A 56,494-nucleotide genomic window follows, 5' to 3' on the forward strand; every position below is an offset into this window, starting at 1 on the left:
CCGCGCCGTCGAGGCCGCCACCGGCCAGCCGGTCTCGCGCGAGACCAGCGCCCTCGACCTGCTCAAGCGCCCGGGCCTCGACTATGCCGCCCTGATGGCGGTGGAGGGGCTGGGTCCGGGCGTGGCCGATGCCAAAGTGGCCGAACAGGTCGAGATCGCCGCCAAATATGCCGGCTATCTCGAGCGCCAGCGCGAGGAGATCGAGCGCCAGCGGCGCCACGAGGCCACCGTCATCCCGGCGGATTTCGACTACCGTGGCATCAGCGGCCTGTCGGCCGAGGTGGTGGCCAAGCTCAGCGCCGTGCGCCCCGAGACCCTCGGCCAGGCCCAGCGCATCCCCGGCATCACCCCGGCGGCCATCTCCCTGCTGCTGGTGTACCTGAAGCGCCACGGCCGGGCGGCCTGAGCGGCGTCAAAATTTGCTGAACTGCTCATGCCGGGCCATTGCGGCCATGGCATGCTCGGGGAGTACGGACACACGGAGCCCCCGCCGTGGAAAGCAGCGACGAGTTGATGTTCGCCCCCGAGGGGCCCGAGCCCGGCGCTTCTCCCGCTTCCCTGCTGCCGCCGTGGAAGGTGGCGGTGGTGGACGACGACGAATCGGTGCGCGCCATCACCCGCCTCGCGCTCGGCGCGCTGAAGATCGATGGCCGTCCGCTCGACCTCCTGGAAGCCGCCAGCGCCGACGAGGGCATCGCCCTGTTCGCCTCGCATCCCGACATCGCCCTCGGGCTCATCGACATGGTGATGGAGGACCCCACCGCCGGCCTGCGTCTGATCAGCGCCGTGCGCGAGCAGCAGGGCAACCACAAGACCCGCCTCGTGGTGCGCACCGGCCAGCCCGGGCACCTGCCGGAAGACCACGTCATCCGCGACTACGACATCAACGACTACCGCGAGAAGACCGAGCTCTCGGCGCAGAAGCTGCGCACCGTGACCCACAGCGCCATCCGTTCCTACCGCGACATCGCGGTGGTGGAGGAAGCCTTCCACGGCCTGATCGACCTGCTCGCCCAAGTGGTGGACGAGAAGATCGCCGAGTACTTCCCGCATGCCGTGGCCACGGCCGGCATCGCCGCCCATCTCGCCGCGAAGGCCGGGCTGCCGGCGGTGCGCGTCGAGGCCCTGCGCCATGCCTCGATGCTGCGCGACCTCGGCCTGCTCGGCCTGCCGGCCGGCGTGCGCAATGCCCTGCTGCAGTACGACGAGCTCGCCGGCGAGGCGCGCCAGGCGGTGCTGGCGCATCCCGGCGTCGGGGCCGGCCTGCTCGCCCGGCTCGCCACCGAGGAGGGGCGGCTCGCCGCCCAGGTGGCGAAGGAACACCACGAGCGCTGGGATGGCAGCGGCTTCCCGCTCGGCCTGCGCGGCGAAGGCATCTCACTGGAAGGCCGGCTGCTGGCGGTGGCCAATGTGGTCGACGCCTTCCTCGCCTCCGAGGAAGGCCGTGCCGGCGATGGTCGCGAGGCCCTGTGCCGGCATCTCGAGGCCCTGTCCGGCCGCGAGCTCGATCCGGCCCTGGTGGCCCTGGCGCTGGCCGAGCTCGACGTCCTGCTGGCCCTGCGCGAGGCGGCCCGGGCCGGTGCGGCGGCCTGAACCGCCCCGCCGCCAGCCCTTGCGCCGGCGCCCGCGGCCCTTCAGGCTGGCAGCGTTTCCGTAGGAGCTCCGCCCATGAGTGATGCCTCCACCGGCCGTGGCAGCGCCGGTAACGTGATCGCCGCCCTGTGCAGCCTGTTCATTCCGGGTCTCGGCCAGCTGGTGCAGGGTCGGGTGCTCTGGGCGCTGTTCTGGTTCGTGTTCGCCGGCGTAGCCTGGACGATCACCTTCGTCCTCACGCTCGGCTTCTTCCCCTTCGGTGGCGCGCTGGTCAACCTGATGGCCTGCCTCCACGCCGCGGTGTATTCGCCTCGCCGCTGAGGCCATGGGCGGCGGATGGCGAGCAGACCCGTGAGGCCCGCGACGACCCCGGCCCCCGTCCAGCCGCCGCGCGGTCCCGACCCCTTGCGCGAGCTGCAGGTGCGGCGGCTGCGTGAGCTGATCGTGCTGCTGCTCGTCTGCCTCGGTCTGTTCGCCTTGTTCAATACGCCCATTGCCGAGGGGGCGGTGTTGCTCACCACCGTAGCCGCCATGGGCGTGCTCGGGATCGCCCTGCAACTGCTGCGCCGAGGGCGCTTCGAGGCGTCGCTGCTCACCGTGCTCTGGACCATGACCCTGGCCTGTACGGCGGTGATCTGGATGCGCTCTGGTCTGCGCGACATGGTCGTGCTCGCCTATCCGGCGATCATCCTGCTGGCGGCCATGACCGTGAGTCCGCGGCCCTTGTTATGTCTGCTCGGAGTCATGCTGGTTTCGCTCGGCCTGCTGTTCTGGGGCGAGTTGGCGGGTTGGTACCAGCCCGAGGCGCAGACGCTCGGCTACGGCAGCTACCTCAACCGCGCCCTGCTGCTGGTGTTGGTGGCGGTGATCGCCCGCACCATCGCCAATGACCTCGGGGATGCCATCCGCCGCGCCGAGGCCGAGCGCGAGCGGGCCAAGGACAGCGCCTCGCGGCTCGCCTTCCTGGTCCAGCACGATGCTCTCACCGGCCTGCCGAACCGTCTGCTGGTCCAGGACCGCTTCGCCCAGGCAGCGGCCCGGGCCCGCCGCGACGGCACGCCGCTCGCCCTGCTGGTGGTGGACCTCGACGATTTCCGCCGGGTCAACGATTCGCTTGGCCACGGGGTGGGCGATGCGGTGCTGCAACGCATGGCCGAGCGCCTGCGGGTGCTGGCCGCCGACACCGACACCGTGGGCCGGCTCGGCGCCGACGAGTTCGTGGTGGTGAGCACCGAGCTGCCGGACGTGGATGCGCTGGCCGGCTTCGCTCAGGGCCTGCTCGACGGGCTTGCCGAGCCCTTCGAGCGTGACGGGCTGTCGATCACCTGCCGCAGCTCGATCGGCATCGCCCAGTTCTCGCGCGATGGTGATGCCTTCGAGGTCCTGCTCAACCGTGCCGAGGCGGCGATGGCGCGAGCCAAGGCCGAAGGCCGGAACGCCTACCGCTTCGCCGATCCGGACGTGGACATCGATGTCGGTGAGCACCTGCGGCTCGTTTCCGAACTGCGCGCCGCCATCGAGCGCGGCGAGCTGGAGCTGCACTACCAGCCCATCGTGCGGCTCGCCAGCGGGGAGGTCGGCGGGGTCGAGGCCCTGGTGCGTTGGCGCCACCCCGAGCGTGGCCCGGTGCCGCCGGGGGCTTTCGTGCCATTGGCCGAGCGCAGCGGCCTCATCCATGCCCTCGGCGCCTGGGCGCTGGAGGAGGCCGCCCGGCAGGTGCGGCGCTGGGAGGCGCGCGGCCTGCCGCCGCTCACCGTCTCGGTGAACGTCTCGCCGCTGCAGCTCGCCCAGGGGGCGCTCGATGCCGTGGTGGCCCGGGTGCTGGCGGCCACCGCCCTGCCGCCAAGGCAGTTGCTGCTCGAGCTCACCGAATCCAGCCTGGTCGGCGATGCCGTGCCGCTGCGCGACTGCATCGCCCGCCTGCAGGCCATGGGCGTGGGCCTGTCGATCGACGATTTCGGCACCGGCTATTCCAACCTCGGCTACCTGCAGCGTTTCGACGTGCAGGCACTGAAGATCGACCAGCGCTTCGTGCGCGGCCTGGCCGACGGCCCGCAGGGCGAGGCCATCGTGCGCGCCATCGCCCACCTCGCTGAGGGCTTGGGCATCCGTTCGGTGGCCGAGGGCATCGAGCAGGAGGACGAGGTGCAGCGGCTCGCCGCCCTCGGCTGCGAGGCGGGCCAGGGCCGCTGGTGGTCGGAGCCGCTGCCCGGCCCGGCCTTCGTCCACTGGTACCAGGAGCGTGAGCGTGGCCGCGTGGCACCGCGCCGGGCGGCCCCGGCCTGAGTTCCGCTATACTTGCGCGCCTGCCGGGCCCTGCCTGGCAGCCGCCGTACACCACGCGCCCGTAGCTCAGCCGGATAGAGTAGTGGCTTCCGAAGCCATTGGTCGGGGGTTCGAATCCCTCCGGGCGCGCCAATCGCTACTGGGACAAATCCGGGACAGCGCCTGATGGCCGCTGCTGTTGAAGTGGGTAAAGTTGCGGCAATGGGCCCTGCATGTGGCCATCCAGAGCGCCTTTGCCTGGAACGACTCCCATCTGCTCGAGGAGATCCTTAACAGAACGGGCGCCCTCGCGGGCGCCCGTTCTTCATGGCCGGATCGCGGCCGGGCTTACCACTGGGCGCGCAGGCCCAGCATCGCGTTGCGCTCGTCGCGGGTGAAGGCGGCATCCACGCCCACCGACCACATGCCGTCGATGTGCCAGCGGGCGCCCAGCTCGACGATCGCATCGCGGTCGTAGAACACCCAATCGCGGCCGTCGACGTCGATCAGGCCGGCCTTGATCGAGGCCTCCACGTCCTGCGAGAGCATCGAGCGCAGGCCCACGGTGGCCTGCCAGCCGTCCTCGCGCACCGAGTCGCCGCCGCCCTTGCCCTTGATGCGCAGGGCCTTGGCATCCAGCACCAGGTGCAGGCGCTCGTCGATGGCGAGGGCGTAGCCGAGGCCGAGGCTGCTGCGGCGCAGGTCGAGGTCGACCCCGGCGGCATCGGCGGCATCGGTGTCGGCGATGTCGTGGCTGGCGGTGGCGAACAGGCCGGTCTGGCCGAAGGCCAGGCTGCCGGCGATGCCGCCGCCCTTGCCGTTCACAGTCAGATCGCTGCTGCCGAGCGCGTCCACCTGGACATGGGCGAGGCGGCCTTCGACATAGGTGTAGGACAGGCCCTCACCCTTGGCCTGAGCGGCCGGGGCGGTGGCGAGGGCGAGGCCCAGCAGGGCAGCGAGAGAAGAAGTACGGGTCATGGTGTTGCTCCTTGGGATCGGGGCCGGGGCGGATGCCCGGCTCGTGGCCCGCCGTCATGGCGGGGCGCGAAGGGTGCCACGGGAGCGCGGGTTTGGGCAGACTCGGGGTCTCACCCGCTGGGCGGGGCGGGCTGCCACCCTGGCTGCAGAGCGTGGCGTTCCTCAGGGCATCTTTCCCCCGGCGGACGCCCCGAACTGCGCTGTGAGCCGCTCGCGAAGGCCGCCGCTGCGGCGGACCGGCCGGCTCACGCCGGCGCGCAGTACCGCCTCGCTGGCATGCAGGGTGAGCGCGTGGCGGGCCCGCGAGGCGGCGGTGTAGAGCAGCTCGCGCGAGAGCAGCGGGTGCTGCGGGTCCTCCGGCAGCAGCACGGCCACCGTGCCGTATTCCGAGCCCTGGCTCTTGTGCACGGTGAGCGCGCAGGCCGGGGCATGCGCCGGCAGGGCGCCCAGGGGGAAGGCGCGCGGGCCATCCCCGGTGTCGAACCAGGCCCGCAGCCGGCCGTCGGCGCCGAGCAGGCAGAGGCCGACATCGCCATTGAACAGGCCGCTGTCCGGGTCGTTGCGGACGATGATGAGCGGGCGGCCGGGGTAGTGCGGGCCGGCCTCCGCTGCCGGGCCTCCGGCCAGCGCGCGGCGCAGCAGAGCATCGAGCCGTGTTGCCACGGTCTGGCTGCCGCGCGGCCCCTCGCGGGTGGCGCACAGCCACTGCCGCTGGCGCAGCCCGGCCAGGGCCGCGCCGGCGGCCTCGCGCGCCGCCGCGGGCTCGGCCGGCAGGGGCGGGGATTTCAGGTCCGCGGCGAGCCGCCGGGCCCAGTCGCGCAGGGCCGCCTCCAGCGCCGCCGGGCCGGCCAGCGGGCGCAGGGCCAGCGCCGGGTGGGCGCCGAGCGCGGCGAGGCTCGCCCCGGCATCGCCGGAGGCGATCGCCGTGTTCAGGGCCGCGAGCTGGGTGTCGGCGCGGAAGCTGTGGCGCAGCCGCACCAGCGGCGCCCCGGGTCGGGCCTCCAGGGCCTGTACGAGGTCCTGCAGGGCGCTGCCGGGGCCGACCGGGCTCAGCTGCTCGGCATCGCCCACCAGCCAGAGCGGGGTGCTGGCGGGCAGGGCCTCGAGCAGGGCATCGAGCTGGGCGAGGTCCAGCATCGAGGCCTCGTCCACCACCACGAGCTCGGCCTCGATGGGGTCGCGGGCATCGCGGGCGTAGCGGTGGCGGGCGGGCTGGTAGCCGAGCAGGCGGTGCAGGGTGCTGGCCTCCGGCAGGGCGAAGCCGGCCAGCGCCGCGTCCCAAGGGCCACCGGCCAGCGTGGCGGCGAGCCTTGCCCGCCCCTCGCGCATGGCTTCCACCAGGCGCTGCGCGGCCTTGCCGGTGGGGGCCGCCACCCGCACGCGCGGCGGGTGCCCGAGCTGATGCTGCCGGGCCAGCAGCATGCGCAGCACGGTGGTGGTCTTGCCGGTGCCGGGGCCGCCGGTGAGCACGAACAGCCGGGCCTCGCCGCAGCGCCGCACGGCCTCGCGCTGCGCCGTGTCGCGGCCGTCGCCCGGGCCGCCGAACAGGGCCTCCACCGCCTCCGGGGCCAGCGGCCCGGTATCGGGGTCACGGGCGCGGGCGGCCAGGGCGGCGGCCACCCGGGCCTCGGCCTGCCAGTGCCGCCAGAGGTACAGGCGCTGGTCGCCTTCGCGCACGAAGGGGGTGCGCAGCGCGCCCGTGCCCACCCAGCCGGGCGCATCGAGGGCGGCCGGGTCCAGTGCCGGGTCCTCGGCGTGGGCGCGGGTGAGATCGAGGGCGGTATGGCCCTCGGCCTCGGCCGTGGCGAGGGCGGCGGCCCAGCGGGCGAGGGCGGGGCCGCCGCCATGCGCCTCCACCCAGCGGGCGAGCAGGCGGGCGCTCATGCCGCGACCTCCGCTTCGCCGGCCAGCAGGGCATCGGCGGTTTCGACGAGGGCATCGGGGAAGCGCTCGCTCCACACCCCCCAGCCCGGCCCCAGGCCCACGGCGCGCAGGAACAGGTAGACCGGGGCGCCGAGATGCTCGGCGATGCGGTAGGCCGCGCCCCGGCGCTGGCGCAGCAGGCGGTGCAGGGCCACGGTGTAGAGCAGGGCCTGGAAGCGGTAGTGGTGGTGGTCCATCAGGCGGGAAAGAGCCTCGGGGTGGCCGCCCTGGGGCAGCTGGTTGCCCTTCCAGTCGAGCACGTGCACGCGGCCGGCATGCTCGAACACGAGGTCGATGGCGCCATCGAGGCAGCCGTCGATGCGGGCGGGCGTGCCCTCCGGCACCAGCCCGGGCAGGCCGTGGCGCTCGCAGGCGCTGCGCAGGGCCTGCAGCGAGGCGTCGCCAAGGCGGAGGTGGAAGGCCATTTCGTGCCGTTGCCGCTCGGCCGGCAGAGTGGCCAGCACCAGCGGTTCCGTGTGCCCGGGCAGCCAGAGCGCGGTCTGGCGCACCCGGTCGAGCAGGGCGGCCACCCGCGGCGCCAGCTCGGCGAGCGGTGGGCCGCCTTCGCTGCGCACACCATGCTGCTTCAGCGCCGCCAGCACCCGCTCCGATTGCGGGGCGAAGCATTCGCCGGGGCGGGCGGCCTCCAGCAGTGCGTGCAGGGCATTGCCGAAGCCGGTGCCGCGCACGGCGTCCAGTGCCCGCAGGGCCGCCTCGGGGGCGGCACGGGACGGGGGATGGGCGGCGTCAGGGGCCAGACCGGCGGCGGCTGTGCCGGGGCCATCGCCGGCGGAATCCGTCTCCAGCGCCTCCGGGGCATCGTCATTGGCCGCGGGCAGCGCCTCGTCGTCGGCAGCCGCGGCCTCCAGCAGCGGCTCGCCGGCACAGCGCACCAGCCCGGTGAAGCTCCAGCGTCCGGGCAGGCGGAAGGGCCCGGGGGGCGGCGGGGCCTCGGCCTCGAGGCGCTGGCCGGGCGGGCTGTCGGTGGATTCGGAGGGTGGGGGGGCGGGTACTGCCGGCGCAGTCGCCACGACGGGGCCTGCGGCGCTGGCCAGTGTGATGCCCGGCGCCGTCGCGGTGCCTGGAGTCTCCTCGGCCTCCGGCCAGCCCTCGTGCCAGGCGATCTCGGCCGAGGCCCGGCAGGCCGCTTCGAGCCCGCGGTCCAGCAGGCTGTCGAGCGGTGAGCGTGCCGGGTCGGTCTTGGGCTTCGACGTGCCCGCCCCCCGGGATCGCTTGGCCGGCCGCGTGTTCGGCAGCAGGAACACATGGCAGGCCTGCTTGGCCCGGGTCAGGGCCACGTAGAGCAGGCGGAAGCGTTCCTCCTGCTGGGCGCCGGCGAGCCGGGTGCGGGCCGCTTTCTCGAACAGGGCTTCACGCTCCCCGGCCGTATCGGCGGTGTCGAGCGGGATGCCCTTCTCCGATGACCGTGCCTCCGCGCCCCAGAGCGTGGGCAGCAGCACCACCGGGAACTCCAGGCCCTTGCTGGCATGCAGGGTCATCAGCCGCACCCGCCGCTGGTCGCTCTCCAGCCGTAGGCGGCGCTCGCCGCGGCCTGCGTCTTCGCCCTCGTCCGCTTCCTCGCCTTCGCCCAGGCGCTGCGCGCGCAGCCAGTCGAGCAGAGCGCCGGGGGAATGCCCCTCGGCCTCGCGAGCGGCCAGCAGTTCGCCCAGATGGCGCAGGTCGGTGGCGAGGCGCTCGTCGTCACTGCCGCGGCGGCGGCGGGCCTGCTCCAGCAGGGCGAACACCACGGCGAGCACGCCCTCGCGCCGCCAGCGCTCGCGCCAGTCGAGCAGGCGCTCACGCCAGGGCTCCAGCCCGCCGGCGGCTTCCAGCGCCGGCAGTTGTCGCGGACCGAGGCCGAGGCTTTCGCTGAGCAGGGCGGCGCGCAGGGCGCCCACGTCCTGCGGGTGCAGCACGGCATGCAGCACCAGCAGCAGGTCGCGCGCGGCCTCGCTCTCGAACACCTGCAGCCGCGATTGCGCGGCGCAGGGAATGCCGCGGCGCTGCAGCAGGCGGCGAAGATCGTCGATCTCGGTGTTGGTGCGCAGCAGCACGGCAAGATCGCCGGGGGCGAGCGGGCGGCCGTGGGCGCCCAGGCGGTAGCGCCCCGGGGTCAGCAGCCGGGCCACCAGCTCGGCGCAGGCCGCGAGGGCCCGGGGCCGCGCGGCGGCATTCGGCAGGGCCTCCGTCAAGGCGTGCACCTGCAGCGGCGAGGCCACCGGGCGCCCCCACTCGTGCAGGCGCTCGGCCTCGGCGCCGCCGCCGGCCTGCACCGGCCGGTAGCGGATGTCGTGCCCGGGATCGGCGGAGAGCACCGCCCGCGGCCCCTCGAAGAAGGCATTGCAGGCAGCCACGTAGGCGGTGCTGGAGCGCCGGTTGGTGTCCAGCGTGAGCCGATGCCCGGCGCCGCGTGCGGCGCGCAGGTAGGTGCCGATATCGCCACCGCGGAAGCTGTAGATGGCCTGCTTCGGGTCTCCCACCATCACCAAGAGGCCGCGCGGCGTTCCGGCTGCGTCGCGGAACCAGCGGTCGAGCAGGGCGTATTGGCTGCCGTCGGTGTCCTGGAATTCGTCCACCAGGGCCACCGGCCAGCGGGCGGCCAGGGCGTCGGGCAGGGGCGAGCCGGGCGCCACCACCTGGGCCTTTGCCAGTTCGATCAGGGCGTCGAAGCTGAGCTCGTTGGCCTGCCGGGCGCGCTGCTCGCGCCAGCGCCGCAACTCGGGGGCCCAGGCGGCCCAGAAGCGGCGTTCGCTCGACTGGGCGCGGGCGAATTCGGGGGCGATGGCGGCCAGGGCGGCGCGGAAGGCCGGGTCCTCGAGCACGGCGCGGGCGGGGTCGAGCACCCAACTATTGATACTGGCCTCGGCGAGGTTCCCGACGCTTTCGGGCAGGGGGCCTTCGCCCTCGAGAAAGGCGAGCAGCGCAGAGGCTTCCTTCAGGAAAACGGAGCGTCCGTCCTTGTAATGCTGCCTGTTTGCCAGCACCCGCAACGGCTCGCGCAGCCCCGCGTCGAAGCGCGCCCGCAGTGTGGCTTCGTCGAGCGGCGGGCTGACCCGCGCCCCCGGTTGCAGCAGGCTGCCGACTCGGCCCACGAGTATTCCGAAGCGCTCGAGCCCCTCGGGCAGGCAGGCGGCTTCGGGCCCGCTGCCCGGGGGGGTCAAGCCGGCGCCGAGGTGGCGCAAGAGATCGCGGGCCAGGGCCTCGCGCAGGTCCTCGCCCTCGGTGAGGCGCGGGGTGGCGAAGCCAAGCCCGCTCTCCATCGGCTGCTCGCGCAGCAGGCGGTAGCACAGGCCGTGCAGGGTGCCGATGGGGGCCCGATCGAGCCGGGCCAGCGCGGTGAGCAGGTGCAGGCCATCGCGTTCCCGCTGGCCCGGCGCCGCCCAGCGCTCGAGAAGCCAGGCCCCCACCGGGTCCGTGGCGTCCGCCGCCCCGTGGCGCGACCACTCGAGGGCCTGGGTCAGCCGCGCGCGCAGGCGCTCGCCGAGTTCCTGCGCGGCGGCGTCGGTGAAGGTGGCCACGGCGATGCGCTCCGGCAGCAGGCGCTGGCCCGCGTGCTCGCCCTCCAGCAGCAGGCGCAGGTAGAGCGCGGCCAGGGTCCAGGTCTTGCCGGTGCCGGCGCTGGCTTCCACCAGCACCCGACCCGCGAGGGGCAGACCGCGCCAGTCCGTTACCGGGCTCATGCCGCGTCTCCCGTGCGCCCGGCCTTCGGCGGGCGCGGGTGGGGGGGAAGCCGCTCGTAGCCGATCAGGGCCTGCCACAGCGCCTGCAGGCGCTGGGCATCCGTGGCGAAGCGTTCCACCTCGCCATCGCCCGGCACGAAGCGCCAGGCCCGGCCCCAGAGCGCGGCATAGCCCGGGGCGCGGTCGCGCTCGCCGCGCTGGTGCGGTGGGCTGCCGGCCCAGGCCTCGGCCACCCCCTCGGGGCCGTGGTCGCCTATCCAGGCCGCCGTCCAGCTGGTGTCCGGGGCATAGCGGCGTTCGCCACGCAGCACGCCCTCGCGGAAATCGATCAGGGCCTCGAGGAAGGCGGCATCGCGGGCGGGGTCCGGAGGCAGCGAGGCGAGCACGGCGCCGGCCTCATGCACGCCGTCCTTGCCGAGCAGGGCAAGCCCCGGGGGCGGGTGGCCGGCGAGCCGCAGCGCGGCGCCGGCGATGGCCAGCGGCAGCAGGGCACGGAAGCCGAGGGACTTGCGCTCGCGCCCGTGGACCTCGATGAGCCAGGGGCGGCCCGAGGCCTCATGCCGCAGCAGAAGCCGGCCCTCCAGCACCCGGCCACCGGACAGCGGAACCCGCAGGGCGAGCGGCTGCGGCGGCGAGAGCGGACCCTCGGGGGCGGGCTCGCTGGCGCGCAGCGCCCCCAGCAGGAAGGTCGCTTGGTTCCATTCGATGGCGAAGCGGCGTTCGCCCAGCGCGCCCGGGGGCAGCCGGCCGCCAAGCTGCAGGGTCTCGCGCAGCGCGTCGGGCACCGTCTCGGTCCCGGCCTCGAGCGCGGCAAAGAACAGGTCCCGGGCAAAGCCTTCGCGGTGATCCGCATCGGGCGCCAGCGGCTCGTCCTCGTCCAGGCGATCGTCCTCCAGGGCCGCGAGCCGCAGCCCGAGTTCGCTGCGCAGCACCTGTTTCGCCGGGTCGCGGAAGAACTCGATGAGCGCCCCGAGGCTCGGCAGGGGGCGGTCTTCCTTGATGGCGGGCGGTGTGCTGCCGGGCGCCGCCTGCTCGCGGACCGCCACGCTGCACACCGCGGCTTCGGCGGGCGTGATCTCTGGTACCGAACGCGGCAGCGGGGCGGGGGGCTGCAGCGGGGCCTGCCATGTCCAGGGCCAGCCTGCGGCGGGGCAGACCGTGCCCGCGGGCGGCACGAAGCGCGCCAGGGCTTCCAGCAGCTCGGCCAGCGGGGCGGCGGGATTGCGCGGCCGGCCATCGTCGGCGCCAAGGCCGAGGAAGCTCAAGTGCAGGCGGTCGCGGGCGGCCATCAGGGTTTCCAAGAAGAGGTAGCGATCATCGCTGGCGAGGTCGCGGTCGCCGGGGCGCGGGTGGCGGGCGCGCAAGTCGAGGCCGTCGTCCGCCGTCGGGCGCGGCAGCTGGCCCTCGTCGAGGCCGAGCACGGCGATGACGCGGAAGGGGATGGCGCGCTGCGGCACCATGCCGCAGAAGGTGATGCCGCCGGCGAGGAAGCGCTGGCGTTCCGGCACCGCCTCGAGCTTCGCCGCCAGCGCAGCGCGCACCGCCGCCCAGGGCAGCGGTGCCTCCTGCCGGGCCTCGCGCCATTCCTCGGCCAGGGCTGCCACCTGCGCCCGTGCGCCGGTGATCGCCTCGCGGCTCGCCTCATCGCCCGGCGGTGCCTGGAACAGGCCGTCGATGCGTTCCAGCAGCCGGGCTTCCCAGTCCTCGGGTGGCAGGCGCAGCGTTCCGAGCGCCGACCAGGCGCGGAGCTCTTCGAGCAAGGCCTGCAGACGTTCGAGCCGTTCGGCGATGCCGCCGTCGATGCCCTCGCCGGGCAGTACGCGCTGGCCGTCCGGCAGGGTGAGCGGTTCGGGATCGCGCTCGCCGAAGACCAGGCCGGCCACGGCGCGGTCCAGGCCCCAGGCGAAGGTGTGGGCGGGCGTCGCAGGCGCGCCGTTGCGGGCGCGGTCCTCGGCATCCAGGCCCCAGGCCACGCGCAGCCGGGCGAGGGCATGGCGCAGGCTGCCCTCGTCCTCGCCATCGAGGCCGAAGCGCCGGGCCACCGGCGGCAGGGCCAGGAGGTCGAGCACGCCCTGGGCACTGAGCCGCGTGCCGGGCAGGGCGAGTGCCGTGAGCAGGGCGCGGTAGACCGGGTGCAGGGCGGCCAGCGGCACGTCGGCCGCATGCCAGGGCCAGGGCCCGTCGCCGCGCCCCGGCTCGCCGAACACCGCCGGCAGCAGGGCGCGGTAGCGTTCCGGGTTGGGCGAGAGCACGCCGACCTCGGAAGGCTGCAGGTCGGGCAGCTCGCGGAAGGCATGGGCGAGCGCGGCGCGCAGCATCTCCAGCTCGCGCAGCGGGCTGGCGCAGCGCAGCACGCGCAGGCTGGCGTCATGAGCGAGCGCGGCAAGGCCCTCGGCATCCATCCGCATCGCTTCCGGGGCATTGCCGCGCAGGCTGCGCTGCACCCGGTCGAGCAGGTGCCGCGGCGGCGAGGCCTCCTCGGCATCGGCGCCATGGCGCTCGTCCAGCGCCAGCTCGCCGTCTTCCAGCGCCAGCAGGAAGTGCTGGCCGAGCCGGCCCCAGGCGGCGAGCAGGGGATGGTCGAGGGCGAGGAAGTGCGATTCGCCCAGGTCTTCGGCCTGCATGGCCTGGCGCAGTGCGCGGCGGTCGGTGCCGAGGCCCAGCCAGTGCACCCGGCAGGGATCGGCCACGTGGAACACCACCGGGCGCCAGCGCGAGAGTGCCCGCAGCACCGCCAGTTCCGGGGGCGGCAGGTGGGCGAGCCCGAACACATGCAGCGGGTCGCGGGCCAGGCCCGGCGGGCACTCCCGGGCCTCGGCCAGATGCTGCGCGAGGCGCCGGAGCCGCTCGCCGCGGTGCGGGCCGAAGGCCGCGGACTGGGCGGCGAGGCCGCGCCAGGCCTCGGCCAGCAGGGCATCGTCGGCCACCGCCGGCCGACCGCGCTCCCAGGCCGCGAGCCAGTCCTGGCGGTAGAGCATCAGCGGTGCCAGCACCTCGGCGAGCCGCTCGGCGAGGGCGAAGGCCTGCCGCCCATCGTCGCCCTCCAGCAGGGCCTGTACCCGGGCATCGGCGAGCGTGGGCAGCAGCGAAAACAGGCGCCAGCGCAGGCGCTCGCGCTGCCAGCCAGGCAGGGGGTCGGTGCCGAGGCACTGCCGGGCCAGGGCCTCCAGCCAGGGGCTGGGCAGGGCGAGCTCGAGGTTGGCGACGATGCCCTGCGGGCCGCGCTTCTGGCCCAGCTGCTGGCGCAGCCAGGGCCGCAGGCCGGGATGGCCCACCAGCACCGTCTGCGGGGCCAGCAGGCCCTCGGGCCGGAGGTGCTGCAGCAGGGCCTCGAGCGGGTCGACCAGGGCCTCCAGCCGGCTGGCGCGGAACAGCCAGAGGCCGCGGTCGGGGTCGATCATCCAGTCCTTGCGCATGCGCGGGCGGGGTCCTTGCGGTGGGCGCGGGCATCCTCCCGCGCCGGTGTCTCAGGACCGGAGACTCTAGCGCGCCCCTGAGGATGACGGGCGGCGGTGGGCGCGGCCCCGCAAGGATGGGCCGCGCCTGCGACGCTTCAGCCGAAGATCAGGGGGGCTTTATGCCTCGGCTGCTTAGGTCTGCGTGCGCGAACGCAGCCAGGCCACGGCCTCGTCGCGCAGGCCGAGCAGCTGCGCTGCCATGAACACCGACTGCACGCCCCCCGCCGAATGCAGCCAGGCATCGCGCTCGTTCCAGACGGTGCGGGCCCAGCCCATCGGGTCGCGCCCGGTGCGCGGCGGCAGCGCGGCCTCGGCCGCGGTGTCGGCCGGGGATTCCGGGAAGCGCTTGCCTGGGGCGGGAGCGGGGGACATGCCCTGAGCCTCGGGGATTCCCGGTCGCCCTGCAGTCAGCCAAGCCCTCCGTCTGGCGTAGGAAAATACTGAGCCCATTTCGCCCGTTTGCCTGTCCCGTCGCTTCCGTGCATCCCTGCCTTGCCTGCGGTGCCTGCTGCGCCGCGTTCCGGGTGGCCTTCCACTGGAGCCTTGCCGCCCCTTACCACCCTGAGGGCCCGGACGAAGCCCTCACCGTGCGCGTGCGGCCCTTCGAACTGGCGATGCGCGGCACCGAGGGCGGCAGCGCGCCGCGCTGCATCGGCCTGCAGGGCGAGGTGGGGCGGCGGGTGGCCTGCCGCCTGTACGAGCGCCGGCCGCCGCCCTGCCGCGAGCTCATGCCGTCCTGGGAGGATGGCCGGCCCAGCCCGCAGTGCGATCGTGCCCGGGCCCGCCATGGGCTGCCGCCACTGCGTCCCGCAGACTTCACCCCGGCGCCGCCCGGGGAGCACACTCCGCCCTGGGCGGGTGAGACCGGGGGCGGGGCGGCGGATGGCGGACGCGCAGGGCTCGGGTGAATCCAGCGTCGGCCTGGTGCTGACCGGCGGCGGGGCGCGCGCCGCCTACCAGGTGGGCGTGCTGCGCGGCATCGAGCGCATCCGCCTGGAGTGCGGCGCCGGCTTCGGCCCGGCGGGCACGCCCTTTCCCATCCTCACCGGCACTTCCGCCGGGGCGATCAATGCCTCGGCCCTGGCCAGCGGTGCTGACGACTATCCGAAGGCCCTCGATCGCCTCTACCGCACCTGGCGCGATTTCCAGGCCGGCCATGTCTACCGGGCCGACGCCTTTGGCGTGGTGCGCTCCGGCGCCCGCTGGCTGACCATGTTCACCATCGGCTGGGCGCTGGCGCGCTGGCGCCGGGCACGGCCGAAGTCCTTGCTCGACAACACCCCGCTCGCCGAGCTCCTCGCCGAGATGGTGCCGCTGGAGCGGGTGCCGGACCTGGTGCGCCGCGGCGTGCTCGCGGCCTTCGCCGTCACCGCCTCGAGTTACACCACCGGCAGCCACATCACCTTCTTCGAGGCCCGCGAGGGCGTGGCCCCCTGGGTGCGTTCGCAGCGCCTCGCGGTGCCGGCCCGTATCGGTGTGCGCCATCTGCTGGCGTCTTCGGCCATTCCCTTCGTCTTCCCCGCGCAGTCGCTCGAGGTGGGCGGGCAGCGCCACTGGCTGGGCGATGGCTCGATGCGCCAGACCGCACCGCTGTCGCCGGCCATCCATCTCGGGGCGCAGCGCCTGCTGGTGATCGGGGCCGGACGCCTGCACGAACCGGCGGGCGAACGCCGCGAGGCCGGTGGCTATCCCTCGCTGGCGCAGATCGGCGGCCATGCGCTGTCGAACATCTTCCTCGATGCCCTCGCGGTGGACATCGAGCGTGCCCAGCGCATCAATGCCACGCTCGCGCTGCTGCCGCCGGAGCTGCGCGCCCGCTCTGCGCTGCGGCCGGTGGAGCTGATGGTGATCGCGCCCTCGCAGCGTCTCGACGACATCGCGGCGAGGCACGTCAATGCCCTGCCCGGGCCGGTACGCACCATGCTGCGGGCGGTGGGCGTCAACCAGGGGGCGGGCAATCCCGGGGCCAGTGCGGCCGGTGGCGGTGCGCTGGCGAGCTATCTGCTGTTCGAGGCCGACTACACCCGGGAACTGCTGGCCCTGGGCGAGGCCGATGCCCTGGCGCAGCGCGAAGCGGTACAGGCCTTCTTTCACTGGCCGGCGCCGGCCGGACGGGCGCGGCTCGGCGCGGCCCTGCCCTGAGTCTGTGCCGCGCGGAGTGCCCATCCACGGGACTGGTCCCGGAGGCGCTTTCCCCAGGTGGCCCGGAACCGCGACAATGGCGGTCCACCGTTTCCCGGAGGCTCCATGTCGCATGCGCCCACGCCGCCCGCCGGCGGCGAGAAGATCACCATCCACGCCGGCAAGCTCCATGTCCCGGCCAACCCGATCATTCCCTTCATCGAGGGCGACGGTACCGGCCCCGACATCTGGCGCGCCAGCGTCCGCGTGCTCGATGCCGCCGTGGCCAAGGCCTATGGCGGCGCGCGCAAGATCCACTGGATGGAGGTGCTGGCCGGCGAGAAGGCCTTCAACCTCACCCAGAACTGGCTGCCTGACGCCACCGTCGAGGCCTGCCGCGACTACCTCGTCAGCATCAAGGGCCCGCTGACCACCCCGGTGGGCGGCGGCATCCGCTCGCTCAACGTCGCGTTGCGGCAGATGCTCGACCTGTACGTGTGCCTGCGTCCGGTACGCTGGTTCCAGGGCGTGCCCTCGCCGGTGAAGCGCCCGCAGGACACCGACATGGTGATCTTCCGCGAGAACACCGAGGACATCTATGCCGGCATCGAGTTCGACGCCGGCTCGGCCGACGCGCAGAAGATGCTCGACTTCCTCGCCAAGGAGTTTCCGAAGGGCTTCGACAAGATCCGCTTCGGCACCAAGGCCAAGGGCGATGCCTGGAACCGCCAGCTCGAGGCCATCGGCATGCCGGCGCGCGACCTGCCGGTGCAGGTGGGCATCGGCATCAAGCCGGTGAGCTACCTCGGCACCGAGCGCCTGGTGCATAGCGCGATCAGCTACGCGATCCAGAACGGCCGCAAGTCGGTCACCCTGGTGCACAAGGGCAACATCATGAAGTTCTCGGAAGGCGCCTTCCGCGACTTCGGCTACAAGGTGGCCCGCGACTTCTTCGGCGCGGTGGAGCTCGACGGCGGCCCGTGGCACGTGATCCCGGAAGGCAAGCCGGGCGCGGGCATCGTCATCAAGGACGCCATCGCCGACGCCTTCCTGCAGCAGATCCTGCTGCGGCCGAAGGAGTACGACGTGGTGGCCACGCTGAACCTCAACGGCGACTACCTCAGCGATGCCCTCGCGGCGCAGGTGGGCGGCATCGGCATCGCGCCGGGCGCCAACATCAACTACGTCACCGGCCACGCGGTGTTCGAGGCCACCCACGGCACCGCGCCGAAGTACGCCGGCCAGGACAAGGTGAACCCGGGCTCGGTGATCCTCTCCGGCGAGATGATGCTGCGCTACATGGGCTGGACCGAGGCCGCCGACGCCATCCTCAAGGCGATGGACGGCGCCATCGGCAGCAAGCGCGTCACCTACGATTTCGCCCGCCTGATGGAGGGCGCCACCGAGGTGAAGTGCAGCGAGTTCGCCGACGAGATCATCAAGCACCTCTGATCGCGTCGCGCGACGATGCACGGACGACGGGGCGCGCAGGCGCCCCGTTTCCGTTTGCGTCCTGCCCTCCGTGCCGGTGCCGTACCGGCGGCCCTCCCGGGCCGACCGGCTCAGGTGTGGCCGGCGATGGCCGCGGCCGCCAGCACGCCGGTGGTGAGCAGCACCGCGAGGCAGGCCGGCAGGGTGCGCCGCAGGAGCTCGCCTTCGCGGCCGGCGAGGCCCACCGCGGCGCCGGCCGCGACGAGGTTGTGCGGGCAGACGAGGTTGCCCACCGCGGCGCCCACGCCCTGCGCGGCCAGCACCAGGCTGGCAGGCAGGCCGAGTTCGTGCGCGGTCTCCAGCTGCAGGCTGGCGAAGAGCAGGTTGGAGGCCGTGGCCGAGCCGGTGACGAAGCTGCCGAGGGCGCCGAGGGCGGGGGCCGCCATCGGCCATGCACCGCCCACCGCCGGCACGGTCGCCGCCTGCAGGGCCTCGACCATCCCGGCATGCAGCATCAGCCGGGACAGGGCGAGCATGGCCAGCAGGGCCAGCGCCGCCGGCAGGAGGCGGAGGGCCGATGCCCGGAAGACCGGGGCAAGCGAGGCCAGCGGCCGGCCCTGCACCCGGCAGCCCAGCAGCAGCGCCAGCAGGAGCAGGCTGCCCGGATGCAGCAGCGGGTTCACCCACCCGCCAAAACCGCCGTCGAGCCGCCACTGCCATTCCGCGGCGGCGAGTGCATCGGCGAGGCCGGGCAGGAAGCGGGTGGCTAGCACCAGGGCCACCAGCAGCAGGTAGGGCGCGAAGGCGCGGGCCAGCCCGGCCGCCTCGAGGGGCGGCGCGGCCTCGGCGCGGGGGGCGACGGCGCGCAGGCCCAGCACCATCAGGCCGAGCCCGAGCAGGGCGCCGCCGAGGGTGGGCAGTTCAGCCCCCACCCAGGCCGCCAGCGCGAGGTTCGGCAGGAGGAAGGCCAGCAGGGCGGCGAGGGCCGCCAGCGCCGGCACCGGCGCGGCGAGGCCCGCCGGGCTGGCGTCCGTCCGGGGCGCCCGGGCAAGCCGCCGCAGCGCGACCATCAGCACCGCGGCGGCACCGGCATTGAGCAGGGCGGTGTGGGTGGCCAAGGGCTGCAGGGGTAGCCCGGTGACCGACTGCTGGGCCAGCAGCGGGGTGCCCAGGGCCCCGAAGGCGACACCGGCGGCGTGGCCGACCAAGGCCATGAGCACGGCCTGCAGCGGCGGCAGGCCTAAGGCCACCAGCAGGGGCGCGACGATGGCCGCCGAGGTGCCGAAGCCGGCGGCGCCTTCGAGGAACAGGGAGAGGAACCAGGCGAGCAGCAGGCCCTGGAGCCCCGGCGAGGGCGTGAGCCGGCCGATCGCCTCGCGCAGCTGCTGGAAGCTGCCGGCGGCCGACTGGTGGTGGAAGAGGGCGAGGGCCGGCCAGAGGATCCAGAGGATGGTGGCGGTCTGGAAGCCGGCCTCGAGGGCGAGGCCGCCCAGCCATGCCGGGAGGCTCGCCGCCTCCGGCCGGAACACGCTGAGGGCCAGCCCGAGGCCTAGGGCCAGCCCGGCCCCGGCCGCGCGTCCGGCCGACCAGCGGGCGCCGAGCATCAGCCCCAAGGTGGCGAGCAGAGGCAGAGCCGCGAGCAGGGCCTGCATGCCGCCTCAGCCGGGCCCCAAGGCCACCGGATGCAGCGGTGCGCCGCGGGCCTCGAAGGCCTCGGCATTCGCCAGCGTGGTCTCGGCGATGGCCTTGAGGGCCTGCACGGTGAAGAAGCCCTGGTGCCCGGTGATCAGCACGTTCGGGAAGGTGAGCAGGCGGGCGAAGACATCGTCCTGCAGCACCTCGGCGGAGTGGTCCCGGAAGAACAGGTCGGCCTCTTCCTCGTAGACGTCGAGCGCCAGCCCGCCGAGCTGCCGGCGCTTGAGCGCGGCGATCAGGGCCCGGGTATCGACCACCGCGCCGCGGCTGGTGTTCACCAGCAGGGCGCCGGGCTTCATCGCCCGCAGCGCGGCATCGTCGATCAGGTGGCGGGTGGCGGGGGTGAGCGGGCAGTGCAGGCTCAGCACGTCGCTCTCGGCGAACAGGGTCGGCAGTTCGGCGTAGTGCACCCCGGCGGCGGCGAGGGCCGGGTCCGGCGCCGGATCGAAGGCCAGCACGCGGGCGCCGAAGGCGAGCAGGATGCGGGCGAAGCAGCCACCGATCTTGCCGGTGCCCACCACACCCACCGTGCTGCCATGGAGGTCGAAGCCGAGCAGGCCGTCGAGGGCGAAATTGCCCTCGCGCACCCGGGCGTGGGCGCGGTGGATCTTGCGGTTCAGGGCCAGCAGCAGGGCCACGGCGTGTTCGGCCACCGCATGCGGCGAGTACTCCGGCACCCGCGCCACCGCGAGGCCCAGCCGCGCCGCGGCGCCGAGGTCCACCTGGTTGAAGCCGGCGCAGCGCAGCAGCACGAGGCGGATGCCGAGGGCGTGCAGGGCGGCGAGGGTGTCGGCGTCGAGGCGGTCGTTGACGAAGGCGCAGACCGCCTCGCTGCCGGCGGCCAGTGTTGCCGTGCCCGGTTCCAGGCGTGCCTCGAGGAAGTGCAGGACATGGCGGCCGGCGGCATTGGCCGCCTCGAGGAACTCGCGGTCGTAGCGCTGGCTGCTGAAGACGCTGATGCGCATCCTCATTCCTCCAGGATGCGGCGCGCCCAGGCCTCGGCCTCGGCGAGGCTGTCGAAGGTGGCGAAGCGGCGGCCCGCCGCCCGGAAGAGCTGCTCGCCGCGGGGCAGGAACAGCGCCCGGCCCTCCACCCCGGGGCCGGCGATCCAGGCCGTGGCCCGCAGCGGCAGGCCGCTGGCATTCACCTGCTGGAGGAAGGCCGCCAGCCCGTTCCAGGCCTCCGGCGTGGCCAGCATCGAGTGGCGGAATTCGGTGAGGTTGACGAAGGGCCGGCCGGGCGGCAGCGAGGCATACAGCGGAGCCATCTGCGTGGCGAAGGCCTGCATGGCCTCGCCATTGAACGGGCCTTCCGCCACCACGTGCACCAGCGCGCCCTCGGCCCAGGCCGTGGTCCGGCCATGCGGGCGGAAACCGTCCGGCCCGGGGCCGGCGGGCGGGACGGGAGGGGGCGGCGTCATGGCCATAGCGTCTCCTGGGCGAAAGGCAGGCCCACGACCTTAGCGCCGCGACACCGGCCTTGCCATGCGCATAACGCGCAGCCCGCGAAGCTCGCCCCCTCATACCGTCTGCCTCGAGGAGCTTGAAGTCCGATGCGCCCGTCCCTGATCGCCTGCGCCCTGGCCGCCCTGCTGGCCGCGCCCGCCCTCTTCGCCCACGACCATGCCCCTGCCCCGGCCGCGGCCGGACAGTCCGCGATCGAGCGCGCCCTCGCCCCGGTGCTGGCCGGTGACTGGCGCGATCCGGCCAACGTGGCCCGCGACCGCTTCCGCAATCCCGGCCCGACCCTGGCCTTCTTCGGCGTGCGGCCCGACATGGCGGTGCTGGAGATCACGCCCGGCGGCGGCTGGTACGCCGAGATCCTCGCCCCCTACCTGCGCGAGTCGGGGCGCTACGTCGGCGCGCTGAACGACCCTGCCAAGGCTGCCAACGAGCGCGCCTCGGCCTATTTCGCCCGCCAGAATGCCGCCCTGCGCGAGCGGTTCGCCGCGGCCCCGCCGCTGTTCGACCGCGCCCGCCTGGTCGAGTTCGATCCCCAGGCGCCGGTGTTCGGCGAGCCGGGCTCGATGGACGCGGTGCTGACCTTCCGCAATGTCCACAACTGGCGCATGAATGGCCAGGAGGCGGGCATGTTCAAGGGCTTCTTCGAGGTGCTGAAGCCCGGCGGCGTGCTCGGCGTGGTGGAGCACCGCGCGGCCGCCGACGTGCCGGCCGACGACCGTTCGGGCTACGTCGGCGAGGCGCAGGTGATCGCCATGGCGGAAGCGGCCGGGTTCGTGCTGGAGGCGAAGAGCGAGATCAATGCCAATCCGAAGGACACGAAGGATCATCCGAACGGGGTCTGGACCCTGCCGCCCACGCTGAACGTTCCGGAGGGCGAAGACCGGGCGAAATACGAGGCCATCGGCGAGTCCGACCGCATGACCCTGCGCTTCCGCAAGCCGGCAGGCTGAGCCTAGACTGCGCGCACGCCGCTCCGTCCGGGGCGGCGATCACCCTGCCACAAGGAGCTCCCCCCATGCGCCGCCTCGCCCTCGTCCTCGCCCTCTCCGCTTTCGCCGGGGGGGCCCTCGCCGCCCCGGAAACCGTCCGTATCGGCCAGACCGTGCAGGGCGAGCTCACCACCAACGATGCGCCGCGCGACGATGGTGGCGTGAGCAAGGACTACAAGGTCGAGGCGAAGAGCGGGCAGTTCCTGATCGTCTCGGTGGTCTCCGACGACTTCGACGGCCACGTGACCATCTACAACCCGGACCGCAGCAAGGCGGCCGAGAACGACGACCGCGCCGACGGCAACCTGAACCCGCTGGCCGTGGTCGAGACCAGCCAGGACGGTGTGTACACGGTGCGCGTGGGCTCGCTCGGTGGCGGCGACCGCTCCACCGGCCGCTTCACGATGAAGGTGGTGGCGTTCTCGGAGTAAGCGCCGCCCGCGCCAGCGCCCCGGCCTCGGCCCCGGGCTGGGGCCGGCCGAACAGGAAGCCCTGGAACTGGTCGCACTCGCCCTCGGCCAGCACCGCGGCCTGGCGCTCGCTTTCCACCCCTTCGGCCACCACGCCGATGCCGAGCTTGTGCGCCAGGGCGATCACGCCGGCGCAGAGTTCGGCATCGCGGCGTTCGCGGTCCACCCGCTGCACGAAGTGGCGGTCGAGCTTGAGCGTGGCCACCGGCAGCTGCTTTAGCTGCTCCATCGAGGTCCAGCCCGAGCCGAAGTCGTCGATGGCCAGCGTGGCGCCGGCGTTGCGCAGGGCCCGGAGCCGTGCCAGCACCTCGCCCGGCCTCCGGGGCTCCATCAGCATGGCCTCGGTCAGCTCCAGCTCCAGCCGCTCCGGTCCGAGGCCGTGGCGGGCCAGGCTCTCCGCGATCTGCGCGGGCAGCGCCGGATCGCGCAGCTGCGAGGCCGAGAGGTTCACCGAGACCCGGACCTGGCCGGCGCCCTCGCGCTCCCAGGCCGCCATCTGCCGGCAGGCTTCCTCGATCACCCAGCGCCCCAGCGCGGCGCCCAGGCCCAGCCGTTCCGCCAGCGGTGCGAACTGGCCCGGCGGCAGCAGGCCGCGCTCGGGGTGGCGCCAGCGCAGCAGGGCCTCGAAGCCGGCGAAGGCGATGCCCCGGCGCAGCACCTTGGGCTGGTAGTGCAGCTCGAAGCCGCCGTGGGCCAGCGCCTCGCGCAGGGCGGGTTCGAGCGCGCGGTCGCGGGCATCGGCGCGCGGGGCGGGGGTGGCGCGCTTGGCGGGGGGCATGGCTGCGTTCCGGGCGCTTCCGCCCGGCTCCTCCGGGGGTCGCGTGCGACAGTAGCAGAGCTCGCTGCTGGCGGCGCCTTTCAGGCCTCGCCGGTCTGCAGCCGCCACAGGGCGGCATAGGCGCCGTTTTTCGCCAGCAGTTCCTCGTGGGTGCCGGATTCGACGATGCGTCCGCGCTCCAGCACGTGGATGGCGTCGGCGCGGCGCACCGTGCTCAGGCGGTGCGCCACCACCAGGGTGGTGCGGCCCTTCGCATGCAGGGCCAGCGAGTGCTGGATGGCGGCCTCGGTCTCGTTGTCGATGGCGGAGGTGGCCTCGTCCAGCACCAGGATGGCCGGGTCGCGGTACAGCGCCCGGGCCAGCGCGATGCGCTGGCGCTGGCCGCCGGAGAGCCGGGCGCCGCGCTCGCCCACCTCCGCCGCATAGCCGCCGGGCAGGGCGAGGATGAACGCATGCGCCTCGGCGGCGCGGGCCGCGGCCTCGAGGCGCGCCTCGTCGATGCCCTCGCTGCCGTAGGCGATGTTCTCGGCCACCGTGCCATCGGTGAGGAAGGGCTCCTGCGCCACATAGCCCACGTGCCGGCGCAGCTCCACCGGATCGATCGTGGAAAGATCGATGCCATCGAGCAGGATGCGGCCCTGCTGCGGTTCCAGGAACCCGAGCAGGCGCTTCAGCACCGTGCTCTTGCCGGCGCCGGTGGCGCCCACCAGGGCCACGGTCTGGCCGGGCCCGACGCGGAAGTCCACGTCCTCCAGCGCCACCTGCCCGGCATAGGCATGGCGCAGGTGCTCGAACACCAGCTCGCCGCGCGGCCGGCCGGGCAGGGTGCCGGCGGGCCGGCGCGGCAGCGGCGCGTCCAGCAGGTCCATCACCCGCTGCACCGAGGCCATCGAGCGGTTGTAGAGATCGGTCATCTCGGCCAGCCGGGTGAGCGGCCAGAGCAGGCGCTGGGTGAGATAGACCAGGGCCGAGTAGCTGCCAACGCCGAGCTCGCCCTGCAGGGTGAGCCAGCCACCGTAGAACAGGGTGACCACGAAGCCGGCCAGCACCGCCATGCGGATCACCGGGGTGATCGCCGCCGAGAAGCGGATCGCCTCGGCATTGGCGGCGCGGAAGGCGTTCGAGGCCTGCTCGACGTGACGGCGCTCGATGGCCTCGGCGGTGTAGGCCTGGATGGTGGCGAGCCCGGCGAGGTTGTTGTCGAGCCGTGCCGAGACGTTGGCAGCGGCCTCGCGCGCCGCGGCATAGCGTGGCTGCAGCCGGCGCTGGAACCAGAAGGCGCCGAACAGGATCAGCGGCACCGGCAGCAGGGCGAGCGCGGCGAGGCTCGAGGTCATGGCGAAGAAGAACAGGCCCACCAGCAGCGAGCCCACCGCCACCTGGATCAGGTCGTTGGCCCCGGTGTTGAGGAAGCGCTCGATCTGGTTCACGTCCTCGTTGAGCACCGCCATCAGCCGGCCGCTGCGGGCTTCGGAGATCGCGCCGGGCGGCTGCTGCTGCAGGTGGGCGTAGGCGGCCAGACGCAGCTCGTGCTGCAGGTCCTGGGCAAGGCCACGCCACTTCAGGGCATAGAGGTACTCGAACAGCGACTCGAATACCCAGATCAGCACCGTGAGCACGGTGAGCGCGGCGAGCTGGTGCAGCGGATCTTCGATGCCGAAGCGGGAGACGAAGCTGTCCTCGCGGTTCACCACCACATCGATGGCCACGCCGATCAGGATCTCGGGCAGCACGTCGAAGAGCTTGTTCAGCACCGAGTAGACGGTGCCGAGCAGGGCATTGCGGCGGTAGGCGCGGGCGAAGCCGAACAGGCGCGAGAGCGGATGCATCGGCCAAGGATAGACTGCGCGCCATGCTGATCGCCTTCCACAAACCGATGCACGTGCTCTGCCAGTTCACCGACCGCAGCGAGCCGCCGCGGCGCACGCTGGCCGGCTTCGGCCTGCCGAAGGGCGTGTATGCGGCGGGGCGGCTCGATTACGACAGCGAGGGCCTGCTGCTGCTGACCGACGACGGCGCCCTGGTGGCGGCGATCGCCTCGCCGAAGTTCGACTGGCCGAAGACCTATCTCGTGCAGGTGGAGGGCATGCCCGACGAGGCCGCCCTCCGGGCGCTGCGCGAGGGCGTGCAGCTCAACGACGGCCCGACGAAGCCGGCCGAGGTCGAGTGCATCGAGGCACCGCCCTGGCTGCCGCCGCGCGAGCCGCCGGTGCGGGTGCGCAAGACCGTGCCGGACGCCTGGCTGCGCCTGACGATCCGCGAAGGCCGCAACCGCCAGGTGCGGCGCATGACCGCAGCCGTGGGCCTGCCCACCCTGCGCCTCGTGCGCGAGGCGATCGGCCCGTACCGGCTGGACGGCCTTGCCGCCGGTGCCTGGCGCGAGGAAGCACCGCCCACGCTGCCGGCGCGCCTGCGCCGCAGCGGAGCACCGCGCACGCCGACCACCTCCTCGCGCGCTTCGCCCGACGCGCCCGGCAGGGCCGGAGGCCTCATCCGTCCCTGGCGCCGCGATGGGCGTTGACGAGGATTTCAGCGCTGCTCGCGCCACCAGCGCGCCAGGCGCGCCAGGCCTTCCTCCACGCTCACCCGCGGCAGGTAGCCGAAGTCCTGCCGCGCCGCCGTGAGGTCGTACCAGTGCGGGGTGGCGAGCTGCTCGGCCACGAAGCGGGTCATCGGCGGCTCGCCCTTCAGCGGCAGCGTGTGCCAGAGCGCTTCGCACAGGGCGCCGGCGGCATAGGCCACGGCGAAGGGCACGCTGGCCTCGATGCGCGGCTCGCCGGCGGCGGCGAGCAGGCCGTTGACGATCTCGCGCACCGGCAAGGGCTCGCCATTGGAGATGAAGTAGGCGCGGCCGGCGCAGGCGGCGCCCGGCGAGAGGGCCCTGAAGGCCAGCACATGGGCCTCGGCCGCGTTGTCCACGTAGGTGGTGTCCATGCGGTTGTGGCCGCCGGCGATGAAGCGCAGGCGGCCGGCGCGGGCGCGTTCCACCAGGCGCGGCAGCAGGTTGGTGTCGCCGGGGCCCCAGATCAGGCGCGGGCGCAGCGCCACCGTGGCGAGCACGCCGCCGCCCGCCACCGTCATGCCGTTCGCCGCCAGCACCGCCTTCTCGGCGGCCTGCTTGGTGCGCGGATAGGGTGCCTTGAAGGCCGGGGCGTAAGGGGTACTGGCCTCGTTGCCGCCCTCGCAGGGCACCCGGCCGTTGTGCGCCACGCTGGGCGTGGAGGTGTAGACGAAGCGAGTGATGCCCTGCTCGCGGCAGGCCGCGAGCAGGTGCCGGGTGGCCTCGACGTTCGCTGCCACGTAGCTCGCCTCGCTGCCCCAGTGCCCGGCCTTGGCGGCGTTGTGGAACACCGCCTCGACGCCCTCGCAGGCGCGGCGCGCATGCCCGGCATCGGCAAGATCGCCGAGCCGCTGCTCGATGCCGAGCGCCGCCAGCGCGGCAGAGGGCCGGCGCTGGGTGCTCACCACCTCGTGGCCTTCGGCCAGCAGGGCGCGGCACAGGGCCTGCCCGAGGAAGCCGCCGCCGCCGGTGACCAGAACCTTCATCCGGGCCCCTCCTTCAGACCAGGCCGCGCAGCTGGGTGGCGGCCCAGGCAGTGAGGGCCTCGCGGCCGATCTTGGCATTGTGGCGGATGTCCACCGGGAAGCCCGGGTGGCGCAGGAAGTGGTGGATCCGCGCCGTCTTCGCATCGCGCATCGCCAGCCGCTCCAGTTCCGCCTGCACGTGCACCCATTCGTCCTCGGGCACGCCGGGCTTCAGCTCGACGCAGAGCACCGGCACCTGCATGCCGCGCTGGCCGAGGCCGACGAGGGCGGTGCGCGCCACCCGGCGGTGGGTGTTGAAGATCGGCTCGATCTGCTCAGTGGCCATCAGTCCGCCTGCGGTTTCCACGCGGTGGCTCTTGCGGCCGCAGAACCACAGCCGGCCCTCGGCATCGAAGTAACCGAGGTCGCCCATGCGGTGGACGATGCGCTCCTCGCGCGCCGAGACGCGCTCGCGGATCTTGGCCAGCCGCGTGGCCTCGGGGCGGGCGAAGTATTCGTCGGTGGCCGACGGCCCGGCCACGGTGATCTCGCCCACCACGCCCGGCCCGACCACGAGATCCTCGCGCCAGTAGGGGATGGCCTCGTCGGTGATCTTGAGGATGCGCACGGTGTTGCCGGGCACCGGGCGGCCCACGCAGGTGCCGGCGCCGCGCTCGGTGGCTTCGCGGGTGGTTTCCAGCTCGCGGGCCTCGACCACCGCCACCGGCAGGCACTCGGTGGCGCCATAGGGCGTCCAGAACTGCGCGTCCTCCGGCAGCAGGCGGCGCATCGCGGCCACCACGTCCGGCGGCACCGGCGCCCCGGCCGACGTCACCCGGCGCAGCGTGGGCAGCGGCTCGCCATGCTCGGCCAGCACCCGCATCAGGGCCGGCGAGCCGAACAGCTGGGTCACACCGAAACGGCGGATGGCTGCGTGCAGCATGCGCGGGTCGGCTTTCGCCGGCCGCGTCGGGTCCATGTCCGGGATGATCGAGGTGAGGCCCAGCGCCGGATCGAACAGGGCGAAGGGCGGGAAGGTGGGCAGGTCCACGCCCCCCGCCTCGATGCCGAAAGCCTCGCGCAGCAGCGCGATCTGGGCGAGGAAGTGGCGGTGGCGGTAGACCACGCCCTTCGGCACGCCGGTGGAGCCGGAGGTGAAGAGGATGGCGGCCACCTCGTCGCCGTGGGTATCGGCCAGCATGCCGGTGGGCTCGCCCTTCGCCGCCTTCGCGGCCAGCCGGGCGGCACCCCGGCGCTCCAGCCGGGCCAGGGTCTCGCCGCCCCAGAGCGGCCAGAGGCGGGTGCCCACGGTGACCACGCGGCGGAGGGACTTCTGGCCCCAGCCGAACAGGCGGCGGCCGAACTGCGCCAGCGGAATGCCGATGAAGGCCTCGGGGGCCGCCTCGTCCAGGCACTGCTTCAGCGCCGCGCGGTCGATGCCGGGGTCCACCAGCACCGGCACCGCGCCCAGCTTGAACAGGGCGAACATCAGCAGGAAGAACTCCGGCGAGGGCCGCACCATCACCACGGTGCGCATGCCGCGGCGGATGCCGTAGGCCTCGAGGCCGGCGGCGATGGCATCGGAGCGCTGGTCGAGCTCGCCGTAGGTGAGCACCACGTCGTAGCGGGCCTGGCCATCACTCCCCCTGCTGCCGGGGCAGCGCATGGCCGGCTGCCCGGGGCGTTCGGCGGCGATGCGCGGCAGCACGGCGGCGATGTTGCAGGGGGCCGTCATCGCTGCGGAGTCACAGCGGGTTTTCGTCGAGGAAGCGGCGGATCGCCGGCACCAGCACCGCGTGCTTGTCCTCCAGCACGTAGTGGTGGGCATCCTCGAAGGCCATCACCTCGGCCTTGGGCAGCGCGCGGGTGAAGCCGTCGAGGAAATGCCGGTCGAACACGAAGTCCTTCAGGCCCCAGCCGATGAAGGCCGGGCGGTCGGCGTATTCGGGCAGCACCCGCGCCGATTCCTCGACGAAGGCCCAGGCCCGGTCCTTCGGCGAGAGCGGGATGTCCTGCACGAAGCGCAGGGTGCCGATACGGTTCTTCCACGAGTCGTAGGGCGCCAGGTAGGCCGCGCGCACGGCGGGCGGAACCTTGTTCGCCACGCAAAGATCGATGGTGCCGGCGGCGAAGGCATTGAAGCCACGGATCAGCAGGGCGCCGATGTTGTAGTTGCGGCCGAGCTGCAGCTGCCAGGGCAGGGGCTTCTCCTTCGGCAGCGGGAAGGCGGCGGTATTGGTGATGACGAGCCGCCGCACCCGCTCGCGGCGCTTCAGCGCCCAGCCGAAGCCGATCATGCCGCCCCAGTCGTGCACCGCCAGCGTCACCGGGCCGTCGATGCCGAGGTGGGCGAGCAGCTTCTCCACATCCTCGATGCGCGACTGCAGGGTGTAGCGGTAGCGTTCGTCATCGGGCTTGTCCGAGAGACCCATGCCCACATGGTCGGGCACGATGCAGCGGTAGCGGTCGCGCAGGCCTTTCACCAGGTGGCGCCAGTAGAAGCTCCACGAAGGGTTGCCATGCAGCATCAGCACCACCTCGCCCTCGCGCGGGCCTTCGTCGAGGTAGCTCATGGCGATGCCGGCGCCGCGGTCGAAGCGCCGGGGGGTGAAGGGGTAGTCGGGCAGCGTGTCGGGCGCGGGCGCCATCGTGGATCCTTGCAGGGCGGGCCGGGGGCTGCCGGCCATCTCAAAAGCAAGGGCCGGTCACCCGGCCCTCGTTTCGCATCGTCTCGCGCGGGGCCTTACCAGACCACTTCCGCCATCGAGCAGTTCAGGCCCGAGCCGATGCCGAGCAGGGCGATGCGCTTGCCCTTCTTCAGGCGGCCCATCTCCTTGAGCTTGGACAGTACGATGGGCACCGAGGCCGGGCCGATGTTGCCATGCTCGTGGAAGATGGTGAGCACCTTCTTCGGGTCGATGCCGAAGGTCTTGAGGAAGGCCTCGGTGTGGGCGCGCGAGATCTGGTGGATGACGAACTCGTCCATTTCCTCCACCGCCCAGCCCAGCGCCTGCTTGGCAGCGGCGAAGGTGAGCTGGGCCAGCTTGATGCCCTCGATCAGCAGCAGCTTGGTGTCGGTGACCATGCGGTCGAGGTTGCCGCGGCACAGGTGCGACCACTGCGTGGCGGCACGGGTCACCCCGCCCTTGTACTGCGGCGCATCGGGCACCAGTTCGCGGCGCGCCAGCACCATGGCGGCGGCACCGCAGCCCAGGGTGAGGCTGGCGAACTCGTTGCGGAACTCCTCGTGGGTGATGCCCTCGCGGTTGAGCCGCTCGATGGTCTTCTCGTAGACCACGTTGGCATTCTCGGCGTTGACGATCAGGGCGTAGTCCACCTCGCCGCGCTCGATCATCCGGCCGGCGATGTCCATGCCGTTGATGAAGGCGAGGCAGGCATTGGCCACGTCGAAGTTCTGGCAGGTGTCGGGCAGGCCGAGCTGGCCGCTGACGATGCTGGCCACCGAGGGCTCGAGGAAATCGCGCGAGACCGAGGTGTTGATCAGGATGCCGATCTTGCCCGGCTCGATGCCGGCCTCGGCGATCGCCTTGCGCGCCACTTCGGTGGCGGCATCGGCGGTGGGCTTGCCGTCGTCCCAGAGGCGGCGGGCATTGATGCCGGCCACCTCGCGCAGCACGTCGGTCTTGATGCCGAGGCGGTCGAGCGTGGGCTTCAGCCGGCGGTTGATTTCCTCCGACGAGAGCGTGTGCGGCGCGTCGAGATGGGCGAGGCCGGCGATGGAGACGTGCTGGAACAGCATGGGCGTGACCCGAGGGGAACCGAACCCCGGAGTGTACCGCAGGGCCGGCCGCCGCGCCGGGGACGGCCTTCACATGCCCTCAATCCTCGCGCAGCGGCACCACTTCCGCCTCGCCCTCGGGCAGGGCCTCGACCCGGGTGCGGCTGGTGGCCGGGGCGGTGCCGGCCACGGCCCCGCCGCAGCGGTAGGCGGCGAAGCGCTGCTCGCCGTCGCGCGGCTCGCCGAGCGGCTGCACGGTGTCGGCGCCGAGGCCCGGGGCCTCGTTGCGGGCCAGCACCTCGAGCTCGTCGCGCACCTTGAGCTCGCCGCGGCTGATCGGGCCGAGGCGGTCCTTCACCGAGACGGCGATCTCGCCGCGCCGCTCGCAGGAGAGCGGCGTGCCGGCGGCGGCCACGCGCACGGCCTCGCCGCCGGGCTGGATCGGCACGAAGGTGCAGCCGGCGCCGAAGAGGCCGAAGCCGGCGAGCAGGGGCAGGGCGAGCAGGACGGGGCGAGACATGGCGGATCCTCGGGCACACGAACGCCCGGATCATGCCGGGCGTTCGGTAAATGCGGAATGACCCGGCGGCCCGGTGGAGCCGCCGGGCGGGCGCTTCAGCGTGCGGCCGTGCTCTTGGCGGCGGGGGCCACCGGCCTGCCGTCGCTGTCGAGGATGGCCACCTCGCCGAGATCGAGGGCGCGGATCGCCTGTTCGATCTTCGCAAGATCGCCCACCACCACCCAGGTCAGGGCATCGGGGTCGAGGGTGCGGGCGGCGCGGTTCACCGTCGCCGGGTCCAGGGCCTCGATCCGGTCGCGGCGCTGCTGCACCCAGTCGTCCGGCCGCTCGTAGCGCACCATGCCGGCGATCTGGCCGAGTACCGCGTTGGCCGTCTCGAAGGAGCCCGGCAGGCTGCGGATCTCGCTGGCCTGGATCTTCGCCACCTCCTCGGCCGTGGCCGGGGCCTCGCCGCGGGCGTAGGCGGCGATCTCGCGCTGCATCTCCCGGAGGGCCTCGGCGGTCTTGTCGATCTGTACCGGGGCGAAGGCGATCCACGGCCGCTGGCCCTTGGCGCCGGCGGTGAAGCTGTAGGCGCCGTAGGCCCAGTTCTTGTTCTCGCGCAGGTTCATGTTGAGCCGCGAGCTGAACTCACCGCCGAGCACGCCGTTGGCGATGTCGAACTCGATCGCGCCGGGGTCCCGGGTGGAGGGCGCGAGCTGGCCGGCGAGGATGGTGGCCTGGATGGCGCCGGGCTGGTCGACCAGGAACACCCGCGGCTTCCGCGGCAGCGCCACCTCGGTCACTGCCGGCCGCGGCACCGGGCTGGCCGGGGCCTTCCAGTCGCCGAAGTGCTTCTCCAGCAGCGGCAGGATCTCGGTGAGGCTGGTGTCGCCGACGATGACGAGGGTGGCATTGTCCGGGCGGATGAAGTCGGCATGGAAGGCCTTGAGATGCTCGGCCGTGAGGCGGGCGATCGAGTCCTCGGTCCCGGTGCCGGAGAAGGGAATGGCGTAGGGGTGGCCCTCGCCGTACATCAACGGCGGCAGCAGGCGGTTGGCGAGGCTGTTCGGGCGGGCCTTCTCCTGCTGGATCGAGGAGAGCCACTGGGCGCGCACGCGCTCGATGTCCTCGGCCGCAAAGCGCGGACGGCGGATCATGTCGGCGTACAGCGCCAGCGACTCGTCGAGCTTCGAGCCGAGCGCCGAGAGGAAGGCGCTGGCATCGTCCAGCGAGGCGCTGCTGCCGATCTGTGCGCCCAGGGCTTCAGCACGCTCGCCGAAGGCCAGGGCATCGAGCTCGCCGGCGCCCTCGTCGAGCATGCCCATGGTGAAGCTCGAGGTGCCGAGCGGCCGGCCCTGGTCGGCGGCATAGCCGCCCGGGAACAGCATGCTGAACTGCACCACCGGCAGACCGCGGCGCTCGGCCAGCACCACCGGCAGGCCGTTGGAGAGGGTGGCGCGCTGCAGGGCGGGGAAGTCGAGCTCGGGGAAGTGGTCGGGCATCGGCGGGCCCTTGCTGCGGTCCACCGTGCTGGGGGTGGTGCGGTACTTCGGATCCACCTTCGGGATCGGCGGCGAGACGTAGCCCGCGCGTGCGGTGCTGCGGTCGGGCACCACCGCCGGGCGGTCGCCCGGGGTCACGAGCAGGGTGAAGTCACCCTTCGAGAGCCACTCGCGTCCGGTGTCGCGCACCCGCTCCGGGGTGGCCGAGGCGAGCTGGGCCAGCTGCTCGCGGTAGCAGCCCGGGTCGCCGCTGAACACCATGCATTCGGCCAGCACATCGGCCTTGCCGCCAAAGCCGCCGATGCGCTCGATGCCGCGGATGAAGCCGGCCTCGAACACGGTGCGGGCGCGCTCCAGCTCGGCCGCGCTCGGGCCCTCGGCCAGCAGCTTTTCCATCTCCTCCTCGACGATGGCCTCGACCCGGGCCGGATCGACGCCCGGCTTGATGTCGACCTGCACGCCGAACATGCCGCCGAGCTGGCGGCCATAGGCATAGGCGCTCACCCGGTCGGCCAGCCGCTCGCCGAACACCAGGCGGCGGTCGAGGCGCGAGCCGCGGCTGCCGGCCAGCACCTGGGCCAGCAGGCCAAGGTCGCTGACCTCGGGGCTGCCGTGGCCGGGCACGTTCCAGGTGCGGATGAAGCGCGCCTGCGGTACCCGGTCGGTCATCTCGTGGCGGATCGACTCGCTGCGGCGGGCGATGTCGATGGGCGGCTGGGCCATGGTCGGGCCGGCCGGGATGTGGCCGAAGTACTTCGTCACCTTCTCCTTCGCGGTGGCGAGGTCGATGTCGCCGGCCAGCACCAGCACGGCATTGTTCGGGCCGTACCAGGTGGCGAACCAGCGCTTCACGTCCTCGATCGAGGCGGCGTTGAGGTCGGCCATCGAGCCGATGGTGTTCCAGCTGTAGGGATGGCCCTCGGGGTAGCCCTTCTCCGCCAGCACCGTCCACACCCGGCCATAGGGCTGGTTCTCGCCCTGGCGCTTCTCGTTCTGCACCACGCCGCGCTGCTCGTCGAGCAGCGCCTGCGAGATGGCGCCGGCGAAATGGCCCATGCGGTCGGATTCCATCCACAGCGCGAGGTCGAGCGCGGTGGTGGGCACGTTCTGGAAGTAGTTCGTGCGGTCGCTGTTGGTGGTGCCGTTCATGTCGGTGGCGCCCACCTTCTCGAAGGGCCCGAAGTACTCGTCGGGGTAGTTCTCCGAGCCCTGGAACATCAGGTGCTCGAACAGGTGGGCGAAGCCGGTGCGGCCCGGCTCCTCGTCCTTGCTGCCGACGTGGTACCAGACGTTCACCGCCACGATCGGCGCCTTGCGGTCGGTATGCACCACCACCCGCAGGCCATTGGGCAGGGTGAAGGTCTCGTAGGGAATGTGGACCTTCGCCGCGGCCGCGGCGCCGGGCTGGGCGGCCTGGGCCGGGGGGAGGGCAAGGCCCGGCAGGGCGAGGGCAAGGGCGAGGGTCAGCGGGCGCAGCATCGGCATGGTGGGGGTCCTGGGGGGTGGGAAAGCCCCGAGCTTAGCCCGCCCCGGCCATGCCGGCCCCGTGCCGGAGGGCATGGGCCTTGACGTGCACGCCACCCGGCTTCGCGCCATGCTGCGCACATGGAAACCCCTCCCCGCCACTGCCTCGTCACCGGCGCCTCGCGCGGCCTCGGCCTCGAGTTCACCCGCCAGCTGCTGGCCCGCGGCGAGCGGGTCGTGGCCGCCTGCCGCCGGCCGGCCGGGCATCCGGCGCTCACCCGCCTCGCCGCCGAGTACCCGGGCCACCTGCACGTGCTGCCGCTGGAGCTCACCGAGGCCCGCTCGCGTGCCGAGCTGCTGCGCGAGGTGGAGGCGATATGGGGGCGCATCGACCTGCTGCTGAACAATGCCGGCATGCTGGTGTCCGGGGAGCGCTTCGGCAGCCTCGAGGCCAATGCCTTCCGCCAGAGCTTCGAGACCAATGCCCTCGCGCCGCTGCTGCTCGCCGAGGCGGCCCTGCCCCTGCTCGAGCGCGGAGCTTCGCCCTGCGTGGCCTGGCTGAGCTCGCAGCTCGGTTCCATCGCCCGCACCGAGGCCTTCTACACCCCGAGCTACGCGGTCTCGAAGGCGGCCCTGAACATGGCGGCGAAGCTCGCCGCCGTGCCGCTCGGCGAGCGCGGCGTGCGCAGCGTGCTGCTGCATCCGGGCTGGGTGCGCACCGACATGGGCGGTCCTGCCGCGCCGCTCGAGGCTCCCGAGGCGGTGGCCGGCATGCTGAAGGTGATCGATGCCCTGCCGGCCGGCGCCCGCGCGCCTTTCCTCGACTACCGCGGCGAGCCCCTGCCATGGTGAGGCCTTGCCGCCTGCCGGCGGCGCTTGCCGCGCTGTTCCTGCTGCCTTCCGCCCAGGGCGCGCAGCTGAAGGAGGACCGGGGCTTTGCCGTCGATCTCGACAGCGGCCGCCCGCTCTACGAGGAGCAGCACCTGCTCAGGCGCAATGGCGCGGGCCGGCTGGAGGAGCGCCTGGTGCTCTACCGCTGCACCGATGGCACGGCCTTCGCCCGCAAGCAGGTGGATTACCGGGGCTCGGCCAGCGCGCCGGCCTTCCAGTTCGTGGACGCACGCAGCGGCTACCGCGAGGGCCTGCGCCGCGAGGGCGACGTGGCCTCGGTGTTCGTGGTGCGCCCGCAGGCGGAGAAGCGCGAGGCCCCGCTGCCCCCGGGAGAACTGGTGGCCGATGCCGGCTTCGACCAGTGGGTGCGTGCCGCCTGGCCGCGGCTGGCCGGCGGCGAGAGCGTGCCGATGCGCTTTCTCGTGCCCTCGCGGCTCGACAGTTTCGGCTTCCGCGTCGCCGAGGTGCCGGGCGCTGCCGCGGCGGACGGCGCCGCACGCCGCTTCCGCCTGCGCCTGGGCGGCCTGCTCGGCTGGTTCGCCCCGCACATCGACGTGGTGTATGCCGAGGCCGACCGCCGCCTGCTGCGCTTCGAGGGCCTGTCGAACCTGCGCGACGACGCCGGCTTGCGGCCGCTCAAGGTGCGCATCGAGTTCCCGCAGGCACCGCGCCCCGCCGAGCCCGGCGCCTGGGAGCGGCTCGCCGCCGAGCCACTGAAACCCTGCCGGGTGCAGGGCTGAAGGGGATGCTGCACGTCGTCCTCTACCAGCCCGAGATCCCGCCCAACACCGGCAACGCGATCCGGCTCTGCGCCAACACCGGCGCCACCTTGCACCTCGTGCGGCCGCTCGGTTTCGAGATCGACGATGCCCGGCTGCGGCGGGCCGGCCTCGATTACCGCGAATACGCCGAGCTCCGGGTGCACGACAGCCTCGAGGCCTGCCTGGCGGCGCTTCCCGGTGCCCGCTGGTGGGTGGTGGAAACCGGGGAAGGCACCCGCTTCGACCGCGTGGCCTACCGGCCCGGCGACGTGCTGCTGTTCGGCCGCGAGACCTCCGGCCTGCCGCCGGCGGTGCTGGCGCGCTTCGCCGCCTCGCAGCGCATCGTGCTGCCGATGCGGCCCGGGCAGCGCAGCCTGAACCTCTCGAACGCGGTGGCGGTGGCAGTGTTCGAGGCCTGGCGGCAGTTCGGCTATCCGGGGAGCGCGGGCGAATAGGCATCGTGCTTCGTCGCGCCTGCCTTCGCGGCTGGGCATGCCTCGCCGCCACACAAGTGCACCAACGCCTCCGCAACCCGACGCCGGCCTGAATGTTCATTTTTCGTTGGGTTGTCCGCCCCGCCATGCGGTGGTTCCCTGAAAAACGCCACGGCGCCCCGGCCCGTGGCGCCCCCACACAAGAACGAGAACCACACCATGAAGAAGACCCTGATTGCCCTCGCCCTCGCCGCCACCCTGCCGCTCGCCGCCAATGCCGCGGAGCGCAGCTACACCTTCGTCGAAGGCAACTACAACAAGATCGACGGCGCCGCCGACGGCTTCGGCCTGCGCGGCTCGGTCGCCTTCGGCGATTCTGGCTTCTACGGCCTTGGCGAGTACCGCAACTTCTCCGACCGCGGCATCGACCTCGACACCTGGGAGCTCGGCGCTGGCTACGCGCTGAACCTCGGCACCTCGCTCGACCTGATCGCCGAGGCCGCCTACGCCGACTACGACGTGGTCGATGGCCACCGCGTGTCGGTGGGCCTGCGCAACAGCTTCGGCAGCAATGTCGAGGGCCTGCTCAAGGCCAACTACCGCGACATGAGCGGCCGCGTGCTCGGCAACCGCATCAGCGACAACGGCTTCAGCGGCACCGCCGGTCTCCTCGTCAAGTTCAACCCGACCTGGGCGCTGAGCACCGAGGTCGAGTTCGACCGCGGCCCGGAGATCTACACCGTGGGCGTGCGCGCCAGCTTCTGACCGATTCCCTGCGATCGATGGAACGAAGAACGCCCGGCATCGCCGGGCGTTCTTTTTTGCCGCTTCGGGGCCGCGCCGGCCCGGCGGGCCGCCTCAGGCGCGTGGGCGGAACAACTCGTCCGGGTACTCCGGCTTCTGTTCGCGGGCCAGCAGTTCCTTCAGCCCTTCCACCGGGGTGATCTCGCCATGCAGCACGCGCTGCACCTGGCGGCTGATCGGCAGGTCGATGCCATGGGCGTCGGCCTGGCGCATCACTTCGTCGGCGGTCTGCACCGATTCCACCACCTGCCCGATCGCCGCCACCGCCTCCGCGATGGTCTGGCCCTTGCCGAGGGCGAGGCCGAGGCGGCGGTTGCGCGAGAGGTCGCCGGTGCAGGTGAGCACGAGGTCGCCGACGCCGGCGAGGCCCATCAGGGTCTCCGGGCGGGCGCCCAGTGCGGCGCCGAGACGCAGCATCTCGTTCATGCCGCGGGTGATCAGGCCGGCGCGGGCGTTCAGGCCGAGGCCCATGCCGTCGGCCACGCCGGTGGCCACGGCCAGCACGTTCTTCATCGCCCCGCCGAGTTCGGCGCCCAGCATGTCGGTGCCGGTGTAGGCGCGGAAGCCGGGGCCATGCAGCCTGTCGGCCCAGGCCTGGGCGAAGTCGGCATCGTCGGAGTGGACGGTGACCGCCGTGGGCAGGCCCTGCGCCACTTCCTTCGCGAAGGACGGGCCGGTGATCACGGCGAGCGGCACGCCGGGGCCCAGCAGTTCGCCGGCCACCTCGTGCAGGAAGCGCCCGGTGCCGGGCTCGAAGCCCTTGGTGGCCCAGGCCACGCCGCAGCCCGCGGGGCGCAGCGGCGCCAGCCGGCGCAGGGTCTCGGTGAAGGCGTGGCTCGGCGTGACCACCAGCAGCATCGAGGCGCCGCCTACCGCCGAGGCGAAATCGGTGCTGGCGGTGAGTGCCTCGGGAAGCGCCACGCCCGGCAGATAGCGCGGGTTCTCGTGGCGCTGGTTGATCGCCTCGACCTGGGCCGGATCACGGCCCCAGAGCAGGGTGGGGTGGCCCTGCCGCGCCATCTGCGCGGCGAGGGCGGTGCCCCAGGAGCCGGACCCCAGCACCGTCACCGGTGCGTTCGTCGTCATGGCGTGCCCCCGGGGCGTGGCCGCTCAGGCGTTGCCCGCGGCGGGGGCGGCGACGCTGCCGGCCTTCAGCTGCTCGGCGCGGCGGCGCAGGCTCTCGGCGTAGATCGCCTCGAAGTTGATCGGCTGCAGGAAGAAGGGCGGGAAGCCGCCGGCCTGGATCAGGTCGGAGACCAGCTGCCGGGCGTAGGGGAAGAGCACGTTCGGGCAGTAGGTGCCGAGCATGAAGTCGAGGTTGCGCTCGTCGAAGCCGGCGAGGCCGAAGATGCCGGCCTGCTCGAGCTCCACGATGTAGACCGTCTTGTCGCCGAGCTTGCAGGTGAGGTTGATCGAGAGCACCACCTCGTAGATGTCGTCGGCCAGCTTGCCGACCTTCTGGCCGAGGTTGAGGTTGAGGTCGGGGTTGCCCTGCTCGTTGAACACCATCGGGGCGCCCGGCGCCTCGAAGGAGAGGTCCTTCACGTAGATCTTCTGGATGGTGAACTGCGCCTGCGCGGCGATGTCGGCGCCGGCGGCGCTGGTGTTGGTCTCGTCAGACACGGAAGGACTCCAAACGCGGGATGAAAGGAAAACGGCCGGCGATTATCGCACGCGCCAGGAACGGGGGGTGGGGGCGGCCGATGGCCGGGGCAAGGGCCGCCGTGCAGGCCTTCAGCGCCCCCTGGCCACCGGCAGGTCGGCCTGGCGCCAGGCGGCGATGCCACCTTCCAGCACCCAGACCCGGCTGAACCCGGCCTTCTTCAGGAGGCCGGCGGCGGTGCGGGCGCTGATGCCGGCGCGGCAGACCACCACCACCGGGCGTTCCTTGGCCTTGGACAGCACCTTGTGCCGGTCCGGGGCGAGTTCGGCGAGCGGGGCCGAGACCGAGCCGGGGATGTGCGCCTTGGCGAAGTCGGCGGCTGGCGAGACATCCACCAGCAGCGCGTCCTCGCGGTTCATCATCAGCGTGGCCTCGGCCGGGCTGAGGCCGCGGATGCCGGAGAGGCGGTACCGCAGCTCGCTGACGATCAGCGCCACGGTGAGGCCGGCGAAGGCCAGGCTGAGCAGCGGAGTGGACTGGACGAAGGCGGCGAGCTGGTCCCAGGACATCGGGGCCTCGGTGGGGAAGCGCTAAGGGGCGGGCATTATCCGCCGCCCCCGGCCCCGGGGCCAGCCGCGGCGTTCAGCGGGCGGAGCCGAAATCGGGCAGGCCCTCGACCAGCCACCAGCGCCGGGCGCCGGCGTCGTAGCGCCAGGTCTCGCGCACCCGCACCGTGCGCTCGGCCATGGTGTGGCGGTTGACGAGGCCGATCTGCACTTCGCGCACGACCTGCCCGTCCGGCAGGGAGGCATTGGCGACCACGGCATAGCTGGTGACCTGCACCTGGCGCAGGCGCTCGAAGTCGAACTCCGTCATCGGCCGCTGGCGTTTGGTCTCCGGATCGACGGCCTCGTAGGCCACCTCGAAGTTGTTCCAGCGGATCGCCCCCGAGTAGTCGTAGAGGGTGCGGTCCAGCAGCTCCTGCCGGGTGCCGGGGCCGCTCGCGCAGGCGGCCAGCAGCAGGGCGGCGAGGAGGAGGGTGGCGCGGATCGGCAGGGGCATGGGCGGGCCGGGCAGGGACTCGGGGCCCGAGTATGTCAGCGCCGCAGCACGGCGGCATAGCGGCCCTGCAGCCGCGCCGCCACCCGGCCGCCGGCGTCCCGGGCCTCGGCCGTGAGCACGATGCCGCCACGGCCGCGCGCCCGCAGCTTTTCCAGCAGGGCGGAAAAGGCGCTGGCTTCGGGCGGCGGGGCCTCGGCGGCGAGGTCCTCGTACAGTGGGCTTGAGTACTCCAGTTCGCTGTGGGCCACGTACACCTCGGCCTCGATTCCGGTCTGGCGGAGGCGGCTTTCCAGCACGCCCCAGGCGGCCAGCGTGAGCAGGCTGGCGAGGCTGCCACCGAAGGCGCAGCCCTTGTCGTTGACGTTGCGCGCCAGCGGCGCCTCGAGGCGCAGGCCCGCAGCATCGAGCCGGGCGAGGCGGATGCCCATCGCCGCCACTGGCGGCATGGCATCGAGCAGGGATTGCAGGCGGTGGCGTTCGTGGGCGTCGCTCATCGGGCGGGGCGCGGGACAAGGGCGGGAGAGGCGGCCAGAATGCCGGCCGGGGCCGGGGCTGCCGGCCGGGGAGGATGGCATGGCGGGCGGAATCGGTGGGCCCATGGCCTGGGCCTTGCGCCCGGCGGGCGAGCATGCGGCGCTCAGGCGTCTTGCGCGGGCCGCCGGCCTGCGCCTGCGCGCGCTTGCGGTGCAGCGCCTGGTGCCGCTGGCGCGCGGCCCGCGGCGGATGGCCGTCGAGGCGGCCCTGGGCCAGGCCCTGGCCCAGCCCCTGCGGGTGTTCACCAGTCCGGCGGCGGTGCGGTTCGCGGCCGCCAGCGGGATCTGGGCGGCGGCCCGGGCGGCAGGGGGCGGGCTCGATCTCGCCGTCGGCGCGGGCACCGCCGAGGCCCTGCGCCGCGCCGGGGTTGGCGAGGCGCTTTCCCCGGCGCGGATGGACAGCGAGGGCCTGCTCGCCCTGCCGGCGCTCGCCGGCCTGCGCGAGGGGCAGGGCGTGGGCCTGGTCACGGCGCCGGGCGGGCGGGGGCTGATCGCCGCGGCCCTGCGTGGGCGCGGCGCGCGCCTGCAGCTCGCCGAGGTCTATGCCCGCCGGCCGCTGCCGGGGGGCGCCCGCCGCCTGGCCGCCCTGCTCGCCCGCCCGGCGCCGCTGGCGGCGAGCAGCGGCGAGGCCCTGCATGCCCTGCACGCGCTGGTGGTCCGGCGGGGCGAGCCGGCGCGGCAGGCCCTGCTGGCCCGGCCGCTGGTGGTGAGCAGCGCGCGCCTTGCCGCCAGCGCCGCGGCGCTCGGTTTCGCCGAGATACGCCAGGCCACGGGGCCGGATCCCGCGGCGCTCGTGCACGCGCTCCTCGCGGCGGCCGCGGAGGCGGGCCCGTACAATGGCCGCGCGGCAGCAAGCCGCGCCCTGCCGTGATGTCGCCGATGGATCGCCCCGCTTCCCGTCTCTGGCTCCCCCCGCTGCTCCTGCTGCTCGCCGCCGGAGCGGCGGCCTGGTGGTGGACGCTGCGTGGCGAGCCGCCGGAGGCTGCGTCGGCCCCTGCCATCGATCCCGTGGACCAGCGCCTGCTGGCGCTCGAGCAGGCGCTGGCCGGCCTGAGCCGCGGGCAGGCCCGCAGCGAGCAGCGCCTCGCCGACCTCGAGGCGCGTGGCAAGGTGCTGCGCGACGAGCTGCTCGGCCTGGGCCAGCGCCTCGCCCTGCTCGACGAATCGGTGCAGCAGCTGGCGGCGCAGGCTCCGGGGGCCGCGCCGGGGGTGCGCCTGCGCCTCGACGAAGTGGAACTGCTGCTGTCCTTCGCCGAGGCGCGGATCGCGCTGGGCGGCGATGTGGAGGGCGCGCGCCGGGCCTATGAACTCGCCGACGGCCTGCTCTCGGCGCTCACCGCCCCGCAGTATGTGAACCTGCGCCAGAGCCTGGCGCAGGAGCAGGCGGCGCTGGCGGCCCTGCCGCCGGACCCGCGGATCGCCGCGCAGGCCGCGGTGGATGCCGTGGAGCGCGCGCTGCCGGCGCTGGAGGGCATGCCCGCGCTGCGCCCGGCGCCTGCGTCCGCCTCGCCGTTCGAGCGCCTGCTCTCGGCCCTGGTGGACGTGCGCCCGCGCGGCGAGCAGGACCTGCTCGCCCCGGCCGACCGCCAGCGCGGCGAGGCTGCCCTGCGGCTGGAGCTCGCCCTGCTGCGCAGCGCCATCCGTGAGCGGGATGCCGAGGCCGTGGCCGCGGCCAGCGCCCGTGCCGCCGGCTGGATGCGCCGCCTCTACGCCGAGGGGCCGGCCCTGCAGGCCGAGCTCTCACGCCTCGACGGCCTGGCCCGTGCTCCGCTCGGACTCGACCTGCCGGTGCTCGGCAGCACGCTCGCCCAGCTGCGCGCCCAGCGCCGCGCCGGAGGTGAGCCGTGAAGCTCTTCCCGGCCCTGCTGCTGGCCCTGCTGCTGGCCCTGCTGGGCGGCATCGGCTGGCAGGCCCTGCGGGCGCAGGACGGCCTGCTCGTGCTGCACTGGGCCGGGCAGGTGATCACCCTGCGCGCCGAGGTGGCGGCCCTGGCCTGGCTGCTCGTCACCGTCGCCCTGCTGGGCCTGGTGGCCCTGCTGCGCCTGCCCTTCCGCGCCGTGCGCCGCTATTCGCGCCGGCTGGCCCGCGAGCGCCTCGGCAACGGCCTGCTGGCCCTGCAGCAGGGGCGCCCGGAGCGTGCCGAGCACCTGCTGGCGCTGGCCGCCCGGCGCGCCAGCATCGACCGCGTGCCGGCCCTGCTGCATGCCATCGCCGCGGCCCGCGCCGCCGGCCTGCCGGGCCGGGTGCAGGCGCACCGCGAGGCCCTGGCCAAGGCCGATCCGCTCACGGCGGCCCTGGAGCAGAGCGCGGCCTGGCTCGAGGAAGGCCGGGCCATCGAGGCCCTGGCCAGCCTCGACACCGTGGCCGCCCGTACCAGCCTGCCCCCGGCTGGCCTGCTGCTGCGCGCCGAGGCCCTCGCCCGCCTCGGCCGTGCCGACGAGGCCCTGCCGCTGATCGCCCGGCTGAAGGCCGAGCGCGGGGCGCAGGCCGCGACCCTGGCCGGGGTGGAGGCGCGCCTGGCCGAGGCGGCGCTCAGCGACGCCCAGGAGGCCGGCACCCTGCTGATCCGCTGGAAGGGCCTGCCCCCCGCGCTGCGTGCCCAGCCCGGCGTGCTGGTGGCCTTCGCCCGCCGCGCCGCGCGCCTGCATGTCGAGGCGCAGGCGGCGGAAGCGCTGGCCGCCGCCCTCGAGGCCGACTGGAACGAGGCCGTGGTGGCGGCCTTCGGCGAGCTGCCGCCCTTCGAGGGCGACGAGCGCCTGGCCCGGGCCGAAGGCTGGCTGGCGGCCCGCTCCACCTCGCCGGGCCTGCTGCTGGCGCTGGCCCGGCTGTGCCGCCACAAGGGCCTGCCGGGCAAGGCCGAGGCCTATTTCCACCGCGCCATCGCCCAGGGAGCAGGGGCCGAGGCCTGGGAGGGGCTGGGCGAACTCCTGGCCGCCGCCCAGGATGCCCGCGCCGCCATCGCCTTTGCCAATGCCCTGCGCGTCGCCCGGGGCGAACCGCCGCAGGAATTCCCCGGTCGCGGCCTGCGCGAGCGCATCGGCGATGCCGCCGCCGGCGAGGAGCGCGATGCCTTCGGCCATCCGCGCCTGCCCGCCGCCTGAGGCCGCCTGCCATGCCGCTGCCTCCCGTGTTCCGCATCCCCGAGGGCGAGATCGAGGAGCGCTTCGTGCGCGCTTCCGGCCCCGGCGGGCAGAACGTCAACAAGGTGGCCAGCGCCGTCGAGCTGCGTTTCGACGTGCGCGCCTCCAGCCTGCCCGAGGCGGTGCGCGCGCGCCTCCTGGCGCGCCGCGACCGGCGCATGACCGAGGACGGCGTACTGGTGATCCAGGCCCAGCGCTTCCGCACCCAGGAACGCAACCGGGAAGATGCCCGGGCCCGCCTGCAGGCCCTGATCGAGGCCTGCCTCGCCGCGCCGAAGAAGCGCATCGCCACCCGCCCGACCCGGGCCTCCGTCGAGCGCCGTCTCGGCAGCAAGCGCGAGCGCGCGCAGGTGAAGCGCGAGCGCAGCTCGCGGCGCTGGGAACGCGAGCCGTGAACCTCGAATTCGAGCGTCCGCCGCCGGGCGAGGGCATCCCGGCGATCCCCGCGGTGGTGCCGCGCACCCAGGTGGGGCCGTTCTGGCGCCGGCTGTGCTGGTGGTTCTTCTACCGGGTGGGCGGCTGGCGCTTCCGCGGCGAGTTCCCCGACCATCCGCGCCTCGTGATCATCGTCGCCCCGCACTCCTCGGCCTGGGACGCCATCTGGGGGCTGGCGGCCAAGGTGGGCCTGAACCTCGGCATCGTCTTCATGGCCAAGCAGGAGGCCTTCGTCGGCCCGGTGGGCTGGGCCCTGCGCAAGGCCGGCGGCATCGCCGTGGACCGCGCCGCGCCGGGTGGCATCGCCGAGCAGGTGGCCGCCGAGATGCGCGAGCGCGGCCGGATGTGGTTCCTGCTCGCCCCGGAAGGCACGCGGCGGCGGGTGGAGCGCTGGAAGGCCGGGTTCTGGAAGATCGCCCGCGCCGCCGATGCCCCGGTGCTCTGCGTGGCCTTCGACTACCCTTCGAAGACCATCCATCTCGGTCCGGTGCTGGAGTGCAGCGAGGATTTCGAGGCCGACATGGCGCGCATCCGCGAGTGGTACCGGCCCTTCATGGGCAAGAACCGCGGCACCGTCTGAACCGGCGTTGCAGCGGCGGGATGCCCCGTTGCGCCGGCTTCCTTGTCGGGGACGGCGAAGCGTCCCAGCATGCAGCCATGGCAACCGCTCCCGACGCTTTCCGCGCCCCGATCACCACGCCGCGCCGCGTGCTCCGGCTTTCCTCCGGCCTTGCCACCGCCGATGGCGCCGGCGTCAGGCTCACCCGCCTGATCGGCACGCCACAGCAGCCGCCCGTCGATCCTTTCCTGATGCTCGACGCCTTCGGCACCGAGCGCCCGCAGGACTACATCGCCGGCTTCCCCCCGCACCCGCACCGCGGCTTCGAGACCGTGACCTACATGCTGGCCGGGCGCATGCGCCACCGCGACAACCAGGGCGGCGAGGGCCTGCTGGTGCCCGGCAGCGTGCAGTGGATGACCGCCGGCCGCGGCATCGTGCACTCCGAGATGCCCGAGCAGGTCGAGGGCGAGATGCGCGGCTTCCAGCTCTGGGTGAACCTGCCGGCCAGGGACAAGATGCAGGCGCCGCGCTACCAGGACATCGCGCCGGAGCGCCTGCCCGTGCTGCAGCTCGGTGCCGACGGCACGGTGCTCTCGACGGCGCCCGGCGGCGCCACGCTGGAGGTGACCGCGCCGGAGGCGGTCGCCGCGGTGAAAGTCATCGCCGGGGAGTTCGCCGGCATCGAAGGTCCGGTGCAGGCCGTGGCCACGCAGCCGGTGTTCCTCGATTTCCACCTGCGGCCCGGGGCAGCGCTCGCCGTGCCGCTGCCGCCCGGCCACAACGCCTTCGTCCACGTCTTCGGCGGCGCGCTCGTCCTGCCGGCGGGGGTGGGCAAGACCGAGGTGGCGGCCGGCCAGCTCGCCGTGCTCTCCGACGGGGATGGCCTGCCATTGCAGGCCGGTGCGCAGGGGGCGCGGTTGATCCTGGTCGCCGGCCGGCCGATCGGCGAGCCCGTGGCCTGGCATGGGCCTTTCGTGATGAATACCGCCGAGGAGATCCGCCAGGCCATCGCCGACTACCAGGCCGGGCGTTTCTGATCCGACGGAGGGCATGGGCGGCGGTATGTCCCCGCCGCCTTACGCCGGACGATTCGTGGGCCCTCTCCCTGAATCGGCCCCGGTCGCAGATCGGCCGCGGCTGCCCGGCTGCCGCCGCGGCCTGCCCGCATTTCGCCACCGGCCGTCCGGGAGGCCCGGGTGGGACCGGTATGATGGGGCGGCGTGGCCAGCGCGGCCATGCGCCGATGCGCGCCCCCCCCCTTCTCCCCCCGATGAGCGTCATGGACGAGACCCCTGCGCCGGAGACTCCGGCCCCGCGCGATGCCGCGCCCCCCGCCCCCCTGCACCAGCGCCTGTTCGGCGCCTGGCAGCCGCCCGAGTGGCCGCGCCGCATGCTGGCCTGGCTGCGCGCCCGGCCAGGCCCGCGCCTGGGCCTGCCGCTGGCCGGCCTGCTGTTCTTGGCCGTCGGCCTGTGGTGGGGCCTGCGCGAGGTACCGCCCCCGCCCGATGCCATCGGCAGCCGGCTGGAGCCCCCCGCCGCCACCGATTACGCCGCCACGCCGCCCCGGGTCTCGCCGCTGCGCCTGCGTTTCGATGCCGCGGTCGCGCCCCTCGAGGCGGTGGGCGAGGCCGGCAGCACCGGCCGGCCCGTCGAGGGCCTGCAGCTGCGCCCGGCGATCGCCGGGCGCTGGGAGTACGAGGATGACCGCACCCTGCGCTTCAGCCCCGCCGAGGACTGGCCGGTAGGCCAGACGGTGACGGTGGAGCTGGACCAGGACCGGGCCCTGGCGCCGGGCCGGGTGCTGGCCCAGCAGCGCTGGCGCTTCGAGACACCGGGCTTCACCGTGGGCCTGCTCGGCGCCGAGTTCCACCAGGACCCCGAGGATCCGCGACTCAAGCGGGCGGTATGGGAGCTGGGCTTCTCGCACCCGGTGGACGGCGCCGGCCTGCGTTCCGCCCTGCAGGTGGAGATGACGGATGGTGCCGGGCGCCGGCTCGCCGCTCCGGCCCTCGACCTGCGCCTCGACGAGGCCGGCCTGCGCGCCTGGGTGCAGACCGCCCCGCTCTCGGTGCCGGAAAACGGCGGCCAGGTGCGGTTGCAGGTGGCTTCCGGCCTGAAGAGCCGCCTGCCGGGCCCGGGCCGCAGCCTGGCCGTGCAGGGCCGGGTGGTGCTGCCGGACCTCTACAGCGTGGCCGTTTCCGAGCTCGAGGCCCTGGTGGTGGACGACGAGCGTGGCGAGCCGCGGCAGGTTCTGCATCTTGCCTTCAACGAGCGCCTGCTCGACCGCGAGGTGGCGGGGCGCCTCAAGGCCTGGCTGCTGCCGGAAGGCTTCGTGCCCGGCCCGAACCGCCCGGCCAGGGCCGATGATGCCGGCCAGCGCCGCGTGCCTTATCCTTGGCAGCCGGGCGAGGTGGATGCGGCGGTGCTCGCCGCCGCCACGCCGCTCGCCCTCGAGGCCCTGCCCGGCGAGCGCGAGTGGAACGAGACCCACAGCTTCCGTTTTCAGGCCCCGCCGGGGCGCCGCCTGTGGGTGGAACTGCCGCGCGGCCTGAAGAGCTTCGGCGGCTTCGTGCTCGGCGAACCCCAGCGCCGGCTGCTGGTGGTGCCGGAATACCCGAAGCTCCTGCGTTTCGTGGGCGAGGGCTCGCTGCTCTCGCTGCGCGGCGAGCGCCGGGTCAGCCTGGTGGCGCGCAACCATGCTTGGGCGCGGCTGGAGATCGGCCGCGTACTGCCCGAGCAGCTGGCGCTGCTGGTGGCCGGCAACTTCGGCAGTTTCCAGCAGCCGAGCCTGTGGCGGGTGGGTGAGGATGCCCTGGTGGAGCGCTTCGAGGAGGTGCTCGCCCTGCCCGTGGGCGACCCTGCCCGGCCGCAGTACCGGGGCGTGGATCTCGGCGAGTACTTCGCCCAGCGCCGCGGGGTCTTCCTGCTCTCGCTGCGCTCGCTGGGCGAGGACGAGGCCGGGCTCGCGCCGCGCGAGCGCCTCGACCGCAATGCCGGCCAGGTGCAGGACAGCCGGCTGGTGGTGCTGAGCGATCTTGGCGTGCTGTCCAAGCAGGAACTCGACGGCAGCCGCAAGGTCTTCGTGCAGCGCTTCTCCGATGGCCGGCCGGTGCCGGGGGCGCGGGTGGCGGTGGTGGCGCGGAATGGCCAGGTGGTGGTGGCGGCCAGCACCGATGCCGAGGGCGTGGCCACGCTGCCCTCGCTGGCACCCTTCGTGCGCGAGCGGGCCCCGGTGCTGCTGCAGGTGACGAGCGGCGAGGACCTGAGCTTCCTGCCCCTCGACGACTGGGCGCGTCGCCTCGATACCTCGCGCTTCGACGTGGGTGGCGAGGTGAACCAGGCCGATCCCGGCGCCCTGCGTGCCGTGCTGTTCTCCGACCGCGGCCTGTACCGTCCTGGCGAGACCGTGCACCTCGGCCTGCTGCTGCGGGCGCAGGAATGGTCGCGCACGCCGGTGGGCGTGCCGCTGGAGCTCGACATCACCGATCCTGCCGGCGCCCTGGTGCGGCGCGAGACGGTGCGCTTTGGCGAGGCGGGATTCGAGGGTGTCGATTTCACCCCGCCGGAGAACGGACCCTCCGGAACCTGGACGGCCCAGCTCTACCTCAAGGGCAGTGATGCCCGGGAGCGCCGCCTGGTCGGCAGTACCACGGTGCAGGTACGCGAGTTCCAGCCCGATACCCTGCGGGTGAAGCTCGCCCTCTCGGCGCCGGCCGCCGCCGGCTGGGCACGGCCCGAGGGACTGAAGGCCGAGGTGGCGGTGGAGAACCTGTTCGGCACCCCGGCCCAGGACCGCCGGGTCAGCGGCCGGCTGCGCCTCACCCCCACCGTGCCGGCCTTCCCGGGCTGGCCCGGCTTCCGCTTCCATGCCCTGCACCAGGGCGCCGAGGGCCTCGAGGTCGATCTCGAGGACCTGCGCACCGATGCCGGGGGGCGGGCCGTGTTCCCGCTCGGCCTCGAGCAGTACGAGCGCACCAGCTACCGCATGGACCTGCTGGTGCGTGCCTTCGAGCCGGGCAGCGGCCGCGGCGTGGCCGCCACCCTGCGCAGCCTGGTCTCCGACCAGCCCTTCCTCGTGGGCCTGAAGCCGGACGAGGGCCTGCACCACGTGAAGCGCGGCGCCCGTGCCCAGGTGGCGGTGCTGGCCCTGGGGCCGGATGGCCGGCCACGGGCGGTGGATGGCCTGCAGGCGGTGCGGATCGAGAAGCGCATGGTCTCGGTGCTCACCCAGGGCGAGGATGGCCTGCGCCGCTTCGTCTCGCGCGAGCGCCGCGAGGAGCGCGGGCGCCAGCCGCTCAGCCTGGGGGCGGCGCCCATGACGCTCGGCCTCGCCACCGACACCCCGGGCGACTTCGAGCTGGAGATCCAGGATGCCGATGGCCGGGTGCTCAACCGCCAGGCCTGGACCGTGGTCGGCGAGGCCAACCTGAGCCGCTCGCTGGAGCGCGATGCCGAACTGCAGCTCTCGCTCGACAGGCCGGCCTACGCCCCGGGCGAGGAGATCGAGGTCGCGATCCGCGCCCCGTATGCCGGCGCCGGCCTGATCACGATCGAGCGCGACCGGGTGTATGCCCACCGCTGGTTCAAGGTGGATACCACCAGCACGGTGCAGCGCATCCGCGTGCCGGAAGGGCTCGAGGGCAATGCCTACGTGGGCGTGAGTTTCCTGCGCGATCCGGAGAGCGAGGCCATCCACTTGAGTCCGCTGTCCTGGGGGCTTGCACCCTTCGCCATCGACCGCGGCGCCCGCCAGCTCGCCCTCGGCCTCGAGGCCCCGGCCCGCGCCCGCCCGGGCCAGCCGCTGGCCCTGCGGGTGACCAGCCCCGGCAAGGCGCGGGTGGCGGTGTTCGCGGTGGACGAGGGCATCCTGCAGGTGGCCGGCTACCGGGTCGGCGATCCGCTCGACCAGTTCCTCGCCAAGCGCATGCACCAGGTCGAGAGCCAGCAGATCCTCGACCTGCTGCTGCCGGAGTTCAGCCGCATCCTCGCCGCGGCCGCCCCGGGCGGCGATGGCGAGGCCGCCGGAGCGCGCCATCTCAATCCCTTCAAGCGCCGCGGCGAGGCGCCGGCGGTGTGGTGGTCGGGCGTGGTGGACTTCGAAGGCGAGCGCCGCTTCGAGTTCACGCCTCCCGACCATTTCAATGGCGAACTGCGGCTGGTGGCGGTGGCGGCCACGCCGGAACGGATGGCCCTGCGCGAGGCCAGGACCACGGTGCGCGGTGATTTCGTGCTCACCCCCAGCCTGCCGACCCATGTCGCGCCCGGCGATGTCTTCGAGCTGCCGGTGGGCCTTGCCAACACCGTCGAGGGCGCGCAAGGACCGCTGGAAGTGGCGCTGCAGCTGGCCCTGCCGGAGGGCCTGGCGCTGGAGGGCGCGGCGCCGGCGCCGGTGCGCCTCGCCCCCGGCGAAGAGACCGTGCTGCGCCTCCGGCTCAGGGCGGGCGACACCCCGGGGGCGCGGACGATCGGCCTGAGCGCCCGCAGTGGCCGCTTCTCGGCGCAGCGCCGGCTCTCGCTCTCGGTGCGGCCTGCCCAGCCTTCGCTGGCCACGCTGCGGGTGCAGGCGGTGGCGAAGGAAACGCCGCTGGCCGGCCTGCGGGCGATGCACGAGGCCGAGAGCGAGCGCCGGTTCGCCGCCTCCACCTCGCCGCTGGTGGCGATCGACGGGCTGTCCGCCTGGCTTGGCGGCTACCGCTACACCTGCACCGAGCAGCTCGCCAGCAAGGCCCTGCCGGCCCTGGTGCTGCACTCGCGCCCGGGCCTTGGCCGGCTCTCCGGCGATACCGCGTTCTTGGGCCTGCTCGATGCCCTGCGCGCGCGCCAGAACGGCGAGGGCGGCTTCGGCACCTGGACCTCGAGCCCGGAAGTGGATCCCTTCGTCTCGGCCTATGCCACCCTGGTGCTGGTGGAAGCCCGCGAGCGCGGCGTGGCGGTGCCGGGCGACCTCCTGGAGCGGGCCGGCCAGTGGCTGCGGCAGGCCGCGCAGGACCCGCAGCGCACCGACCTGCCGGGACTGCGTGCCCGGGCCCTGGCGGTGTACCTGCAGGTGCGCCAGGGCGAGGCCGCCGGCAATGCGCTCGCCAGCCTGGTCGAGCAGCTCGAGCGCGACCAGCCCAGGGCCTGGCGCGAGGACCTCGCCGGCCTGCTGGTGGCGGCGAGCTATCAGGGCCTGCAGCAGGCGGCGGCGGCCGAGCCGCTGGCGCGCCGCGCCCGCGAGCTGGCCAATGCCGCGGCAGCCCCCGCCGCCGCGGCGCAGCCCGGCGACGATTACCACGACCCGCTGAGCGCCCAGGCCTGGCGCCTCTACCTGCTGGGACGGCATTTCCCGGCCCAGGCCCGCCAGCTCGCGCCGGCCGCGGTGGAGCGCCTGCTCGACGGCATCGGCCGCGGCATGCCGAGCAGCCTGGGCGCGGCCCTCGCCGTGCTGGCCCTCGATGCCCTGGGGGGCGAGCCGACCGCCCCGGTGAGCGTGGAGCAGGTCTGGCCGGGTGGACGGGCGCCCTTCGGCGAGGTGCGCGACGGGGTGCTGGCCGGCCAGTTCCGCGCCGATGCACAGCAGTTGCGGGTGCGGCCGCAGGACGGGGCCCGGGTCTGGGTGGCGCTGAGCGAGCGCGGGTTCGACCGCCAGCCACCGCCGGCCGTGCAGGACCGCGGCCTCGAGGTGCAGCGCGACTTCCTCGATGCCGAGGGGCGGCCCACCACCTCGGTGGTGCAGGGCGGCGAGCTGGTGGTGCGGCTCAGGCTGCGGGGCCGCGGCTGGAACCAGGTGGCCCTGCTCGACCTGCTGCCGGGCGGCTTCGAGCCGGTGCTGGCGCCGCCGCCGGAGGCGACCATGCCACTGGAGGCCGATGGGGAGGGCGATGCCGGCGGGGAAGACACCGACGGCGGCATGCCGGGCGCCCCGCCGGCCCCGGTGCTGGCCCTGCCGGGCTCGAGCTGGCAGCCCGACCACGAGGAAATCCGCGAAGACCGGGTGGTGCTCTACGGCGCGGCGCGGCCGGAACTGGCCGAATACCGCTACCGCATCCGCGCCACCGCCGTGGGGCGTTTCCAGGTGCCGCCGGTATTCGCCGAGCACCTCTACCAGCCGGAGGTGATCGCCCGCGGCGGTCCGGCCGGCACGCTCACCGTGACGGAGCCGGAGCGGTGAGCCGGCGCTCATGAGCCCGGCCGCGCGTCCGTCCCGGTGGCTGCCGGGGCGGCGCGGGCGCGCCACCCTGCTGCTGCTCGCCGCCGCCGCGGTCCTGCTTCTCGCGCTGCGCCTCTGCTCGCCCCCGCCGCTGTCGGCAGGGGTGCCCCTGTCTACCGCGGTGCTCGACCGCGAGGGGCGGCTGCTGCGCCTCACCCTCGCCGCCGACCAGCGCTACCGCCTCTGGCTGCCGCTCGAGCAGTTCCCGCCGGTGCTGGTCGAGGCCGTGCTGCTGCACGAGGACCAGCATTTCTTCCGCCATCCCGGGGTGAACCCGGTCAGCCTGCTGCGGGCGGCATCCAGCACCTATGGCGGCGGACCGCGCATCGGCGGCTCCACCCTCACCATGCAGCTCGCGCGCCTGCGCTGGCGGCTCGATACCCGCAGCGTGCCTGGCAAGCTGGTGCAGATCGCGCGCGCGCTCCAGCTCGAGGCGATGTACTCCAAGCGCGAGATCCTCGAGGCCTACCTCAATCTCGCCCCCTACGGCGGCAACGTGGAGGGCGCCGGCACCGCCGCCCGTCTCTACTTCGACAAGCCGGTGGCGGCGCTCAGCCTGCCCGAAGCACTGGCGCTCGCGGTGATGCCCCAGGCCCCGGGCCCGCGTGGCCGCTTCGTGGAGGATGGCCGCGGCTTCGTCACCCTCGGGCCGGGGCTGCAGGCCGCGCGGCAGCGGCTCTACGGGCGCTGGGCGGCCCGCCACGGTGAAGACCCGGCGCTGCGTGCCCGGCTGGCCCTGCCCCTGCGCCTGCGTTCCCTGCGCCACCTGCCCTTCGCCGCCCCGCATTTCGTCGATCGCGTGCTGGCCCAGCAGGCCCTGCACGGGCCGCGGCCGGCCGAGCTGCCCACCCTGCTCGACCGCCGGCTGCAGGCCCTGGTGGAGCGTCGCGTGCAGCTGCACCTGCAACGCGAGGCGGCACGCGGCATCGACAACGCCGCCGTGCTGGTGGTGGACAGCCGCGACATGGGGGTGGTGGCCCTGCTCGGCTCGGCCGACTTCCACGATGCCCGCATCGCCGGCCAGGTGAACGGCACCGCGGCCCTGCGCTCTCCGGGCTCCACCCTCAAGCCTTTCCTCTACGCGCTCGCCATCGACCAGGGCCTGCTGCATCCCGCTACCGTGCTGCGCGACGTGCCGAGCGCCTTCGGCGCCTACACGCCGGAGAACCACGATGGCCGGTTCGCCGGGCCGCTCACCGCCACCGAGGCGCTGAACCGCAGCCGCAACATTCCGGCGGTGACGGTGGCGGCGCGGCTTGGCCGCCCCGACCTCCACGATCTGCTGCGCGAGGCCGGGGTGCGCCGCCTGCGCAGCCGCGAGCATTACGGTCTCGCCCTGGTGCTGGGCGGCGGCGAGATCAGCGCCGAGGATTCGGCCCGGCTCTACGCCATGCTGGCCAACGACGGCCGGCTGCGGCCACTGCGGTTCCGCGCCGCCGACGAGGCCGGGCCGGGCAGCACCCTGCTCAGCCCCGAGGCCGCGTTCATCACCCTCGACATGTTGCGGCGCCACCCGCGGCCCGGAGCCGCCACCGCCAGCGAGCTCTCGCGCTGGCCGGTGGCCTGGAAGACCGGCACCAGCTGGGGCTTCCGCGATGCCTGGACCGCCGGAGTGGTGGGGCCCTATGTGCTGGTGGTCTGGCTGGGCCATTTCGATGGCCGCAGCAACCCGGCCCTGATCGGCGTGGAGACTGCCGCGCCGCTGTTCTTCGCCATCGCCGATGCGATGCGTGCCGCCGGCTACGCGGTCGCCCCGCAGCCCAGCCGGGCCCGGCGCCTTGCGCGGGTGCCGGTATGCCTGGCGAGCGGCGACCTGCCGAATGCCTGGTGCCCGCAGCGCGGCGAAACCTGGTTCATCCCCGGCGTCTCGCCGATCCGGGTGAGCACGGTGCATCGCCCGGTGCAGTTCGACCGTGCCAGCGGGCGGGTGGTATGCGGGCCCTTCGACCCCGCCACCATGCGTCGCGAGGTCTACGAGTTCTGGCCCAGCGATCTTGCCCGCGTCTTCGCCCAGGCCGGGCTGCCGCGCCGGCGTCCCCCGCCGGGCGCGGACTGCGCGGGGGCCGCCGAATGGCTGGGCAGCCCGCCACGCATCACCCAGCCCTACCGCGCCACCCGCTACCGCGTCCGCTTCGATGGCCACGCGCAGGCGGGCATCCCGCTGGCCGCCACCACCGATGCCGATGCCCGTCGCATCTACTGGTTCGCCGACGGAGCCTTCATCGGCGAGGCCGGCAGCGGGCAGGTCCTGGCCTGGCAGCCGGTCCGGGCCGGGCAGATCCGCCTGCGGGTGGTGGACGAGCACGGCCGCAGCGACGAGCGCGAGGTGGTGGTGGAGGCGGAGTAGCCGGTGTCCTGGGCTGTCGACGGACATTGCGGCACGGTCGGCTAGACTGGATGCGTCTTTCCGGGAGCCGGCCCCGTGCGTCATGCCAGCCATGTCTATTCGGATGCGGCAGGGCTTGCAGAATGGCTGCGCTCGCCGTGGCTGGGCGATGCCGTCCGCGGTGCCAGCGCGGTGCTGGTGCAGGTGTATGCGGCGGATGCCGATGATCCGGCCTTGCGCACGGTCCTCCAGCAGCTGCGCGAAGCCCTTCCCGGCGCCGCTATCGTCGGTGCGAGCACCGTCGGCGAGCTGGCGGATGGCTGCACGCTGACGGAGCGCATCGTCATCGGCCTTAGCACCTTCGAGTCGACCACCGTCCAGGGGGTGGTGCTTCCGGTACAGCCCGGGATGGAGGCGGTGGCGGCGTCCGAGGCCGCCTGCCGCGTGCTGGCCGGTGGCGGCGGCGTGCGTGCCGCGCTGTACGTGGCCAAGCGCGAGGGGCGCAACCGCGTGCAGGCCGAGACGGGCTGAGAGCCGGCCTGTCGAGGCCGGCTGAACGCCCGGCGCCGTCTTCACGCCGGCCCACGGCCGGAGGAGTGCAATGGAGGGGTGCGGCCCCGTCTGCCGGCCGCGCGGGGAGTCCGCCATGAACGCCGCCCATGCCTTTCTTGCCAGCCTGCTGTTCGTCGCTCCGCTATCCGCCCAGCCCATGCCCCCCGTGGCTGCCGAGGCCGGGCCGCCATCCCGCCTGGACGAGGCCCGCGAGCGCAGCGCCGAAGCGCCTGCCGAGCGCATGCCCCGCCGCTGCCTGCGCTACCAGCAGCAGGTGGACGAGGTGAAGATGCAGCGCATCGGCGCGGCGGCGGCGCAGCGCGGGGTCGGGGTGGTGTGGATCAATCCGCCGACGCGCCGGGTCTGCGTGAGCTGGGCCTGAGCCTGCCTCAACGCTCGGAGTGCCCGGCCTCGAACCAGTCCCGGCGCTGGAACAGGCCCGGCTTGATGAGATCCACGAAGGCGCGCGCGGGGGCCGACAGGGTCTTGCCCTTGCGCACCAGCACGCCATAGCTGCGCGAGGGGAAGTACTCGCGCAGGGGCTTGGCGACGAGCCGCCCGCGGTCGGCGTCGGTGAGGCAGAGCGCGGAGACGATGGCGATGCCCAGGCCCTGCGCCACGTACTGCTTGATCACCTCCCAGCCGCCCACCTCGATCGCCACCCGGTAGGGCACGCGGCGCTGCTCGAAGGCGGTGGTGACCATGCGCCAGGTGGAGAGCTGCTTTGGCGGCAGGATCAGGCCGTGCGGCGAGAGGTCTTCCAGCGTCGGCTTCGCCTTCTTCGCCAGCGGATGCCCGGGGGCGGTGATCAGCATGGCGTCGAAGCGCTGCAGCGGGGCGTAGTCGATGTCGTTCGGCACCTCCCACATCGCCCCCACCGCGAAGTCCACCTCATCAGCGCGCAGCTTCTCCAGCCCGGCGCGGCCGGTGACGCTGTGCAGGTGCACGCGCACCTCCGGACGCTGGGCGCGGAAGGCGGCCAGCGGCGCGGGCAGCAGGTGCAGCAGGGTGGAACTGCCGGCGGCGATGTTCACCTCGCCGCCGTCCAGGCCCTGCTGGCTGTCGCGGAAGGCCTCGTCCAGGCCCTCGAAGCCCTCCAGCAGGGGCCGGGCGAGGTCGTAGAGCACCTGCCCCTCGCGGGTGAGCGAGAGGCGGCGGCCCACCCGCTCCAGCAGGGGCACGCCGTAGTGGCTCTCCAGGGCCTTGAGCTGCAGCGAGACCGCCGGCTGGCTCAGGAACAGGGCCTCGGCGGCCCGCGAGACGGAGCCCAGGCGGGCCACCTGGCAGAAGGCCTGGAGCGGCTTGAGGCGGCTGCCCTTGTAGTAGAAGCGGCCGGACTCCGGCTTGGATGCCGGCGTTTGGCGGCGTTTTCTCGGCGTGTTGGCCATGTTTTCAACATATCATTTGGAAATCTGATGCATCGTATCCAAAGATTTGCTTTGTAAAAGCAGTCTCCGGAATCCAGCGTGGGGGCACCTCCCAGGAGCGAGCCGCCATGTCTGCCACTGCCACCGCCAGCCTCCCCCCCTCGGCCACCAGCCCGGCCCGCGTTCCGGCCGAGGGCTTCCGCCGGGTCGGTCGCCCGGTGCCCGGCGAGGAGGCCCTGCTTCCTCCGGCCCTGCAGGCCCTGCTCACCGACCTGCACCGCCTGTTCGAGCCGGCCCGCCGCCAGCGCCTCGCCGCCCGCCAGGCCCGCCAGGCGGCCTTCGATGCCGGCGAGCTGCCGGACTTCCGCGCCGATACCCGGGCCATCCGCGAAGGCGGCTGGACGGTGGCGCCGATCCCGGCGGCGCTGCGCGACCGCCGGGTGGAGATCACCGGGCCGGTCGATCCGAAGATGGTGATCAATGCCCTGAACTCGGGGGCCAACTGCTTCATGGCCGACTTCGAGGACAGCAACGCGCCCAGCTTCGCCAACCAGATCGCCGGCCAGCGCGCCCTACGCGACGCGGTGGACGGCATCCTCGCCTACGTGGCGCCCGATACCGGCAAGCGCTACGCCCTCGACCCCGCCAGCAAGACCGTGCTGATCGTGCGCCCGCGCGGCTGGCATCTCGACGAGGCGCACGTCACCGTCGATGGCCAGCCGATGTCGGGCGCGCTGTTCGACCTCGCCACCTTCGCCTTCCACAATGCCCGCACGCTCGCCTGGCGCGACCGCGGCCCCTACTTCTACCTGCCGAAGCTGGAGTGCATGGAGGAGGCGCAGCTCTGGGAGGAGGTGCTGGCCTTCCTCGAGATGCGGCTCAACCTCGACATCGGCACGATGAAGGTGACGGTGCTGATCGAGACCCTGCCCGCGGTCTTCGAGATGGACGAGATCCTGCACGCCCTGCGCGGCCGCATCGTCGGGCTCAACTGCGGGCGCTGGGACTACATCTTCAGCTACCTCAAGACCCTGCGCCGCCACCGCGACCGGGTGCTGCCGGAGCGCGGCCAGGTGACGATGTCGCAGCCCTTCCTCAAGGCCTATTCCGAGCTGCTGATCCAGACCTGCCATCGCCGCGGCGCCCATGCCATGGGCGGCATGGCAGCGCAGATCCCGATCAAGGGCGACGAGGAGGCCAACGCCCGTGCGATGGAGCGGGTGCGCGCCGACAAGCTGCGCGAGGTCATGGCCGGGCAC

The 56,494-nt window shown here is 73.6% G+C and carries 45 protein-coding genes, 1 tRNA gene and 2 pseudogenes (2 of these 48 only partly in view); 26 read left to right on the top strand and 22 right to left on the bottom strand.

Going from position 1 to position 56,494, the window contains the following annotated elements:
• The 5 genes from mnmG to G408_RS0110650 all read left to right on the top strand — a co-directional run.
• Positions 1–406 carry the 3' end of a tRNA uridine-5-carboxymethylaminomethyl(34) synthesis enzyme MnmG gene (gene mnmG / locus G408_RS0110630; RefSeq protein ID WP_028771070.1) on the top strand. It extends 1,478 nt beyond the left edge of the window, so 406 of the gene's 1,884 nt are visible here — the last part of the coding sequence; its start codon lies off the left edge, out of view; it ends in the stop codon at positions 404–406.
• A gap of 86 nt (positions 407–492) precedes the next feature.
• Complete coding sequence (locus G408_RS14920) at positions 493–1,593, top strand: response regulator (protein WP_051282901.1); 1,101 nt, start codon at positions 493–495, stop codon at positions 1,591–1,593.
• 75 nt (positions 1,594–1,668) lie between these two features.
• Positions 1,669–1,914 carry a hypothetical protein gene (locus G408_RS0110640; RefSeq protein ID WP_028771071.1) on the top strand — a complete coding sequence of 82 codons (246 nt, stop codon included), beginning with the start codon at positions 1,669–1,671 and terminating at the stop codon, positions 1,912–1,914.
• Positions 1,915–1,998: 84 nt separating this feature from the next.
• Positions 1,999–3,879 (top strand): putative bifunctional diguanylate cyclase/phosphodiesterase, encoded by a 1,881-nt coding sequence (locus G408_RS14370; RefSeq protein WP_051282902.1) that lies wholly within the window; start codon positions 1,999–2,001, stop codon positions 3,877–3,879.
• Between the two features lie 55 nt (positions 3,880–3,934).
• Positions 3,935–4,011, top strand: a tRNA-Arg gene (locus tag G408_RS0110650).
• Positions 4,012–4,206: 195 nt separating this feature from the next.
• On the opposite strand, the gene G408_RS0110655 is transcribed toward G408_RS0110650, so the two are convergent.
• From G408_RS0110655 to G408_RS0110680, 5 genes are all read right to left on the bottom strand, one after another.
• On the bottom strand, positions 4,207–4,836 hold the full coding sequence (locus tag G408_RS0110655; protein WP_028771072.1) for a hypothetical protein: 630 nt from the start codon (positions 4,834–4,836) through the stop codon (positions 4,207–4,209).
• A 162-nt stretch (positions 4,837–4,998) separates the two neighbouring features.
• The gene (recD, locus tag G408_RS14375; RefSeq protein WP_051282903.1) at positions 4,999–6,720 is read right to left on the bottom strand and encodes an exodeoxyribonuclease V subunit alpha; all 1,722 of its coding nucleotides are present in this window, start codon (positions 6,718–6,720) and stop codon (positions 4,999–5,001) included.
• Positions 6,717–10,439 (bottom strand): UvrD-helicase domain-containing protein, encoded by a 3,723-nt coding sequence (locus G408_RS0110665; RefSeq protein WP_028771073.1) that lies wholly within the window; start codon positions 10,437–10,439, stop codon positions 6,717–6,719. The genes recD and G408_RS0110665 overlap by 4 nt, the downstream gene beginning before the upstream one ends.
• Positions 10,436–13,855: an exodeoxyribonuclease V subunit gamma gene (locus G408_RS14380; protein ID WP_051282904.1), complete on the bottom strand. Its 3,420-nt coding sequence runs from the start codon at positions 13,853–13,855 to the stop codon at positions 10,436–10,438. Before G408_RS14380 ends, G408_RS0110665 begins: the two co-directional genes overlap by 4 nt.
• A gap of 174 nt (positions 13,856–14,029) precedes the next feature.
• On the bottom strand, positions 14,030–14,269 hold the full coding sequence (locus G408_RS0110680) for a hypothetical protein (protein ID WP_028771074.1): 240 nt from the start codon (positions 14,267–14,269) through the stop codon (positions 14,030–14,032).
• Between the two features lie 107 nt (positions 14,270–14,376).
• On the opposite strand from G408_RS0110680, the gene G408_RS14385 reads away from it, so the two are divergent.
• The 3 genes from G408_RS14385 (at position 14,377) to icd (ending at position 17,470) form a co-directional block, all read left to right on the top strand.
• Positions 14,377–14,805: a YkgJ family cysteine cluster protein gene (locus G408_RS14385; protein WP_156890129.1), complete on the top strand. Its 429-nt coding sequence runs from the start codon at positions 14,377–14,379 to the stop codon at positions 14,803–14,805.
• The gene (locus G408_RS14390) at positions 14,780–16,039 is read left to right on the top strand and encodes a patatin-like phospholipase family protein (protein ID WP_037412940.1); all 1,260 of its coding nucleotides are present in this window, start codon (positions 14,780–14,782) and stop codon (positions 16,037–16,039) included. The genes G408_RS14385 and G408_RS14390 overlap by 26 nt, the downstream gene beginning before the upstream one ends.
• A gap of 105 nt (positions 16,040–16,144) precedes the next feature.
• Positions 16,145–17,470, top strand: a complete 1,326-nt coding sequence (icd, locus tag G408_RS0110695) for an isocitrate dehydrogenase (NADP(+)) (protein WP_028771075.1) — start codon at positions 16,145–16,147, stop codon at positions 17,468–17,470.
• A gap of 110 nt (positions 17,471–17,580) precedes the next feature.
• On the opposite strand, the gene G408_RS0110700 is transcribed toward icd, so the two are convergent.
• Genes G408_RS0110700 through G408_RS0110710 form a run of 3 tightly spaced genes read right to left on the bottom strand, consistent with a single transcriptional unit; the run spans position 17,581 to position 20,564 of the window.
• The gene (locus G408_RS0110700; protein ID WP_028771076.1) at positions 17,581–19,101 is read right to left on the bottom strand and encodes an L-lactate permease; all 1,521 of its coding nucleotides are present in this window, start codon (positions 19,099–19,101) and stop codon (positions 17,581–17,583) included.
• Positions 19,102–19,107: 6 nt separating this feature from the next.
• The gene (locus tag G408_RS0110705) at positions 19,108–20,109 is read right to left on the bottom strand and encodes a 2-hydroxyacid dehydrogenase (protein WP_028771077.1); all 1,002 of its coding nucleotides are present in this window, start codon (positions 20,107–20,109) and stop codon (positions 19,108–19,110) included.
• A gap of 2 nt (positions 20,110–20,111) precedes the next feature.
• The gene (locus G408_RS0110710; RefSeq protein WP_028771078.1) at positions 20,112–20,564 is read right to left on the bottom strand and encodes a hypothetical protein; all 453 of its coding nucleotides are present in this window, start codon (positions 20,562–20,564) and stop codon (positions 20,112–20,114) included.
• Between the two features lie 132 nt (positions 20,565–20,696).
• Here G408_RS0110710 and G408_RS0110715 point away from each other — a divergent pair, with 132 nt between their 5' ends.
• Positions 20,697–21,557 (top strand): class I SAM-dependent methyltransferase, encoded by an 861-nt coding sequence (locus G408_RS0110715; RefSeq protein ID WP_028771079.1) that lies wholly within the window; start codon positions 20,697–20,699, stop codon positions 21,555–21,557.
• A gap of 65 nt (positions 21,558–21,622) precedes the next feature.
• Positions 21,623–22,027 (top strand): PPC domain-containing protein, encoded by a 405-nt coding sequence (locus G408_RS14395; protein WP_051282905.1) that lies wholly within the window; start codon positions 21,623–21,625, stop codon positions 22,025–22,027.
• Here the strand turns inward: G408_RS14395 and G408_RS14400 are convergent.
• Positions 21,996–22,844, bottom strand: coding sequence for a putative bifunctional diguanylate cyclase/phosphodiesterase (locus tag G408_RS14400; protein ID WP_028771080.1), 849 nt, complete (start codon positions 22,842–22,844; stop codon positions 21,996–21,998). The genes G408_RS14395 and G408_RS14400 overlap by 32 nt on opposite strands.
• An 80-nt stretch (positions 22,845–22,924) precedes the next feature.
• A complete protein-coding gene (locus tag G408_RS0110730; protein ID WP_028771081.1) occupies positions 22,925–24,673 on the bottom strand; it encodes an ABC transporter ATP-binding protein in 1,749 nt (582 codons plus the stop codon).
• A 23-nt stretch (positions 24,674–24,696) separates the two neighbouring features.
• Here G408_RS0110730 and G408_RS14405 point away from each other — a divergent pair.
• Positions 24,697–25,263, top strand: a pseudogene (locus tag G408_RS14405) (pseudouridine synthase); the annotation flags it as partial.
• A 110-nt stretch (positions 25,264–25,373) separates the two neighbouring features.
• Here the strand turns inward: G408_RS14405 and G408_RS0110740 are convergent.
• The 6 genes and pseudogenes from G408_RS0110740 to G408_RS0110765 all read right to left on the bottom strand — a co-directional run bounded on the left by G408_RS0110740 (position 25,374) and on the right by G408_RS0110765 (position 33,597).
• Positions 25,374–26,390, bottom strand: a complete 1,017-nt coding sequence (locus G408_RS0110740; RefSeq protein ID WP_028771082.1) for an NAD-dependent epimerase/dehydratase family protein — start codon at positions 26,388–26,390, stop codon at positions 25,374–25,376.
• A 13-nt stretch (positions 26,391–26,403) separates the two neighbouring features.
• A complete protein-coding gene (oleC, locus tag G408_RS0110745; protein ID WP_028771083.1) occupies positions 26,404–28,104 on the bottom strand; it encodes an olefin beta-lactone synthetase in 1,701 nt (566 codons plus the stop codon).
• Positions 28,105–28,114: 10 nt separating this feature from the next.
• The gene (locus G408_RS0110750; protein WP_028771084.1) at positions 28,115–29,017 is read right to left on the bottom strand and encodes an alpha/beta fold hydrolase; all 903 of its coding nucleotides are present in this window, start codon (positions 29,015–29,017) and stop codon (positions 28,115–28,117) included.
• A 95-nt stretch (positions 29,018–29,112) separates the two neighbouring features.
• Positions 29,113–30,129 (bottom strand): 3-oxoacyl-ACP synthase III, encoded by a 1,017-nt coding sequence (locus G408_RS0110755; RefSeq protein ID WP_028771085.1) that lies wholly within the window; start codon positions 30,127–30,129, stop codon positions 29,113–29,115.
• Between the two features lie 172 nt (positions 30,130–30,301).
• Positions 30,302–30,628 (bottom strand): annotated as a pseudogene (locus G408_RS0110760) (DUF4156 domain-containing protein); the annotation flags it as partial.
• 95 nt (positions 30,629–30,723) lie between these two features.
• Positions 30,724–33,597, bottom strand: a complete 2,874-nt coding sequence (locus G408_RS0110765; RefSeq protein WP_028771087.1) for a M16 family metallopeptidase — start codon at positions 33,595–33,597, stop codon at positions 30,724–30,726.
• Between the two features lie 120 nt (positions 33,598–33,717).
• On the opposite strand from G408_RS0110765, the gene G408_RS0110770 reads away from it, so the two are divergent.
• From G408_RS0110770 to G408_RS0110785, 4 genes are all read left to right on the top strand, one after another.
• Positions 33,718–34,428, top strand: a complete 711-nt coding sequence (locus tag G408_RS0110770; RefSeq protein WP_028771088.1) for an SDR family oxidoreductase — start codon at positions 33,718–33,720, stop codon at positions 34,426–34,428.
• On the top strand, positions 34,425–35,207 hold the full coding sequence (locus G408_RS14410) for a hypothetical protein (RefSeq protein ID WP_156890130.1): 783 nt from the start codon (positions 34,425–34,427) through the stop codon (positions 35,205–35,207). Before G408_RS0110770 ends, G408_RS14410 begins: the two co-directional genes overlap by 4 nt.
• A 5-nt stretch (positions 35,208–35,212) precedes the next feature.
• Positions 35,213–35,683 (top strand): tRNA (cytidine(34)-2'-O)-methyltransferase, encoded by a 471-nt coding sequence (locus G408_RS0110780; RefSeq protein WP_028771089.1) that lies wholly within the window; start codon positions 35,213–35,215, stop codon positions 35,681–35,683.
• Positions 35,684–35,881: 198 nt separating this feature from the next.
• On the top strand, positions 35,882–36,427 hold the full coding sequence (locus G408_RS0110785; protein WP_156890131.1) for a hypothetical protein: 546 nt from the start codon (positions 35,882–35,884) through the stop codon (positions 36,425–36,427).
• 93 nt (positions 36,428–36,520) lie between these two features.
• Here the strand turns inward: G408_RS0110785 and G408_RS0110790 are convergent, their stop codons facing one another.
• From G408_RS0110790 to G408_RS0110810, 5 genes are all read right to left on the bottom strand, one after another.
• On the bottom strand, positions 36,521–37,552 hold the full coding sequence (locus tag G408_RS0110790; protein WP_028771091.1) for an NAD(P)H-dependent glycerol-3-phosphate dehydrogenase: 1,032 nt from the start codon (positions 37,550–37,552) through the stop codon (positions 36,521–36,523).
• Between the two features lie 24 nt (positions 37,553–37,576).
• Positions 37,577–38,089, bottom strand: a complete 513-nt coding sequence (secB, locus tag G408_RS0110795) for a protein-export chaperone SecB (RefSeq protein ID WP_028771092.1) — start codon at positions 38,087–38,089, stop codon at positions 37,577–37,579.
• Positions 38,090–38,200: 111 nt separating this feature from the next.
• The gene (locus G408_RS0110800) at positions 38,201–38,638 is read right to left on the bottom strand and encodes a rhodanese-like domain-containing protein (RefSeq protein ID WP_028771093.1); all 438 of its coding nucleotides are present in this window, start codon (positions 38,636–38,638) and stop codon (positions 38,201–38,203) included.
• Between the two features lie 73 nt (positions 38,639–38,711).
• Positions 38,712–39,131 carry a hypothetical protein gene (locus G408_RS0110805; RefSeq protein ID WP_028771094.1) on the bottom strand — a complete coding sequence of 140 codons (420 nt, stop codon included), beginning with the start codon at positions 39,129–39,131 and terminating at the stop codon, positions 38,712–38,714.
• Positions 39,132–39,166: 35 nt separating this feature from the next.
• On the bottom strand, positions 39,167–39,625 hold the full coding sequence (locus G408_RS0110810) for a YiiD C-terminal domain-containing protein (protein ID WP_037412941.1): 459 nt from the start codon (positions 39,623–39,625) through the stop codon (positions 39,167–39,169).
• A 103-nt stretch (positions 39,626–39,728) separates the two neighbouring features.
• Here G408_RS0110810 and G408_RS14415 point away from each other — a divergent pair, with 103 nt between their 5' ends.
• The 10 genes from G408_RS14415 (at position 39,729) to G408_RS0110860 (ending at position 54,250) form a co-directional block, all read left to right on the top strand.
• A complete protein-coding gene (locus G408_RS14415) occupies positions 39,729–40,535 on the top strand; it encodes a uroporphyrinogen-III synthase (RefSeq protein WP_245584302.1) in 807 nt (268 codons plus the stop codon).
• Positions 40,535–41,512 carry a uroporphyrinogen-III C-methyltransferase gene (locus tag G408_RS0110820; RefSeq protein ID WP_028771096.1) on the top strand — a complete coding sequence of 326 codons (978 nt, stop codon included), beginning with the start codon at positions 40,535–40,537 and terminating at the stop codon, positions 41,510–41,512. Before G408_RS14415 ends, G408_RS0110820 begins: the two co-directional genes overlap by 1 nt.
• Positions 41,509–42,765: a heme biosynthesis protein HemY gene (locus G408_RS0110825; protein WP_028771097.1), complete on the top strand. Its 1,257-nt coding sequence runs from the start codon at positions 41,509–41,511 to the stop codon at positions 42,763–42,765. Before G408_RS0110820 ends, G408_RS0110825 begins: the two co-directional genes overlap by 4 nt.
• Before the next feature lie 11 nt (positions 42,766–42,776).
• A complete protein-coding gene (arfB, locus tag G408_RS0110830; protein ID WP_028771098.1) occupies positions 42,777–43,199 on the top strand; it encodes an alternative ribosome rescue aminoacyl-tRNA hydrolase ArfB in 423 nt (140 codons plus the stop codon).
• The gene (locus tag G408_RS0110835) at positions 43,196–43,819 is read left to right on the top strand and encodes a 1-acyl-sn-glycerol-3-phosphate acyltransferase (RefSeq protein ID WP_245584303.1); all 624 of its coding nucleotides are present in this window, start codon (positions 43,196–43,198) and stop codon (positions 43,817–43,819) included. The genes arfB and G408_RS0110835 overlap by 4 nt, the downstream gene beginning before the upstream one ends.
• 77 nt (positions 43,820–43,896) lie before the next feature.
• Positions 43,897–44,838, top strand: a complete 942-nt coding sequence (locus G408_RS0110840) for a pirin family protein (RefSeq protein ID WP_051282907.1) — start codon at positions 43,897–43,899, stop codon at positions 44,836–44,838.
• Between the two features lie 242 nt (positions 44,839–45,080).
• Entirely contained in the window at positions 45,081–50,951 is a 5,871-nt protein-coding gene (locus G408_RS14420) for an alpha-2-macroglobulin (protein WP_051282908.1), read from the top strand.
• A gap of 10 nt (positions 50,952–50,961) precedes the next feature.
• Entirely contained in the window at positions 50,962–53,337 is a 2,376-nt protein-coding gene (gene pbpC / locus G408_RS0110850) for a penicillin-binding protein 1C (RefSeq protein ID WP_037412943.1), read from the top strand.
• A 75-nt stretch (positions 53,338–53,412) separates the two neighbouring features.
• Positions 53,413–53,847 (top strand): FIST N-terminal domain-containing protein, encoded by a 435-nt coding sequence (locus tag G408_RS0110855; RefSeq protein WP_028771102.1) that lies wholly within the window; start codon positions 53,413–53,415, stop codon positions 53,845–53,847.
• Positions 53,848–53,962: 115 nt separating this feature from the next.
• Positions 53,963–54,250: a hypothetical protein gene (locus G408_RS0110860; protein ID WP_028771103.1), complete on the top strand. Its 288-nt coding sequence runs from the start codon at positions 53,963–53,965 to the stop codon at positions 54,248–54,250.
• A gap of 7 nt (positions 54,251–54,257) precedes the next feature.
• Here G408_RS0110860 and G408_RS0110865 read toward each other — a convergent pair whose 3' ends face one another.
• Positions 54,258–55,256, bottom strand: coding sequence for a LysR family transcriptional regulator (locus G408_RS0110865; RefSeq protein ID WP_028771104.1), 999 nt, complete (start codon positions 55,254–55,256; stop codon positions 54,258–54,260).
• 107 nt (positions 55,257–55,363) lie between these two features.
• On the opposite strand from G408_RS0110865, the gene aceB reads away from it, so the two are divergent.
• Positions 55,364–56,494, top strand: the 5' portion of a protein-coding gene (aceB, locus tag G408_RS0110870; protein WP_028771105.1) for a malate synthase A. Its footprint extends 564 nt past the window's final position; the window shows 1,131 of its 1,695 coding nt (coding positions 1–1,131); its start codon is at positions 55,364–55,366; its stop codon lies beyond the right edge, outside the window.

It is taken from the genome of Silanimonas lenta DSM 16282 (genome assembly GCF_000429065.1).
GTDB classification, from domain to species: Bacteria; Pseudomonadota; Gammaproteobacteria; order Xanthomonadales; family Xanthomonadaceae; genus Silanimonas; species Silanimonas lenta.

Bases quoted from the DNA above. Each gene is read 5' to 3' on its own strand.
- G408_RS0110730 (WP_028771081.1), bottom strand. From the start codon at position 24,673: ATGCATCCGCTCTCGCGCCTGTTCGGCTTCGCCCGCGCCTACCGCCGC.
- G408_RS0110700 (WP_028771076.1), bottom strand. From the start codon at position 19,101: ATGCAGGCCCTGCTCGCGGCTCTGCCTCTGCTCGCCACCTTGGGGCTG.
- G408_RS14415 (WP_245584302.1), top strand. From the start codon at position 39,729: ATGGCCTGGGCCTTGCGCCCGGCGGGCGAGCATGCGGCGCTCAGGCGT.
- arfB (WP_028771098.1), top strand. From the start codon at position 42,777: ATGCCGCTGCCTCCCGTGTTCCGCATCCCCGAGGGCGAGATCGAGGAG.
- G408_RS0110840 (WP_051282907.1), top strand. From the start codon at position 43,897: ATGGCAACCGCTCCCGACGCTTTCCGCGCCCCGATCACCACGCCGCGC.
- G408_RS14400 (WP_028771080.1), bottom strand. From the start codon at position 22,844: ATGCCCCCCGCCAAGCGCGCCACCCCCGCCCCGCGCGCCGATGCCCGC.
- G408_RS0110765 (WP_028771087.1), bottom strand. From the start codon at position 33,597: ATGCCGATGCTGCGCCCGCTGACCCTCGCCCTTGCCCTCGCCCTGCCG.
- G408_RS0110805 (WP_028771094.1), bottom strand. From the start codon at position 39,131: ATGCCCCTGCCGATCCGCGCCACCCTCCTCCTCGCCGCCCTGCTGCTG.
- G408_RS0110780 (WP_028771089.1), top strand. From the start codon at position 35,213: ATGCTGCACGTCGTCCTCTACCAGCCCGAGATCCCGCCCAACACCGGC.
- G408_RS0110790 (WP_028771091.1), bottom strand. From the start codon at position 37,552: ATGACGACGAACGCACCGGTGACGGTGCTGGGGTCCGGCTCCTGGGGC.
- G408_RS0110750 (WP_028771084.1), bottom strand. From the start codon at position 29,017: ATGGCGCCCGCGCCCGACACGCTGCCCGACTACCCCTTCACCCCCCGG.
- G408_RS14380 (WP_051282904.1), bottom strand. From the start codon at position 13,855: ATGCGCAAGGACTGGATGATCGACCCCGACCGCGGCCTCTGGCTGTTC.
- icd (WP_028771075.1), top strand. From the start codon at position 16,145: ATGTCGCATGCGCCCACGCCGCCCGCCGGCGGCGAGAAGATCACCATC.
- G408_RS14395 (WP_051282905.1), top strand. From the start codon at position 21,623: ATGCGCCGCCTCGCCCTCGTCCTCGCCCTCTCCGCTTTCGCCGGGGGG.
- G408_RS0110755 (WP_028771085.1), bottom strand. From the start codon at position 30,129: ATGCTGTTCCAGCACGTCTCCATCGCCGGCCTCGCCCATCTCGACGCG.
- G408_RS14420 (WP_051282908.1), top strand. From the start codon at position 45,081: ATGGACGAGACCCCTGCGCCGGAGACTCCGGCCCCGCGCGATGCCGCG.
- pbpC (WP_037412943.1), top strand. From the start codon at position 50,962: ATGAGCCCGGCCGCGCGTCCGTCCCGGTGGCTGCCGGGGCGGCGCGGG.
- G408_RS0110800 (WP_028771093.1), bottom strand. From the start codon at position 38,638: ATGTCCTGGGACCAGCTCGCCGCCTTCGTCCAGTCCACTCCGCTGCTC.
- G408_RS14390 (WP_037412940.1), top strand. From the start codon at position 14,780: ATGGCGGACGCGCAGGGCTCGGGTGAATCCAGCGTCGGCCTGGTGCTG.
- G408_RS0110665 (WP_028771073.1), bottom strand. From the start codon at position 10,439: ATGAGCCCGGTAACGGACTGGCGCGGTCTGCCCCTCGCGGGTCGGGTG.
- G408_RS0110640 (WP_028771071.1), top strand. From the start codon at position 1,669: ATGAGTGATGCCTCCACCGGCCGTGGCAGCGCCGGTAACGTGATCGCC.
- G408_RS0110770 (WP_028771088.1), top strand. From the start codon at position 33,718: ATGGAAACCCCTCCCCGCCACTGCCTCGTCACCGGCGCCTCGCGCGGC.
- recD (WP_051282903.1), bottom strand. From the start codon at position 6,720: ATGAGCGCCCGCCTGCTCGCCCGCTGGGTGGAGGCGCATGGCGGCGGC.
- G408_RS0110715 (WP_028771079.1), top strand. From the start codon at position 20,697: ATGCGCCCGTCCCTGATCGCCTGCGCCCTGGCCGCCCTGCTGGCCGCG.
- G408_RS0110865 (WP_028771104.1), bottom strand. From the start codon at position 55,256: ATGGCCAACACGCCGAGAAAACGCCGCCAAACGCCGGCATCCAAGCCG.
- G408_RS0110710 (WP_028771078.1), bottom strand. From the start codon at position 20,564: ATGACGCCGCCCCCTCCCGTCCCGCCCGCCGGCCCCGGGCCGGACGGT.
- G408_RS0110655 (WP_028771072.1), bottom strand. From the start codon at position 4,836: ATGACCCGTACTTCTTCTCTCGCTGCCCTGCTGGGCCTCGCCCTCGCC.
- G408_RS0110680 (WP_028771074.1), bottom strand. From the start codon at position 14,269: ATGTCCCCCGCTCCCGCCCCAGGCAAGCGCTTCCCGGAATCCCCGGCC.
- G408_RS0110740 (WP_028771082.1), bottom strand. From the start codon at position 26,390: ATGAAGGTTCTGGTCACCGGCGGCGGCGGCTTCCTCGGGCAGGCCCTG.
- G408_RS0110820 (WP_028771096.1), top strand. From the start codon at position 40,535: ATGTCGCCGATGGATCGCCCCGCTTCCCGTCTCTGGCTCCCCCCGCTG.
- G408_RS0110860 (WP_028771103.1), top strand. From the start codon at position 53,963: ATGAACGCCGCCCATGCCTTTCTTGCCAGCCTGCTGTTCGTCGCTCCG.
- G408_RS0110810 (WP_037412941.1), bottom strand. From the start codon at position 39,625: ATGAGCGACGCCCACGAACGCCACCGCCTGCAATCCCTGCTCGATGCC.
- oleC (WP_028771083.1), bottom strand. From the start codon at position 28,104: ATGACGGCCCCCTGCAACATCGCCGCCGTGCTGCCGCGCATCGCCGCC.
- G408_RS0110785 (WP_156890131.1), top strand. From the start codon at position 35,882: ATGAAGAAGACCCTGATTGCCCTCGCCCTCGCCGCCACCCTGCCGCTC.
- G408_RS0110705 (WP_028771077.1), bottom strand. From the start codon at position 20,109: ATGCGCATCAGCGTCTTCAGCAGCCAGCGCTACGACCGCGAGTTCCTC.